Source organism: Limnoraphis robusta BA-68 BA1, from assembly GCF_034932365.1.
Lineage (GTDB): Bacteria > Cyanobacteriota > Cyanobacteriia > Cyanobacteriales > Microcoleaceae > Capilliphycus > Capilliphycus robustus.
In genome coordinates, this window is record NZ_JAYGHR010000001.1 from 1 (window position 1) to 57,671 (window position 57,671).

The window sequence follows — 57,671 nt, forward strand, 5'->3', positions numbered from 1 at the left end:
GAACGTTTTGCCGAAGGCTATTCGGTTTAAGCCTGTCTGACCGGGTACTGCCGACAGTCCGGGGTGATGCAGGAACGAAACATTAATACGGTTTATACCGTGTTATATCAGTTTTCGATAGCAGTTGATCCTCAGTATGACTTTTCAAGTCTAGAGCTTCTACTGGGCTTGTACCTCTGTTTGTCTCTATTCTTTGACATCGGAAGTTCCAAGGTTCGTTAACCGTAAATGGTATGACGGGAGATCCCCAAACCTGACTCTTTGGGTTTTTACAGATGAAAATTGTACTCGAAAATATTCACAAGTCCTACGGAAAACGCACAGTGGTCAGTCGAGTCAACTTGTCGGTTTCTCAGGGAGAAATTGTCGGTTTACTTGGCCCGAATGGGGCGGGGAAGACAACTACATTCTATATCGCTACCGGACTAGAAAAGCCCGATCAAGGTAGTGTCTATCTCAACGAACAAGACATTACGGCTTTACCCCTTCACAAACGAGCGCGACTGGGGATTGGTTATCTGACACAAGAAGCGAGCATTTTTCGTCATTTAACTGTCCAAGACAATATTCTATTAATTTTGCAACAAACCCAAGTTCCTCCTCATTTGTGGCATTCTAGACTGAATACTCTCTTACGGGAGTTTCGCTTAGACAAGATTGCTCATACGATGGGAAATCAAGTCTCTGGAGGGGAACGACGACGCACAGAATTGGCTCGGGCCTTGGCTTCGGGGGTGAGACTGCCGAACTTTCTACTGCTGGATGAACCTTTTGCTGGAGTTGATCCGATTGCAGTTTCTGAAATTCAGCAAATTGTCGCCCGACTACGCGATCGCCAAATGGGGATTTTGATCACGGATCACAATGTTCGCGAAACGCTCAAAATCACAGATCGAGCCTACATCATGCGAGATGGACAAATTTTTGCCTCGGGTTCGACCGAAGAACTCTACAATAATCCTCTAGTACGACAATATTACCTTGGTGATAGCTTTCAATTATGAAAACATCAATTTCCAAGTCTATTAGTTCTTTCAAATTTCCGAGTGTTTATCTATCGATTTTAGATCGCTATATCATCACTGAACTGATCGCCCCTTTTTTATTCGGCGTGGGATTATTTACTTCAGTAGCCCTTTCTATTGATACGGTTTTTGACTTAGTTCGTCAAGTCGCTGAATCGGGCTTGGATGTGGGAATTGCCATCCAAATCTTTTTGTTAAAAATGCCTGAGTTTCTCGTCTTGTCTTTCCCCATGTCAATGGTGCTGACGACGTTAATTGTTTATGGGCGAATGTCAAGCGATAGTGAAGTTACTGCTTTACGAAGTTGTGGAATTAGCATTTATCGGTTGGTGATCCCGACGCTAATTTTTAGCTTGTTTATTACCGCCTCTATGTTTGTGTTTAATGAGCTAATTGTTCCGGCGACGAACTATCGGGCTTCAATTACTCTCGAACAAGCCTTGCATCAAGATCGGCTTCCGGTTCAAGAAGATAATATTTTCTATCCTGAGTATCGTCGTATTCCTATCGAAGACTCGGATGAAGAAATAACGATTCTTGTGCGTTTGTTCTATGCTCAAGAATTTGATGGAAAATACATGAATGAAGTGACGATTTTGGATAAATCTCAACAAGGTATCACTCAAATTATCTCCTCTAAATCAGCCGTTTGGAATGGCAAACAACAGAGTTGGGACTTTTTTGATGGTACGGTTTATGTGATTGATCCTCAAGGCTCTTATCGTAATATTGTACGTTTTGATCACAAAGAGTTAAAATTGCCTCGTGTTCCCTTGGATTTGGCGAGTCGTAAACGACGCTACGATGAGATGAATATTGTTCAAGCTCATGAATATTTAGAACTGATGAAAAATAGTGGCAATGAAAAGATTGTTCAGAAAACTAAAGTTAGAATTCAGCAAAAATATTCCCTTCCTTTTGTTTGTGTAGTATTTGGATTGTTGGGTGCGGCACTCGGTTCTCGCCCTCAACGAACAAACAGAACCACCAGTTTCGGCATCAGTATTATCATTATTTTCTCTTATTATCTCCTAGCATTTATCTCGGGTGCTATGGGGCAGAAAGCGATTATCAGCCCTTTTCTTGCGGGTTGGCTACCCATCGCTATTGGTTTAGGAATATCTGGATTCTTCTTGTATAAAACATCTCGTTAACAAGATTTACCAATCGCTCAAAAAAATCAGGAGTGTGTGTCGGTTAGGTATGTTAAAAATAAAACGTTTCAATCCTTTTTTTCGTCAATGTATTACGGCTTTACATCAATCTTTAACTACCCGCATCACTTCTCTTTCTCATCCTCATGTGAGATTCTGCTTCATCCTAAGTCTGGGAATTGCCGTTTTTTATGGGTTGTTATCGATGCAACAGGCTTTTAGCGGTGAATATGTGATTCAGGATGATGCCAGACAACACGTTTTTTGGATGCAAAGATTTATCACTCCTGATCTTTTTCCTGAAGATTTAATTGCGGATTATTTACAATCTCTTGCGCCTTGGGGTTACACAATCTTTTATAAAAGTCTAGCCTTTTTAGGAATTAATCCTCTAATTGCGAGTAAAGTTTTACCGTTAATTTTAGCCTTAATTACGACAGTTTATTGTTTTGGAGTCAGTTTACAATTCCTCCCGATTCCGGCTGTTGGTTTGATCACAACATTAATTTTAAATCAAGGATTATGGATAGAAGATGATCTCGTTTCTGCGACACCCAGAGCGTTTGTCTATCCTATCTTTTTTGCGTTTTTATATTATTTACTAAAGAAATCCTTATTTCCTCTCCTAATTACGATTGCTTTATCGGGTTTGTTTTACCCACAAATTACGTTACTGTTTTTAGCTATTTTGACGTTACGATTGTTTGAAAAGCGAAATAATAAAATACTACTTTCTCCCCTAATATTTAACCGTTTTGCTTGGTTAACAGGAGGATTTATCGCAGTTTGTGTTTTGCTTCCCTACAAACTAAACACGACTGAATTTGGAGAGATGATAACAGTTTCTCAAGCAAAATTAAGACCGGAATTTTACCCTTTAGACGGGCTGTTTGGACGGGCTTTTTTCTTTCACGAAAATCCGTTTATTTACTGGTTAGTCGCGCCTCAGACGGGTTTACTGTTTATTGGTCTTGTCACCCCATTAGCTTTGTTTGGCTTCGCATTACCGTTTTTACTCAAACAAACTCAACGCTTTCCGTTGACTCAACAAATTTCTTCAGAAGTTAAAATTTTAGGACAAGTGCTTTTAGCGTCTTTAGCGTTATATTTTTTAGCCCATGCTGTTTTATTCCAACTTTATTTTCCAACTCGCTACACTTATCACAGCTTCAAAATTGTGTTAATCTTAGCCGCAGGTTTAGCCGTAACGTTAATCTTAGAGACGCAACTGAGAACCTTAATTAAACTGATGGAAAACGGTTTTACGCGCTATCAGTTGATGCTATCGGGATTAACACTTTGTTTAGGAATTTTGCTGGTAACTATTCCTTTTTTACCCGGAGTCACACTACCTAACCAACTGTATCGCACAGGTAAAGAACCCCTGATTTATGAATTTCTCCAGAAACAACCGAAAGAAACGTTAGTCGCTACCCTATCAGAAGAAGCCGATTTTATCCCCACTTTAGCGCAACGTTCAACTTTAATTGCACTTGAATATGACTACCCTTATCATAGCCGATATTACACTCAATTTCAGCAACGTTTACTCGACTTAGTGAATGCTCAATATAGTTCGGATTTGCGTGAAGTTCAAGACTTTATCCGTAAATATGGGGTTGATTTTTGGTTGATAGATGGAGAAAGTACATTCAAAGCGGATTATATTTCAACTCGGGTTTTAATTCGACAAGTGGAGTTAGTAAAGCCAATTGTCGAAAAGATTGAACAAGGACAAGTGTTTGTCCTGTCAACATTAGTTGAAGGTTGTGCAGTCGTCAAAAGCGAACATCGACAATTACTCAATGCTCAATGTATTTTACAACAAGGTCAAAACAAGGCTTAGGGATTGGCAAAGGTGTTAATTTCACCGCCTCCAATTCGGCGTCCGGGAACGGGACGAGGGGCTGAAAAAGGACGCTGATTCATTTGATTAAATTGATCAGCTTGAGTATTTTGAAGGAGAGTATTTTGATTAACTTGATAATTTTGGGGATTGACTAAACTGTTGTTTAAAGATCCTGTTGTGGGAGTAGAAGAAGCATTATTCGGAAACGGAGTCCCAAAAGAACCGTTAGCGTTAGGAACTCCATAGGAATTATAAATGCTGCGGATATCAGGCGTCACTGCGGCACCTGTTGGCGTGGGTGTCGTTGGAATAATCGGTTGAGAGGGAATAACAGGTTGAGTGATAGAAATATTAGTTTGATAGGGGTTAATTGTCGGTGTAGGAGTTGTTGGGCTTGTTGGAGTTGTGGGGGTACGGGGAACAATCCAAGTGGCTTGGGGAACGGAAACCGACGGCTGAGTGACAACGCTTGTCGGAGTTGCGGGTAAACCCGGACTGTTGGTAATGTTGATTTGAGACGAGTTTGAGTTCAAAATCGGAGTCCTGGGATCAGTGGTAGTGGAAGATGAATTAGAACTTTCAGGTTGAACTTGTTCTTGAGTGTATTCATCCATCGCCGCTTGTAGAGGACTAACCGCCGATGTCTCTGCCTCAGCCCCAGCAGCACTGGGATAATTGGCCTCGAAGATCACGGGAGGCGTTACGTTAGGACTGCCTTGAGGATATGCTGTCGTCGCAGATGGAGTTTGTGAAGTGGGATCGAAATTCAGGGGATTATTCAGCTCAGAAGAGGTTGGTGCAACCGGAAAATCAGGTAAAGTGTTAGGGGATGATTCGGGTTGCAATAGGGGATTAGAGGAGGTTGAAGGCGTAGCAGATGTATTCAAACGAGATTTACGAAGCTGATCAATAGCCCCGTCACCTGCGGTAATCGGAGTATCAATCGGATAGGGTAACAGTTGTGGCCCTTCTAATTCTTTAATCAGAACGGCGGAACTGTCAATATCGGCGGCGATCGCTTTTTCTTCTTCAGAAAGTCGATCATCAAAATTAGCGGAATTGGAAATGGCTTGCTTGAGATCATCTAACTCAAACCATTCAGGATGTTCTGAAACTTGCCACATAAAACCGACAACCACTGCGGTAATGCCGACAGGCCCCCAAAATCGTACTTGGGTGAGTGGCTTTAGTTTGCTGGTGAGGGCGCCTATAGATTCAAAAATTTGCAAAAAGATAGACATCGGTTTAGTTTGTGTCAAAGCAGGATTGAAGAAAATATTAGAGTTCTCGTGCAGCTAGCCCTAAGCTGATAACCTCAATTTATAACCTAGTCTTGACTTTATTGATTTGCTATCGTCACGAGAAACCTCCGGGAGTTTGGAAGCCCCGTGTCTTTAGACCGGGGAGGAAAAACGACACGAGCGGTTTTTACCGCCTGTATAAAAAAATTAATGGGGGTATGGTTGCCCCCAACACCCATTTCTGGAGTAATGTTTGCCTCGCCAATGTTATCGGTCGGTACTTTCCACAACACACTGTCTTACCCCTCGTAGGACTGTTTAATGCTGTGGTTCTAGAGCCTTCGACTGGCAAGCATCTCAGGGTAGGAACGTTAACTCTCACCGATAACGTAGTCCTCAAGGGACTTAGGCTGGTCAGCTACCTAAAAAGAGAAGCATGATGCCCCGTCTCTTTAGAGCGGGGTGCTGACTCCAATCGGCTAGCGAATTGAACCCCAACAGTCCTATTTTAACCGTTTGTTTTGTTGAGGGCGAGGTTCGATCAAATGCAGGGGTGAAACCCTTGAGTGATCAACAATTCCTGCTAACCCATTTCTGTTATTGTCGAACTTGATTTAAGGACTATGCAAAAAAACCTTGAAGTTTTTCCCAGCCGTGATCAACTGGTTGAGCGGGCATTAGAGATTATTTTGTCCAAAATCGAACCTGCAATTCAGCAGCGAGGACAGTTTACTCTAGTCTTAGCGGGGGGAAGTACGCCAAAACCTCTGTATGAAGCGTTGGCGGCTCAAAATTTACCCCTGGATAAGATTCATATTTTCTGGGGAGATGAACGCTACGTTCCGGCAGATCACCCGGATAGTAACGAAGGTATGGCACGTCAGGCTTGGCTAGATCGAGTTGAGTTTCCGGCGAGTAATATTCACCCGATGCCGACTTTGGGAAATGATCCCCAGGCGGATGCTCGTCAGTATGATGCGGAGTTGCAACAATTTTTTCAAGTCTCAGAGGGAGAATTTCCGGCTTTTGATGTGATTCTCTTAGGAATGGGCGATGATGCTCATACGGCGTCTCTATTTCCCCACACGGAAGCTTTAAAGGTTCGCGATCGCTTAATTGCGGTGGGTGATAAAGCGGGTCAACCGCGTCTGACATTTACGGTGCCGTTAATTAATCAAGCTGAATGTGTGATGTTTTTGGTAACAGGGGCGAATAAACAACCCGCATTGACTCAGATTTTTGCTGAAACGGCTGATGAAATGGCTTATCCCTGTCGCGCTATTCAACCCCAAGGTGAACTTTGGTGGTTATTAGATGAAGCCGCAGGTCAAGTGCTTCAGTAAACAGTCACCAGTCTGGTAGGGGCAATTGATGAATTAGCCCCTACCAATTTACAGTTATCAGCCCTCAAGCCTCTTCCCTGTTCGCTGTTTTTAACAATTTCATCACTGATAGTGTCTTGAGGTGTCAAAATTGTAAGTAGCTGACTACAGAGGAAGTGATGATTGTTTGTCCGAATTGCAATCACCAGAACCCGGAGGGAGCGACTCAGTGCGAAGCCTGCTACACTCCTTTACCGACAACAACGGCTTGTCCAAACTGTGGTGCTGCTGTTCAAACTGATGCGACCTTCTGCGGTCAGTGTGGCTATAATTTGCAGCCCGCAGCAGTACCCTTGGAGGAGCCAGAAGCCGCTTTACCGACTGTGGTTTCCCCACCACCTGCTCCTGTGACACCTGAGCCGTTGGTTACACCCCAACCGAATATCTCAATTATCCCATCGGTCAGTTTAGAAAAATCCAATCCCAATCTGGATCAGGCTGTGGTTTTACCGGAGGCTACAACCAGTGAACTGACCAGTCCTGTGAGTTCGGCGATTTCTGGGACGGCTGTTGAAACAGTGGCAAGTTCAAATACTCAACTGCAAACCCAGTCTGCTCGCTTACTTCACATCCAAACGAATGTGAGTTTAGAACTGCCTTCAAATTTACCTGTGATTCATTTGGGTAAGCCCAACGATTTGGTTCCACCTGATATTGATGTTTCCGGTTTCCCCAACTCAGAAGTCGTATCTCGTACCCATGCGGATATTCGCACAGAGGGGGATGCTTATTATATCGAAGATGTTGGGAGTTCCAATGGGACTTATATCAATAATATTCCTCTGACGAAGGGAAATCGACATCGGTTGCGACCGGGTGATCGCATTTCTCTCGGAAAAGGTGACTTAGTTTCGTTTATCTTTCAACTCTCCTGAGTCGATTTTGAAGGGGAAATGCCTGATTTTGAACGACACCGGAAGAGAGGGGACTGTGAACACTAACCCGATCAATCAGTAACCGTAAGGGTTCAAAATCTGGGCTAAACCTTTTAAAATTAGGCTTGGGTGCTTTACTTAAACTGAAACCTTTCAATGTGATTACCTTAACTTTGCTTCATCCCAACCAATCTATCCCTGTTCGTGTTTGGACTTTTGAACAGGAAGAGGTGATTCGGATTGGTCGTTCTGTGAAAAATGACGTCGTTTTGTATAGTGCCGTAGTCTCCCGTTATCATGTTGAGTTAAGACATCAAGGGAAGTCTTGGACTGTTGTTAACTTGGGGACAAATGGCACCTATCTAGATGGCCAACTGATTCAAGAATCGCCGATTTTCGATGGACAAATCATTCATTTAGCGATTTCTGGGCCAAAAATCAAGCTGAATATTCCCTCTGATAAAGCTCAACATTTATTGAGTCGAGTCGGAATTATGCAAAGACAAATACAAACAGTTGATCATTCAGAAGCAGGAGTTAAAATTAATCAAATTCCATCCTCAACTTCATCAGAAGTAATATCCTCGCAGCCCGGTGAAGATATCACCCAGACTGAGTAAGACATAATTTAGGTTTTTTATGTCTTCCCAACCCCGCTATTGATCTATATCAAAAAATTTAAGAAGGTTGTGGAAATTGAGTTGTCAAAAAGTAGTATGAGGGCTGGCTCTATGAGTACCGAAATCAAGGTGATTAAACGCAGTGAGTTAATCAATCGATTAGTGCTAGAACGTAAGACGGTTGAAGATTTAGGTCGGGTTGAACAACTTTGGATTAATCCTCTGTTCCATCAAATTGTTGCTTTCACCTGTAAATCAGGACTGATCGGAGGTCAAAAACGAGTCTTTACTTGGGAGAATATTACCCAGATTGGTGAAGATGCGGTTCTCGTCAATCAAAGTCCCTCAGAAGCACCTGAGAAAGCCAAGAAACCGGAACAAGCGATTCATGCGATGGGTCACGAAGTTTTGACGGATGCGGGCAATAGATTAGGAACGATTGTCGATTATATTTTTGATCTGCAAACAGGTTTTGTTAAGTGTTATCTCTACACTTCTCAAGGTTTACGAGGTGTGTTAGATGGAGTTTATATTCTGCCCTCAACGGCTATTTCTAGTGTAGGAAATAAGCGGATTATTGTCTTAGAAGCTGCTCTCAAAACACCTCAACAATATTCAGAAGGTTTAGGTCAAAAAATGGGTCAAGCCGCTGAGTTCTTCCAAGATGACTTTGATAAAACTCGAGAACATCTTGAGGGATTGAAACGGACTGCTCAAAAAATAACGAAAGGAAAACCGGAAGAAATGCAACAGATGCAAGCAGAAATCATCTCTGAAGACATGGTTTCAGAAGATGCACAACCTAAAATTCTTCCGGCGATGTCTGAGGAGACTCCTACTGATCAAAAGAATTCCGAACATTCTTCCTCAAATGAAGTTTAAGTTTTGGAAAAATAAACAGGAATGTTCTTTAATCAACTTAGATCGATTTTGAAGCCGACAAAAGGAGTAACCATTCTACTTGAACAATTTGTATATACTTGTATTCCCGTTTTAAACCTATAAGTGATTACTCTGATTCTCATTCACCCTACTCAACCTATACCAGTCAATCGATGGACTTTTAAGGAAAAGTCAATTATTCGGATTGGCCGTGCAAAAGATAATGATATTGTGATTTACAATGCTGTTGTTTCTCGTCATCATTTAGAACTCTGGAATCGAGAATCGACTTGGGAAGTGGTGAGTTTTGGTACAAACGGAACTTATCTGAACAATCAGCCTCTAAATCAATTTTTTATTAAAGATGGAATGGTGATTCGTCTCGGACATTCAGGGCCTAGATTGATGGTGAAATTGAGTTCAATCGGAGTGAATGAAAGGGTTCAATCTCAGATAGAAGAACCGACGGTGACTTCTCATGTGAATCCCGAGGTGTTGGTCGTTCAAAACCCTCCTGAGATTCAACAGCAAGAAGTTTTAGAAGATGAAGAATTAAACCTAGAAGACGATGATGACGAAGATAACTCAACCACAACGATAGAATTTTTAGAATAGTATTTCCCAAGCTGAGTTAAGCGTACAATGTTTCTCCGGTATCGGGAGCGAAAATAATCCCGTGATTTAAGTCAAGTTTAACAGAAATAAGATCGCCGGGTTTTAAACGGATTTCGACTGGAGTGATCAATTGAATTAACGTTTTAGAAAACTCGGAATTGCTAGATACAGGTAAACTGGCTCGAACTAATGTTTCTCTTCCTAAAGGTTCGATCACATCAACTTCAACGGACAGCAAAGCTTGATTGCTTTTCCGGCTTACTGATTGAATTTCTTCTTCGCGAGGATTAGATGTCGCCAGTTCAATATGTTCGGGACGAATTCCTAAGTTAAAATTTTGTCGCTCTGTTGGATGGAGTTTCTCTTGGATTTCTACAGGACAGTTGAAAGACTGATTTCCAATCCAAAAGATGCTATTTCCATAGGTTACGGGTAAAATATTCATGGGTGGATTGCCTAAAAATGTGGCAACCATTTGATTAATCGGTTTAGCATAAACGGCTTGAGGTTCGCCAATTTGTTTAATTTTTCCTTGATCTAAAACAACGATTTTATCGGCGAGTGTCATCGCTTCGGTTTGATCATGGGTGACATAAATTGTGGTAATCTTTAACCGTTGATGTAACTTTTTGAGTTCGGCTCGGGTATCATCTCGCAGTTGAGCATCCAGGTTAGAAAGGGGTTCATCAAGTAGAAAAACCTGCGGTTCTCGAACAATCGCTCTCCCTAATGCGACTCGTTGTTGTTGTCCCCCTGAGAGTTGTTTGGGCTTGCGGTTGAGTAAGTGATCAATGGATAGCGATCGCGCAACTTTGTGAATTCTATCCTGGATCATTTGAGATTCAACCTGGCGCATTTTTAAACCAAAAGCCAAGTTTTCAGCCACCGTCATATGAGGATACAACGCATAATTTTGAAACACCATTGCGACATCTCGTTGACGAGCGGGAATTTCATTAACCAAACGATTATTAATATAAAGATTCCCGCTTGTTGCTGTTTCTAAACCCGCTATCGTCCGCAAAATTGTAGATTTACCACAACCGGAAGGCCCTAAAAGCACCCAAAATTCACCATCGGGGATTTCCAAACTAATATCCTCAATAGCGGTAACATTATTATAGACTCGGTTGATTTTTTCTAAGCGAACATTTGCCATCTTTTTCTTGAAACTTAGGGATATAAACTGATACAATAGAGAAATTAAAGAGTAAGTTTATCAGCTAGATTTGATGAACTTGCTAACTGTTCAAGTTGAGAGACTGTCCGTTCTAATTCTTCAATGAGAGGTGTTGTTTCTCCCTTTTGAAAGGCTACAACTATCGCTCGATAATACCAAAGGGTTCCGGCTTTTCCGCCTGTAAATCGCTGCCAAATCGCTTCCCCAACTTGGCGATAATCTTGTACAATAGAACGGGCGTTATAAAGTTGATCGGAAGCCGAAACCAAACGAACTGAAGGCGAAGCTGTCGGAAGATGGTCAAGTTGACATCCTCTCCGCCCTCAAGGACGGAGATTCCAAACATCACTGTCTGGGTTTCCTCTTTCGTTGAGTTGACTTACTCGGTTGGGTTTCCCCGCCCAAGCAGAGATCAGTCTCTCGGGAGGCGTTGATTTCCGTCTGCCCGACGGTATTTGATAGCTGTTTTAATGCAGATTTTAGAATGTTTTTGGCGGCATTTTCGTCTCGGTCTGCTACATACCCACAGTGAGGACATTTATGAGTTCTCGTACTGAGAGTTTTGACAACCTTTTCACCGCAATTTGAGCAGTTTTGAGATGTGTATGCGGGTTCAACTGCTACAACCGGAACCCCATAAATTCTCCCAAAATACTCCAGCCATTCTCTAAATCTGTACCAAGCAGCATCATTAATTGATTTAGCTAAATGATGATTTTTAACTAAATTGCGTATCCGTAGGTTTTCAATCGCTACCAAGTCGTTAGACTGTATGACGTGTTGGGCCTGTTTACAAACCCAATCATTACGTCTGCGTGAAACCTTGAGATGCGCCCTTCCTAAGCGATTTTTGGCTTTTTTACGGTTTTGACTTCCCTTTTTTTTTCGAGATAATCGACGTTGCAGCTTTTTAATTCGTCGCTCATCTTTTCTTAGAAAACGGGGATTCTCTACCTGTGAGCCAAAAGAATCGGTGTAGAAATGGTTTAAACCGACATCCAAACCTGTTTGTTTGTTACTGAGTTCTTTGTTTTCCTCCCTTTCATGGTCTATCAAAAATTGAGCATAGTAACCATCGTGTCTTCTAATCACCCTAACCCGTTTAATTTGTTGGAGTTGATAGAAGTGTAAATCTCGGCTACCCCAAAGTTTAAATGTACCCGCTTGAAACTTATCTAAAAACGTTAAATAACGTCTATCTTCTGAAAGTTTCCATCCCGATGTTTTGTATTCAACAGATGCTCGGACTTGGTACTTTTTAAACTTTGGAAATCCTTTTTTCCCCGGTATTTTTTGCCGACATTTTTGATAAAATCGTTCAATGGATGCCCATGCTCTTTCCGCCTGTGCTTGTCGAGCCATAGAATTGAGTTGGTTTACCCAGGGAAAACTCGGGTTGTCTGACAGCAGTTTGCAGTAGGCATAAGCGTCGTTACGACTTTTGATTTGACCGTCTATCCATGCTTTAATGATGCTATTACGGACGAATCGACCTGTACGGATAGCTTCGTCTAGCCTTCTGTACTGGGCAACAGTTCCTTGTAGCTTCATTTCGTAGACAATCATGTTTATCATTGTCGAGCCACGATAAACTATTGTAGCATAAAACAATCCGTCGTGAACGACCTTGCTCTAAACCTGCTTCTCTTGGTAACAATGCTGCGATCGCTTCCGACTCGTTAGCTCCGTATTCTAAGGCAATGCTGGCGACTCCCAACAAATGCGCCACATAAGGAACCCCCGAACCTTTACGAACTTGATCGGCGTGGAGTTCACAGGCGTAGACGAGTGCTTGACGAAAACGAGAGGATAGGATCATCTTTTCTGCTCAATCTCCTCTTAAAATAACATAAAAGATTTTACTAAAAATCATTTTCCTGATATTGTTAAACATGGTTTTATTTTTTAGATAAAATTTTAGAAAATTTAACGATTTTTGGGATAAACAATATGGATAAATTTCGAGTCGAAGTCATCGCCCAAACCCCGAACCCCCAGACCGTCATTTATGCAGCAATGCACCAAGATTATTCTGATCAATTTATCATTGATGAACGGGATCAATGGCCGTCAGAAACAAAATGCGGTGAGATTATTGTCAAGCGATTGTTAGCGGGAGATAGAGGACATTACGGCCCTTTAGAACACGTTCAAATCGTCTTGAATTGCGGCTATTTTCCCCATAGCGTGATGCAGCAAGCGCGTACACATCGGGTAGGAATTTCCTTTGATGTTCAGAGTTTTCGGTACACGGGACAACAGTTTCTAGAAGTTTTAGAAGGTAAAAAAGATCTCGAAGACGTTTTTTATCTGCGTCCGGTTGGCGACTATACAAACCGACAAGGCAAAAAATATTACTACTCTCTAGAACAACGTCAAGCTGATTTAGACTGGTGTTTAGAAGCTGTAAAACGCTATCAAATTGACTTTGAAAACGGAATGTCTGAAGAACACGCTAGAGGGAAACTTCCCTTTGATTATCGTCAACATTTTGTGGTCAGTTTAAACTTGCGAACCTTGCTACATTTTCTGGATTTACGCTATAAAAAAGATGCTCAACTGGAAATTCAAAAACTTTGTGAACTGATGTGGCCTCATCTGGAAACCTGGGCGCCAGAAGTTGCAGCATGGTACAAAACAACTCGCATGGGAAAAGCCAGACTTTCGCCCTAAATTCCTGATAGAATAAAGGTTAATCGTGTTGATAGTGGGAAAACATAAATAATTGCTGAACCCGCCCCTACATGACTGGTCACTGTAAACTGTAAACTGTAAACTGTGTAAGAGGGGCGGGTTTATATAAGTTGATAGTGGGAAAACATAAATAATTGCTGAACCCGCCCCTACATGACTGGTCACTGTAAACTGTAAACTGTAAACTGTAATGAGGCGCGCCCCTACGCTTGGGATGATTGATGAGTCGGACATGATATTATCTAGCAAGATGCTTGCACTCTTGTTAAAAATTTTCGGGAAAATATGAGAAAATGAAAATCAAAATATTGAGACTCAACGAAGCGGCAATTTTGCCAAAATACGCCCATCCCAATGATGCGGGATTAGATTTATATTCAATAGAAGATCAAGAGATTTTACCGGGAGAAAGCAAACTCATTCATACCGGAATTTCTATCGAACTTTCACCCGGAACCGAAGCCCAAATTCGTCCTCGTAGCGGTTTAGCCCTCAAACATCAAATCACCGTATTAAATACACCCGGTACCATAGACGCAGACTATCGGGGCGAAATAGGGGTGATTTTAATCAATCATGGCAAAACAACCTTTAATATTAATAAAGGCATGAAAATCGCCCAACTCGTTATCGCACCCGTCATTCATGCCGAAATCGAAGAAGTTCAACAACTCAATTCAACCATTAGAGGAGATAATGGATTTGGATCAAGCGGTGTTTAATTCATGGATGAAAAAATTTCCAACAACTACGAACCCCCACTCCGCCCCACTTGGGACGAATATTTTTTGATGTTAGCCAAACTCGCCGCTACCCGATCAACTTGCTTGGCGTTTCCGGTGGGTGCAGTGATTGTCAAAGATCGGCAAGTGGTCGCCACAGGGTATAATGGTTCACCATCCGGCTCAGTACACTGCACAACCCAAGGTTTTTGCTATCCGGGGTTGAGTAGCTGTGACGCCAGTTCATCTTTACCCTCACGGGCGGTTCACGCTGAAGCTAATGCGATCGCCCAAGCTGCTAAACACGGAATTAGTTGTGGGGGAGCGAGTATTTATGTGACGTTAGAACCCTGTCTTTCTTGTTTGAAATTAGTGATTTCTGCTGGGATTAAAGAGGTGTATTATGAAACTTCTTTTAACAAGGGTGAAAAAGCAATGGTTAGAGATTTATTTGTCAGTGAAGATTTAGTTAAACTAAAGCAGATTTATCTTTCAGAAGCGATCACCCAAAAAGCCGCAGATTTTTTGTTAAAACCGACTTCTATTCCCCAAAGTTAAAATGTCCGATCCCAATTTTACAAACTCAGAAACTCAATTAGATCAATGGCAATTTAACCTTAGACAAGCCAATGATAATAATATTTTCTGTCATTGTCGCCAATGTAATTATGAATGGGTAGATTCTTCCGATGAGGCATCGTGTCCCACTTGTGGGAGTTCAGACGTTGAATATATCGCCTGTTGGCAGTTTCCTGATGATTAAACCCATGAGACAATAAAGGTGAATTGAGTTTAATGCAATATCAGGGGGTTAGATGGAGTGAGACTGGTGATTCTCGGAGGGCCAGGCGCCGGAAAAGGGACACAAGCCGAAGGGATATCTCAGCATCTCGATATCCCCTCGATATCAACGGGTGAGGTTTTGCGAAACGCGATCGCCGATCAAACCAACCTCGGCGAAAAAGCCCGTCCCTACGTGGAAAAAGGGGAATTGGTACCCGATGATATTATGATTCAATTCATTCGTCAACGGTTACTTCAACTCGATGTCAGTCAGGGATGGTTGCTTGATGGCTATCCACGCACTGCATTTCAAGCCGAAGAATTGGATTTTTTACTCGAAGATTTGGGACAACAATTAAATTGGACAATTTATCTCAATGTTCCCGAAGATGAACTGATGAAACGTTCATTACAACGATCGCGTTCAGACGATCAACCAGAGATTATTCAACGTCGGATAGAAGTCTTTTATCAACGTACCATCCCTATACTAGAATACTACAGTCCGCGCAATCGCTTACTTGATATTAATGGTAATCAACCTCCCGAACAAGTCCAACAGGAAATTTTAAGTCAGTTGAGACGTTCCGCAACTTCCGAGACTTGAAAACAGTTCATTTCCAAATACTAATATAGGTAAATTATTATGGCTTGGCAACGTCTGGATGATAGACAACCGGATCAACTGCGTCCTGTTTCTTTTGAACTCAATTATACTCGCTATTCTGCGGCTTCTGTACTTACAAAATGCGGGAATACTCAAGTCTTGTGTAATGTGACAATTCAACCCGGAGTTCCTAACTTTTTAAAAGATAGTGGACAAGGTTGGTTAACCGCAGAATACCGAATGTTACCGGGTGCGACTCAACAACGTCAACCTCGGGAATTGATGAAATTATCAGGAAGAACCCAAGAAATTCAGCGTTTAATAGGTCGAAGTTTACGCGCTGCGGTAGACTTCAAACTATTAGGTGAAAAAACCGTTATTATTGATGCGGATGTTCTGCAAGCGGATGCGGGAACTCGTACTGCTTCGATAACAGGTGGGTTTGTGGCGTTAGCCAATGCGTTTAATCAATTAGTCGAAAAAGGAGAATTAGAAAAATCACCAATTTCTCATCAAATTGCTGCCGTTTCTGTGGGATTATTAGAGGGGGAACCTTATTTAGATTTAAACTACGAAGAAGATGTAGCGGCAGATATTGATTTTAATATTGTAATGAACGATCAATTGGGAATGATTGAATTACAAGGAACAGCAGAAGCCGAAAGTTTTACTCGTCAGCAGTTAAACAAAATTATGGATTATGCTGAAATTGGAATTAAACAGTTATTAGAAGCCCAACGTCAAGCGTTAAACAGTGAACAGTGAACAGCTTTGTAGGGGCGGGTTAATTACAGTTTACAGTTTACAGTTTACAGTTACCCAACGGCATAGAGCAAAGTTCCTTCTTGACGGAAACCGCCTGTCTTGGGCAGCATTCCCTCTCTTGCAAACTTCGCTCTCGACGGAAACCGCCAAGTCGCGAGTTTGCGCTGGCGCCCGCAGGTGGCGCGGGGTCTGCCCGCAAGATCGGACTTTGCGCTACCGACTATTCCGCGCCCGTCGCAAGGAACGCGCTGGTTACTGGTCACTTGGTCGTTTACTGATTACTGTTCACTGGTTACTGATTACTGATTACTGATTACTGTTTACTGATTACTGATTACTGTTTACTGGTCACTGGTCACTGATTACTGATTACTGTTCACTGTTTAAACCCGCCCCTACATTTGTGTGGGGGGTAAGTTTAGATAAATTTTTGAGGGGAAGACATAATTATTCACCTTTTAAGACGGTTTTAGAAACAATACGGGTTTTCTTGCGATCAGCTTCTGAAAGTTCTTCACCTGATTGTAAACGAGTTGCACTGGTTTGTAAAACAGTTGCGGCGTTTTTATCCCCCATTTGTAATGCTGTTTTTGCGGCAGTTTGTAACATTGTTGCGGCGCCGACGCGATCGCCTTGTTGGAGTTTTGTTTCAGCAATTTGGGTTTGTCGGTATTTCGCTAAGGCTAAAATATGTTGCTGAACTTGGGAATTTTGAGTCGGTTGATAGCCTTGCATGACATTAGCTTCTAACAAAACAGGTTCAGAATATAATCCTTGCATTCCCAAAGCTGGATCATCATAACGGACTTGTAATTGAGCGATTTTTTGTCTTCCTGGGGGCAGTTTTCCGATATAAAGATTCGCGAGAACAATTCGTTCTATGTCTTTCATTAAATCCCCCAAACGAACCACAAATTTATCGGCTTCTTTTTGTAACGGTAATTCTATCGTATCTGGGGAAACTTGGGCAATCGGTTTTAACTCAGCAAATCTTACTCCCGGCATCAGAGAAAAAAGTAAATAAGAATTGGTTAAACCCACAGATTGCATCCGATTAAACAAGCGACTAAACGCATCAATTACCTGTTCTGGATATTCAATATAAGCGAGTGTTCCGCCACCTGCATCGGCAATTTTTTCTAAAACATCTTGGTTCCAATCATCTCCAAAACCCAAAGAATTTAAAGTCAAGTTATAATCCGTTGCCAGTTTTGCCAACTTCAAACAGCGATTATTATCTCCATGTTCATTTTCACCATCCGTCAGGAGAAACGCTTGAGAAATGCGCTCAAGTTTCCCTTTTCCCAACTCTTCAATCCCGAGTTTTAACCCCTCATCAATCGAGGTGCCGCCCGAGGTTCTTAAACGGTTAATTTGCTTTTTAATCCCTTCTGGATCAATAATATCTTGATTGGGAATTAATACCTTAGCCCGATGATCAAATACGACAACCGAAATGCGATCGCCAGGGTTTAAGCGATCAATTAATTCACCCGCAGCTTTTTTCACGGTTTCCAACGGACGCCCACTCATCGAACCACTATGATCTAAAATCAGACAGAGGTTCAGGGGAACATGGTGATCAACAGCGTTAGGAATCGCTGAAACCGATAGAGAAAGCTGACGCTGGCTGCTTCCTTGAGTGATATCGAGATTCGGATCGTTGAGAAAAGGTTCTAAACTAACGTTCATAGGAGTGAGTTGGAGTTGCGCTAGTATATCTTTATATCAGAATAGCCCTTTCGTGACTCAGAGTAATTTGTTTAACTCTACACTAACTGTACAGCAACTTCCTGATACCTAGAAAATCAGGTAAAGTGAGCAAGGTTAATGTCTAAAAACCCGCTAATTTGAGCGGATTGTTAATGTTTAATGCTGCGTTGTCAGAGGTTTAGGGGTGGTGTTCCTCTGTCAGAGCAATTATCCCCGAAGGCTTTTGAGATCGGAAATCCACACCTTGGCGTAATCACCGAACCGTTTAAGATGAGCAGTTAAAAACCCTAAAATTCGCCAAAACCCTTGAATAAAAGGAGCGTTATCACTCGACTGGGATGAAATCGAGATACAGAGGATCACTGAAAAAGGTTGTAAACTAACCCTGATCAGACTGAGCTGAACTTGCGTTAGTATTTCTGTATAAGAATCGCTTTCTGGGTTCAAGCTACAATTTTTGAAGAGTTCATACCGAATAAACCGTGCAAAGCTCATACTACAACGATAGCCCGCTTCGGACACCGCCCCCAGATTTAGAATCTCTGCTGTTAAAAGAGCGGATTGTTTACCTGGGATTGCCATTGTATTCATCTGATGACATTAAACGCCAAGTCGGAATTGATGTCACCGAACTGATTATTGCTCAACTGCTGTACTTACAGTTCGACGATCCCGATAAACCCATCTATTTTTACATTAACTCGACTGGGACTTCCTGGTACGGAGGAGATGCGATCGGGTTTGAAACCGAAGCCTTCGCCATCTGCGATACGATCAGCTACATCAAACCGCCTGTTCATACGATCTGCATCGGTCAAGCGATGGGAACGGCGGCGATGATTTTGTCAGCAGGTACAAAAGGATACCGTGCTAGCTTACCTCATGCTACGCTGATTCTCAATCAAGCCAAATCAGGCGCCCGAGGTCAAGCGACTGATATTCAGATTCGGGCGAAAGAAGTCTTAGCCAATAAACAAACCTTTTTGGAAATTATGGCTAAGAATACAGGTCAATCGATCGAGAGAATCTCTAAAGATACGGATCGGATGTTCTATTTGACCCCCGAACAAGCCAAAGAATACGGTTTAATTGATCGGGTTCTGCAAAGCCGCAAAGATTTGCCAAAACCGGTTTTAGCTGTTTAATTTCGTTAATTTTATTAGCAAGAGCGAGAAAATAGTCATGCCTATTGGTATTCCCAGTGTTCCTTACCGCCTTCCGGGTAGTCAATATGAGAGATGGGTTGATATCTATACCCGTCTGAACCAAGAACGAATTATTTTCCTGGGTCAAGAAGTGACCGATGGGTTAGCCAATCGGATTGTGGCGTCAATGCTCTATTTGGACTCTGATGATCCGAATAAGCCGATTTATCTCTACATCAACTCCCCCGGAGGTTCCGTCACAGCAGGCATGGCAATATACGATACCATGCAATACATTAAATCCGATGTCGTGACTATTTGTGTGGGTTTGGCGGCTTCGATGGGGGCTTTCCTGTTAGCTTCGGGAACCCCCGGAAAGCGACTCGCCCTCCCTCACGCTCGAATTATGATTCACCAACCGATGGGCGGAACTCGGGGTCAAGCGACGGATATCGAAATTGAAGCCCGGGAAATCCTGCGAATTCGCAGTCTGTTAAACAGTATCCTCGCTGAACGGACGAATCAATCGATCGAAAAAATCGAGAAAGATACGGATCGCGATTACTTCCTATCCGCCGAAGAAGCTAGAAACTACGGTTTAGTTGATCAGGTGATCGAAGAACGTCCCGTATAGACAGTGAACAGTGACCAGTGACCAGTGACCAGTGAACAGTGACCAGTGACCAGTGAACAGTTACCAGTGAACAGTGACCAGTGACCAGTGAACAGTGACCAGTGACCAGTGACCAGTAACCAGTGACCAGTGAACAGTAACCAGCGCGTTCCTTCCGGCCCGGCGGTTTCCGGCGAGACTTAGTTTGTAAGAGAGTGACCAGTGACCAGTGAACAGTGATAACTGTAAAAACTGGTAACTAATAACTAATAACTGTAAACTGTAAACTGTAAAAACTGGTAACAGTAAACTGTAAACTGTAAACTGTAAAAACTGGTAACAGTAAACTGTAAACTGTAAACTGTAAAAACTGGTCACTGTAAACTGTAAACTGTAAACTGTAAAGGCTGTTAACTAAAATTAGGGTTGACGGAGTTGATACAAACTGAATGGATACGGCAGATTATTATCGACAATTGGGATTGCTATCTGGTGCAAGTTTAGAAGCAGTCAAAGCTTCTTATCGGCGATTAGCTCGGCTTTATCATCCTGATCTAAATTCCGATCACTTAGCCCGAGAAAAATTTATAGCGGTGACAGAAGCTTATAAGTTTTTGCTGAATATTGCTAAACCCGAAGCCGAAAGTTTTAGTCCATCTGAACCTCAGCAAACGGTTGTTTCTCAAGTGCCTTTTCAACCGCTCCGGGTGAAAGTGACTCGTCAAGAACCTGCCTTAAAAAGAAACCCTCAACTCTCAGAACTCGAGCAAAAATTGAAGCAAAATTCTTATCGAGAATTGCAACAATTGCTGAAATATCAACGCTTTCCTAGAGCGATCGCTTTAATCGAAGGTTTGGCTGAACGGATTCCGCAAGATGTGGAAATTCGTCAATGGCAAGCTATTACTTATCAACGATTTGGACGCGCTCTAATTAAAGATAAAAAGTTGGAAAAAGCGAGAATTTATCTCAAAAAAGCTCTGAAAACTGATCCGCATAATCGCGCACTTTGGATCGAAGTTGAACGTGATTTTCGGCAGTTAGAAAAGGTTTATTAGAGCAGTAACTTAGTAGACGATTTATGGTACAAAACGGTACTATCTGTAAGATCAGATAATAGATCTATGCAACGAGCCTATCATACCAAGTTAAAACTGAACAACAAACAGAAGACTTTAATGGCGACCCACGCCGGATATTCTAGGTGGGTTTGGAATTGGGCGTTAGCGATGTGGAATGAAGCTTACAAACAGGGTTTAAAACCTTCAACGAATAAGCTAAAAAAGTTCTACACCAATCACGTCAAACCTCAATATTCCTGGCAGTCAACGCTAAGTTCTAGAGTTTATCAATTTGCCTTCATGCACTTGGGAGAAGCATTTAGCCGATTTTTTCAAGGCACTGCCCAACATCCTAAGTTCAAGAAAAAAGGCAGAAATGATAGCTTTACTATTGACAATTGTGGCAAAGTAATGAGGTTTTCAGGGAGGAGATTAAAGCTTCCTTTTATTGGATGGGTTAACACTTACGAACCCCTTCCCGAAATTCAGACTAAACGAGTCACAATTAGTCGAGTCGCTGATTCTTGGTATCTGTCTGTAGCTTACGAATTTGAGCCTGAACAGACTGTTAAATCCCGAGAATATCTGGGTGTTGATGTTGGAGTTAAGGCATTGGCGACCTGTTCAGATGGTACTGTTTTCGCTAACCCCAGAGCTTACAAAAAAGCTCAAAAAAATCTAGCGAGACTTCAGCGTGAACTTTCTAGAAAACAGAAGGGTTCCAATAACAGGAATAAAGCCAAACTCAAATTAGCGAAAGCTTATCAGCGAGTCACAAACATCCGAAAAGATGGAATTCACAAATTAACCTCATGGCTATGCAAAAACCACGCAGTCATCGGGTTAGAGGATTTGAATGTTTCTGGGATGTTAAAGAATCATAAGTTAGCGAGTGCTATTGCTGATTCGGCTCTTTATGAAATTCGCCGCCAAGTCGAGTATAAATCCTCGTGGTACGGCTCGGTTGTAGTTTTTGCTGATAGATTCTATCCGTCAACTAAAACCTGTTCAAGTTGCGGTCACGTTCAAGAAATAGCACTGAAAGAACGAGTTTTCAATTGTTCAAATTGCGGTGAAGTCAAAGAGCGTGACTATAATGCGAGTCTGAATTTATTACATTATGCCGAGGGCTTCTCGGTAAAAAGCCTGTCTGACCGGGTACTGCCGACAGTCCGGGGTGATGCAGGAAATAAACGTTAACACGGTTTATACCGCGTTATATCAGTTTTATAAAGCAGCTTGTTGACTTCAAAACCTACATATTCCTGCCCCGAGCGCGAAATCCGATCTTGCGGGCAGACCCCCTAAAGGGTTCGTTAGTTGCTCTCAACTGTTCACTGAAAACTGTCTACTGACGGCGAACACCCAACCCCCAATCCCTAATAAAGTAGTTATTTATACTGATTTCTGAAAAAAATGCGGCGAGGGACAGTAAAACTTAATTTTTTAAGAAAAAAAAATAAATCCAGCTTGAGTAATCAACCAAAGATATAAAACTTAGCTTAAAATTTGGCCGTCTGACCCAAAAAGTCTCCTTAATATAGATGGAGATCCTTCTGCTGTCGAGCCGCCAGTGGAAGTCAAACTAAAATGCTTCAGGACTCGATAGTAGCGGGGATTAGATTTTTCTAAAGTCTAATCTAGTTAAGAGGGGAAGAAGCAAGAATCTCTCGACAAGTGAAAAGCTTGTGGGTGAGAGTGTCCAAGGAGAAACGAGTAGACACCGGAGACGATAATCATGGTTCAGATTCCAGCCAAGCCCACGCAAAACGATCCTCTGGATCAGGGGCATTACATTGATCGGGACTGCACCACGCTATCCCGTCATGTTCTCGAACAACTCCATAGTTTTTCACCCGATGCTCAAGATCTCAGTGCATTGATGAATCGCATCGGACTTGCGGGAAAATTGATTGCACGCCGTTTAAGCCGAGCGGGATTAGTAGACGATGCCTTGGGGTTCACAGGCAGTGTGAACGTTCAAGGAGAAGAAGTCAAGCAAATGGATCTCTACTCCAACTCGGTGTTTATCTCCGTGTTCAAACAAAGCGGTTTAGTCTGCCGCTTGGCTTCTGAAGAAATGGAGAACCCCTATTATATTCCCGAAAACTGCCCCATCGGACGCTATACGTTGCTATACGATCCCTTGGATGGTTCATCCAATCTAGACACCAACCTGAATGTCGGATCAATTTTCTCGATTCGTCAACAGGAAGGCAATGATGAGGACGGTACGGCTTCAGACTTGTTGCAACACGGACATAAACAGCTAGCCGCCGGGTACATCCTTTATGGCCCGAGTACATTGCTGGTTTACAGCATTGGAACAGGCGTTCATTCGTTTACCCTTGACCCGAGTTTGGGTGAGTTTATTCTTGCAGATGAGAACATCAAAGTTCCCGATCACGGCCCTGTCTATAGCGTCAACGAAGGCAACTTCTGGCAGTGGGATGAATCGATTCGTGATTATATCCGCTATGTTCACCGTCACGACGGTTACACGGCTCGGTATAGCGGTGCTTTAGTGGGAGATATCCACAGAATTTTGTATCAGGGCGGTGTGTTTTTGTACCCCGGTACGGTGAAAAAACCCGAAGGAAAATTGCGTTTGCTGTATGAATCAGCACCGATGGCCTTTTTAATGGAGCAAGCGGGAGGACGGGCTTCTACGGGAACTCAGGAAATTATGGACGTGGTTCCCGACAAATTACATCAACGCACACCCCTGGTGATTGGTAGTAAAGAAGATGTTGCCCTAGTCGAGTCCTTTATTCAAGATCGGGCGCGTCGGGAGGAACAATAGGCATGATCAACAGGTAAAACGATACAGAAATTGAAGTAGGCATTAATTTGTTTGTCAAAGTGTTGACTTCGTTGATCAGTTCTCGGGAAGAAAAAGTCAAATCGTTTTCTCCAGTCGGATAGTTCAGTTCGGGGTTATCAGTTCATCAACACCGTAGGAATAGGCATTAAAACTTAAGCTGGAATCCCGAAAATTTTAGACCATCACGGAGAAAAATAAACCAACGGGTTCACCTGCTATTTATCGCTGAAAAGCTTGCTCATTGAGCCTTTGAATCCGAAAAAATCCTCGCCGAAAAGCCAAAATGGGTAAGTGTTCATTTCTAACGGTTTGCTGATCACCGAAAACAGATAATTAAAACAAACAAAAAGTGTCACCGCCTCAACTAAATTGACAAGGGAATGTAAATGGTTACACTACTAGAAAATCCGTTACGGATTGGACTGCAACAAGATCGCATCCCGGAACCTCAGATTTTAGTCATCTATGGTGCATCGGGGGATTTAACTCAACGCAAATTGGTTCCGGCCCTCTATCAGATGCGCCTCGAACGCAAGCTGCCTGCGGAACTGACGATTGTCGGGGTGGCACGCCGAGACTGGACTCACGACTATTTTCGTGAACAAATGCGTATCGGTGTCGAAGAATTCGGCGGCGGCTTACAATCGGAGGAACTGTGGAACGACTTCGCGAAGGGGTTGTTTTACTGTTCCGGTAACATGGATCAGCAGGAAAGTTATCAGAAACTTAAAGCATTTCTCAGCGAACTAGACGAACTCCGAGGAACCCGAGGAAACCGCGTCTTTTACCTGTCTGTCGCCCCTGCTTTCTTCGGGGAAGCCATTCAACAGCTCGGTGCTGCGGGAATGTTAGTAGACCCGAAAAAACATCGTTTGGTGATTGAAAAACCCTTTGGTCGCGACTTGAGTACCGCCCAAGTTCTTAACCGGATTGTGCGTCAGGTTTGCGCTGAAGAACAAGTTTACCGGATTGACCATTATTTGGGCAAAGAAACGGTTCAAAACTTGATGGTGTTCCGGTTTGCTAACGCGATTTTTGAACCCCTGTGGAACCGTCAGTTTGTCGATCACGTCCAAATCACAGTTGCCGAAACCGTTGGTTTGGAAGGACGGGCGGGTTATTATGAAACCTCCGGGGCGTTGCGTGACATGGTGCAGAATCACCTGATGCAAGTTTTCTCCCTAACGGCGATGGAAGCCCCGAACTCCCTTGATGCCGATAGCATTCGCAACGAGAAGGTTAAGGTGTTGCAAGCGACGCACTTGGCGGATATCAACAACCTCGACCACTCAGCCATTAGAGGTCAATATACTCCCGGCTGGATGAAAGGTAAGCCTGTTCCCGGTTATCGAGAGGAAGAAGGAGCAGACCCCAACTCGACCACGCCGACTTATGTGGCTCTGAAACTGCATATTGATAACTGGCGTTGGAAAGGGGTGCCGTTTTATCTGCGAACTGGAAAACGGATGCCGAAAAAAGTCTCAGAAATCGCCATCCAGTTTAAAGAAGTTCCCTATTTGATGTTCCAGTCGGCAGCCAAACAAGCGAACCCCAACGTTCTGGCCCTGCGAATTCAGCCGAATGAAGGGATTTCGATGCGGTTTGAGGTGAAAACACCGGGAAATTCCTTGAGAACCCGTTCGGTTGATATGGATTTTCGCTATGATACCGCTTTTGGTAAGCCGAATACGGATGCTTATGCTCGTCTATTGATTGACTGTATGCTCGGTGATCAAACACTATTTACCCGAGATGACGAAGTAGAAGCCTCTTGGAAGATTATTACTCCGCTTTTAGAAGCTTGGGATGCTCCTGCTGCCCCGGATGCGATTCCTTTCTATGAAGCCGGAACTTGGGAACCTGTAGAAGCGGAACTATTGCTCAACCGCAATGGTCATCGTTGGCGCCGACTGTAGAATTGGGGGAGTGCAGTCAAAAGTAAGACCTTGAAAACTCTTGCTTTTTGACTGACTACAGATGTGAACGTGAGAACATCTCTACAATGAACAGCTAATAGCTAATCACTAACGACTGATACTATGAGTACACCACTTGTTGCGCTACAAAAACCAAAAGATATCTCCCTGAGCGAAATTGAGGGCGAGTTAAATAGCATCTGGCTTTCTCAAGCCGTCGGAGGTGGAAAGACCAAGGCAGTCGCCACTCGAGCCGCGACGTTTAGTATGGTTATTTATGAACCCGAAGAATTCCAACAACTCCTGGGTGGGTTGGGATTTTATACGGGGGCGCTGGATGGGATTCACGGTACGAACACCCGCGAAGCGATTAGAGAAGCTCAAAACGTTTATGGTTTGAGTATTACGGGTCGGGTAGACTCACATACTCTGGCTAAACTGCGCGAAGAATTTGCCAAGCTCCCCCCGGAACGCCAACAAATTACTAATTTGGATAGTCGCGGTTTTAGTATCAGTGAAGCGATCGCTGCTCAAAATCCTTGTCGGATTATTACCCTTTGTCCGACAATGGGCGAAGATACGGGTGTCACGGCTCAGGTTTCTGCCTACTGTCCGATTCAGCAAAAGAGCGAAGAAAGTCTGATTTGTGCTGAATATATTACCCTACGCGGCACCAAAGAAGCGTTAGAACGGGTGAGCGATGTTGTGGCGTCTTTGATGATTCCTGACTTACCTAAGTTTGTTTGGTGGAAGGCGACGCCGAATCCTGAACAAGATTTGTTTAAGCGCTTGTCAAGTTGTAGTAATTGTTTGATTGTGGATTCTTGCTATTTTAGTGATCCTGAATCAGAATTGCTGAAAATGCAGAATTTGATCGAACAGGAAACCTACATTGCTGATTTGAATTGGCATCGTTTGGCACCTTGGCAAGAATTATCGGCGGCTGCTTTTGACCCTCCTGAACGTCGGATGTCGTTGGGTGAAATTGACAATGTGGCGATTGATTATGAAAAGGGAAATGCAACTCAAGCGTTAATGTTTTTGGGTTGGTTTGCTTCTCGCCTCGATTGGAAACCGATTTCTTTTACCTCTGAAGGTGGAGACTATGACTTGAAATATGTCAAGTTTAAAGCGCCAAATGATAAGGAAATTGTTGCTGAGTTGGCGGCGATTCCGGCTGCTGATTATGGCGAAATTCCTGGTGATTTGGTGGGTTTACGGTTAACTTCGAGTAATCCAAATGCCAATTGCTGCACGATTTTGTGTTCAGAAACGACGGGTTGTATGCGGATGGAATCAGGCGGAAGCGCTCAATCTTGTCGCACGGAACAGGTGACAGCTACTTCTGATCAAAAAGCTGAATCCCTAATGACGCAGCAATTGCAACGTTGGGGTCGTGATATTTTGTATGAAGAAAGTTTAGCGTTAACGGCTCAAATTCTTAAACTCCGTTAGGTTTAGAATTTTAATTCAATTTGTAGGGGCGCTGTTGGCGCCTCTTGTTTTTTGTTTTAATCTACCACAAAGACACAAAGACACAAAGAAAATGAACTCGAAAACGTTAAGAAACTCGCCCCTACAGAATCATTATTCATTCATCGGCAGACATGATATAATCATTCAAAACTCAACGGAGGCGTTGCTTGATGTCTTACAGTGAGTTTAGTTTAGCGAGAGCCAAACAAGAGTTCGGTTTAGTCACCTTAGAAAAACGCGCTCTTTTTGCTGATATTCCCAAAGTAGAAGCCAGTAATTTGCTCACAGAAACCCTCAACTATCATCTACCGATTGCTTTAGGAAGTAATAGTGAAAAAGCTCGTTCTGAACTGATTATTGCTCCGATATTGGTGGATTTGCGCCGACAGTTAAAAGAGCAAATTAGTTTATTTTCGGGGATTGATTTTACCGTTGACTTAACTAAAGGATTAAATGGAATTTGTGATTTTATTATTACGAAGTCTCCAGAAATTCTGATGTTAACAGCACCCGTGATTATCGTTGTAGAAGCCAAGAAAGAAAATATTAATGCTGGTTTGGGTCAATGTGCGGCGGAAATGGTCGCGGCTCAAATTTTCAATGAGCAAGCCGCAACGGAAATAAAAATCATTTATGGTGCGGTAACAACAGGCAGCATTTGGCAATTTTTAAAGTTAGAGAAACAAACATTAAGCATTGATTTGAGCGAATATTATCTCAACGATGTCAATAGAATTCTGGGTATTTTAGCGAGTGGTATTTATCAAGGAAATTAAAATTGACAACTCTTTATACGGCTGTTAAAATTAAATCTGTGGCATTATAAACCACATAATCAAACTCTGATTCATCAATGTCATTCGGGTCTAAATATCCTAAATTTAAGGCTTCACATTCGGCTTGGCTAATATTTTCTGAAGACAAAATCACTTGATATTTTTGTAACGCTTGACTGACTCGCATCATGTGACTGGCGACAACTGGACTGCTTAACTCTCCAGAATCAACTAAATTTTGAATGGTTTCTGGGTTAGAATAGCCGAACTTTGCGATCATTTCGCCGTGAGTTCCTGATATTTTTTCCGAAAGTTCACCTCGAATAACCAGTTTTCCGCCTTCTTGGATGCGAGAACCGCAGTTATATATGGCTTTTGCACCTTGCCAAAAATCAACACATTTGTTATCAATATAAGTGAGAATACTTGAACAAGTTTCAACGGGTTTAACGAAATATTCGGCACAAAGTTCGGCGGCTTCTTGGTAAGAGGAATAAAAATCTCCAATAAATAAATGAGCAATTCCGGCGGGGAGGGTGATAAAGTTCACCGAAACATAGATTTTGGGAAAGGTTGTGATCACCAAGTCGGCAATTTGATGGATGATTTGACGAATCGGATTCTCTATTTTGCCGATAATTTCTGCTTCTGAATAACGAGTTATTTTCCAGTGGGTGTAATCAATAGCGGCTTTATTAGCAATTCCCGGACAGAGATATTTTGCCCCTCCAGAAAAGCCTACGACACGATGAGGAAGCACACTTCCTAATGCAATAATTATATCATGTTCGCTGACTGCCTGATGAATTTTAACGGGAATATTATCTATTTTTCCGACTTCTATTAACAGCGAGTCGTCAAAAGCGTTATGGTTGATCAGTTCAATTTGACTCGCCGCTTCGGGAGAAATTCCCAGCTTTTGTTGCATTTCTAGGGTTGTCATCGGGCGATGAGTTCCCAAGGCAAAAATAACACTAATTTGACTGGCTTGTGTTTGGAGAACTTTTAAAAAATCAGGAAAAAATTGATAAAGAGGTGTTGCACGGGTGACGTCTTCACAAATGATCAAAACTCGCTTTTGATTCATGTCAAACTGAGACAGATAACTGAGCAATTTTGTCAGAATATCCTCTTTTGATAAGACGCTTGGCACTTCTAAGGCTATTTTTTTCACAGCTTATATTATGTCCGGTTGAACAGTTATAAATAAACGACAGAGGAGTCAGGAGTCAGGAGTCAGGAGTCAGGAGGAAATAAAGAAGAAGAAAGAGTCGGATTATGAGAAAGTTTTTGATCACTAATTATCCGGACATGATATTACCCATACTAACACTTGATCTAAGATAATAATACAGCTATTTCACCAGAAATTCAAGTTCCTAGTGAATAGCTAAAAGTTAAGTTTTTAGTAATTTTGAGGGCATTTAATGGGCTAGTCTAACGCCCAATTGCTTGATAGGTGACGAACTGACCAACACGGGGTTTCCCAAAGCGTTTCCAAGCACTTCCACCCCGCAAAAATAACTCCATCCAACGCACTTGTTGTTTGTCATTCAGCGTCCAACCCGAACTTCCAGGTGCAAAGGCTAAGGTTCCTTCACTGACGCGAAAACTACCATCAGAATACACGGCATCACTGACCATATCTCCGACTCTAACGATGACTTTTGTTTCCGGTTCGAGGTCAACCGAATCCGCAGAAATGGTCGTTTTAATATTACCATATCCATCAATCCAAGCGACCCGATCTTTTGGATAATCAGGAATTTGTTCAGGTGTAATGATATCTCCTAAGACACTTTCATCCCCTTTCGCTAATGCAATTGCGGCTTGAGGGAAGACATCTCGTGAGCGAAATTGAGAGCCGCCGCGTGAAACTTTTATGCTATGAATAGACAGAGCAAATTCTTTGATAAAGGATAGAGAATATCCGGCTAAAACACCCACAACTTTAACACCATTGGGTAGTAAAGCATAAGTCAGTCCTTCACCTTCATTATTGGGGCGAGCTTCTAAATCATCTTGACGAGGGGCGCAATTATGATAAATTAAATGGTTGTCTGGGCCGGGATTAAGCCCTAATTGAGCGATCCAAAAACCTGTTGCTAACGTGCTAAAAGCCGGAACAGAAAGACAGTGAATTTTTGCATCGCTTAAGTGTTGAAGTAAACGTTGGTTGACTTCTGCAAACGCTGGATCTCCCGCACCATAATCAGCAATTAAGTTAATCAGCATGATGGAAGTTTTGAAAGACAGTTTTACTTTTGATAAGCAGATCTAGGTTAACCCTATTTTACAATAAAACCCCTCTAACTCAAGGTATACTGTGATTCAATTATAGATAAATTTTTTATCTATAATTCAAAGTTTAATTGGGGTTGATTTTGGGGGCTTGCCATTCTCCTTGCAAGGTAAACGCGGCCCAAAAGTAGGGAGATGACCATTTATTTTGTTGCCACATATCAATTTGAGCGACTCGTAAAGCGGCGACGGGGGATAGGTTTTGTTGTAGCATTCGTTGATAAAATTTTACCATTAATTCTGAAGTGGCTTGGTCATCAACTTTCCACAAACTTACCACGACTCGGGGCGCACCTGCATACATAAATCCCCTCGTTAAACCGACTAATCCTTCACCTTGAATATTTTCTCCTAGTCCCGTTTCGCAAGCACTTAAAACGGCTAAGTCGGCGGAAAGTTTGAGGTTAAAAATATCATATAAACGCAAAAAACCATTTAAAGCTTCTCCCGTTTCATCCACTAAAGATAAGACTAAACCGGAGAGTTCAGGAGTCTCGCTATTGAGTAAACCATGAGTGGCAAAATGAAGAAGCCGATATTGATTAATTTGTTGACTGGTGACAAATTCTCGACGGGCTGAAAAGCCAAATTGTTTGGTACTATTAATCGTTGGAATTAAGTCTAAAATTCGTTCAGCTTCTTTCTCGGTAAAGGGTAAACGATCAAACAAAACACCCGACTCTCGCGCCGAACGTTCTAACTCAGGCGGTAGCGGTTTCATCTTTTCTGGAACTACATTTTTAACCCGATCATCTTGATAGCTAAAAACCGGATCAGCCAGTATTGCTAAAGCTTTGGGTGCGGGTGTTCTTCCCTTCACTTCTTGACGTAAAACCGCTAAGGTTGAAGCAGAAGGAATGGTGACAATTTCATGTTTAACGATTAAGGGTGTCCAGTCTTCTTCTAGGATTAATGTTCCGGCTGTGGGTAACGCATTAAACGGCACATATTGTAAGACTCCATCCGCAACAATTAATAACCGTTTTTGACTGAGTTTTTCGGAATTGGGTAATATAATTTCTGCCAGTTCTTTTCCGGCGTTTTCCGCGAGTGTTCGGCGAATGCGTTGAGTTGGAAGTAAAAAAGAATCTCTAAATTCTGTGACTTGACGTTCAATTTCTTCGCGCCCAGGAAGTTCATAACTTTCGATAGAAGTTGGCGTAACAACCCATAAATAACTTCTATTTTTTCCGAGAGCATATTCTAATAAAATAGTCTCTTGATCGAGAACTTTTTGCTGAATTTCAGTCAAGGTTAACGGTTGCGGTTGAGTTAATTCTGCGTAGTGAGGACTGCTGGCCCGAATTTCTGTTAATAATCGGCGATATTGTTGGAGTAAACTATCGATTTCCTGATTAATTGTGAGTCTTTGTTCTTCAGTATGTTCACGACTGAGTAAGCGAACTCGCAACTGTTCTAATGCACTAAGTTCTTGTTGCAGTTGTTTCTTTTCTTGTAATAATTTAGGGTCAATTCCAGATGTAACTTCTCCCCCAGATTCAGCTAATATTTCTAATAAACTTCTCGCTTTTGCTCGTTCACTGGCTTGTAAGGCTAACCCATCATAACCTTTTTCGGGATTTTGTTTATGGAGTTGCATTAACAAATCAATATAGAATTCATAATATTCCTGTTTGGAAGCAAAAAAAGAGGTTCTTAAATCTTGACGATCAACTTTTGTTCGTAAGTCTTCAATGATTTCTAAGGCTGTTTCTATCGTTTGAACTGCGGCTTCTAACTGACCTTGTTCGCGTTGAATTTGAGCAATATAATAAAGACTCAGTGGTTCTTTGCTTCTGTCTCCAACGGTTTGTCTAATTTGCAGAGATTGAGTACAAATTTCTAAGGCTTGATCTAAATTTCCTTGTTTAAAATCAACATAACAAAGGTTATTTAACGTACTGGCTTCTCGGGTGCGATCGCCTATTTTTTGCCAGAGTGGTAAGGCATCATTATAAGTTTGTTGAGCGAGTTTAAATTGATTAGATTGAGCATAAATATAGCCCTGATTATTCAACGTTGCGGCTTGTCCGCGAATCGTTCTCACATCAGCTCTTTCAGGTAAAGCGTTCCAATAGTTCAAGGCTTGAATATAGGTTTCTTTGGCTTTCTCTAGTTCACCTTGCTCGGAATAAACTTGACCCATATTATTTAAAATCAAAGCCGTCATTTTGCGATCCGCCGAATTTTCAGAGCGTTGCAAAAGCAATTGAGCTTGTTTATAATAACCTAACGCCCGATCTAATTCTCCTAACTCATAATACAGTAAACCCATACTATTTAATGTAGCGGCTTCTGCGGAGTCTAATCCTATTTCTTTTCGGAGACTGTGAGCTTTTTCATAGGCTTCTAACGCCTTTTGATATTCACCCCATTTGAGATAAACTTCAGCAGAAAGTTCTAAAATAGGAGCCTCCCAATACTCCGGTTGAGACAATTGAGGAAGTAATCGTAAAACCTGACGATAATAATTGATAGCGGCTTGATATTCTCCTAAGTCAGCATGAATTAAACCCAAAAATTGCAACGTCGTTGCTTCTTGAGTCAAATCACCCTGTTCTCGCCAAAGTTTCAAGGCAATTTCTAACTGTTCAATGGCTTGACGTAAAGCCGCACCTGTTCCTTGACGATACTGATTTAATCCTGTTTTTAGAGCTTGTTGTGCCGGATTTTCAGTGTTTACTGCTAGAATCATTTTTTCTCTGATTTCCCTATCCCAAAAGTTAGAGGGGTTGGGAGACTCAACCGGAACAACAGGCTGAATTTTTCCTGATAGAAGAACGCCCAGTAGAAAAGTGACTTGAAGCGTTCGGGACAACCGCCTGATCAAGAAGATTTTTTTCGGTTTGTGTTCACAGGTCATCGGTTAACTTAAAATAGCTTTTATAACAATCTTTGATTGATCCTTTCTTATCCTCTTTCTCAATCTTAACCGCTAAACCAGATGATGCCACTAAACTTTATTTTCAGTTACCATCGTTGTCAAAAAACCCTCTTCAGCCTGCTTCCGGGTTTGTCTTTTGCTGTCGGATTTGGACTGCTAAATGTTCCCGCTTTGGCTCAAATTGATCTGGCGATCGTTCAAGAAATTTTAGATGGGGAAGAAGTCTTCATCCAAGAACAGCAAGCCAAAGTCGAAGACAAAGCTGATTTAGGGCAATTAATTCATACTCAAGAATCTCGTGCAAGTATAGAATTTAATAATGGTGCCGCCGGACGCATTGGAACAAATTCTCGCGTTACTGTTGGTCAATGTGTGGAAATTCAACAAGGTCAAGTGGTCGTGAGTGGGCCTGCAAATGGCTGTATTGGAGGGTTTTCAGTCGGAGTTAAAGGTACACTTTATATTATGGAAACCACCGAAGATGGCACCGGAAATATTAAAGTATTAGAGGGAGAAGTTGAAGTCACTTCTCAAGAAGCAGGTGCCATTCCGATTATTTTAAGGGAAGGTCAAAAAATAGGCGTTTTACCGGGTGTACTCGGACAAATTCAAGACATTACACCCGAAGAATTGGCTCTGATTTTAACCGGAGAACTGTTTTCTGGGTTTAATATTCCGATTACGCCAGAAGGTGCATTACAATCGATGTGTCAGCGAATTGTTCCGCCTAATTTTAGTTGTTCTGCAAATGGGGTTCCGACTCCTAATATTCCAACACCGCCTGTTCCATCAGTTCCTAGACCTTCAATTCCGGGTTCACCTTTCTAAGTTGAATTAATTGTTTAAAACATGAATTGACTTGAGTCTGTATGAGTAGGCCTGAAAAACCCGGTTTATCTGATCAACGGGGTTTTTATTCCGCGCTAAAGCGCCACAACAAAACGTTCTAGTAACCATAAAACCCCAGGTAACGTAATAAAACCAAGTAAGGTTGAAACCACAACAACCCTGGCAGCTAAAGCCCCGTCCCCGCCAAATTCATTCGTCATTAAAAAGGCTGTAATTGCAGTGGGCATTGAACTTTGAAGAACTAAAACTTTTAAATCTAAAACCGCTAACCCTAACATTTTTCCCACTGCAAATGCAATCACTCCCCCACCGATAAGCCGCAATAAACTCGCACCGACTTCATAGCCAGTCAGTTCAAATTTACTCTGAGAAATTTGGATTCCTAACATCAATAAACCTAAAGGAATTGCGGCTTCTGCTAACAAATTTAATCCTTCATCTAACTGAAATGGCAGTTGAACATTAAACCCTCGCAAAGCCACGCCAAAAAATACCGCCCAAGTGAGAGGAAGTCTCAACATAAACTGAATCGAAGAACGAAAACCACCCTTTTGTAAAAAAGCAGGAACCGTCGTTAACACAACAACATTCCAAACAATTAAATACACAATTGCCCGTTCAAGTCCCGCCTCTCCTAACGCAAATAAAGTCACTGGAAGCCCTAAATTTCCGACATTCGGTAAAGCCGTTGTGATCACAAAGTTTTTCTTTAAATCAGTTGGAAACTTCAAAGAATCACTCAATTGCCAAGCGGAAACACACCAAGTAACAAACGTAATTAAAAACCCAATTGTAATCGCAATCGCATTTTCTCCACTCAGCGTTGTTTTGTAGAGATTATCAACAATTAAAGCCGGAAATAACACATACAAACTTAGACGAGACAGCGTAGATTGATCAAGATTAATCTTTTTTCCGACAATATACCCAATCAAAACAATACAAGCAACAGGCAAAATGGCGGAGAGAATTACAGTCATAAATATCACTCTATTCGCTTAAGTTCTTCCCGCAAAACCCTGCGTAAAGTTTCTTCTAAAGATTCGCGGCTTTGCTGAATATGCTGACGTAATACTTCGTTAATCAATGTTTGGTAGTTTCCTCCACCTGCTAAGTGAACTTGTTCACGAAACCATGCCAACACTTCATCATCTAAGCAAATTGTGATGTGTGTTTTTCCAGGTAAAACGGGTTCAATAGCCTTTCGTTTACCTTGACTAAAATCATATTCTGCATCCATAACTATTCTTCCTCATACTGTTGTCGCTCTTTGCGAGTTGCTTTGCGAGCAGAAATAAGCCGAATCTCATTACCTCGCAGTGTGTAAACAACAACTAAAACTCTGCCAAAAGCATCTATACCAACTGTGATGAAACGTTCTTCTTCAAACCGTTCATCTGGAATAGTAATTGCCAATTCATCAGAAAAAATTGATACGGCATCAGCAAAGTCGATACCATGTTTGCGAAAATTGGCTATTGCTTTATCCCGGTTCCATTGGTAAGCCATCTCAATTATAGTATAGACACTTGTACATACTAGATTTAGTCGGCACCGATATTATATTACGCAATAGAAGAAACCACTACAATGATTAATCCTAATCTCATTTTAACCCTCAAATCTTGAATGATTAACTCATAATTTAGAGACGTTCTAGATGAACGCCCCTAAATCAATTTCAACGCAATTAAGCCGCCGCCACTAAACCACTATGAATTAATAACGGTTGGGTACTCGGTTCACGTCCTCGGAAGGATTTAAAGACTTCCATCGGGGGTAAACTTCCGCCCAAAGCTAACACCGTTTCTCGAAAACGTTTACCTGTTTCAGCCATTGCTTTTTCATCCTCTAATCCCGCTTCTTCAAAGGCAGCAAAAGCATCAGCACTGAGAACTTCTGCCCATTTATAGCTGTAATAACCTGCTGCATAACCGCCCGAGAAAATATGCCCAAAAGCACATAAAAAGGCATCTTCAGGCAATGGTTTCAACACGGTTGTATTTTCAGCAATGCGGTTTCTGACGTCAACAACTGTTTCCTTTCCACCCGGTTGATAACGATGATGTAACTCAATATCAACTAACCCAAAATGAATCTGTCGCAGCATCACCGTTGCACTCATATAAGTGCGGGAGGCTAACAGCTTTTGATAATAATGTTCGGGCAAAGATTCACCTGTTTGATAATGTTTTGCCATGCCAAACAATGTCGAGCGATCATAACACCAATTCTCCATAAATTGGCTGGGCAATTCCACCGCATCCCATTCAATATTATTAATTCCGGCTGCCCCTGCATAATCAACCGTTGTTAACATATGTTGTAAACCGTGACCAAATTCATGGAATAACGTTTCCACCTCACTAAACGTCATTAAACTCGGTTTTCCATCAACAGGCGGCGTTTGATTACACTGCAAATAAGCCACAGGTAAACGAACCGTCAATGCACCATTTTCAGTAATTTTTGCACGAGTAATACACTCATCCATCCAAGCCCCACCCCGTTTTTCAGCCGGACGACTGTAGGCATCTAAATAAAAATAAGCAATCGGATTTCCCGCCTCATCAGCCACTTGGAAATAACGCACATCTTCATGCCAAACTGGGGCTTGATCATCAGCCGAAATAATCGTAATTCCAAAAATCCGTTTGACTAAACCAAATAACCCTTCTAACACTTGGGTAAGCGGAAAATAAGGGCGCAATTCTTCATCGGTAAACGCAAACTTTTCTTCTCGTTGACGTTCCGACCAAAAACCAATATCCCAATGTTTCAAGTCTTCCGCTTCCGGTGCCTCTTTGGAAGCTGCAAAGGCTTTTAATTCTTCAAATTCTTTCACGGCTGCATCATAACTAACCACCCGCAATTCTTCCGATAATGCCTCGACTGCTTCCACACTCGGCGCCATTTTACTCGCTAAACTTAACTCAGCATAACTGTTAAAACCGAGTAACTTAGACTTTTCTTGACGCAATTGTAAAATTCGTTCAATTAACGGAAAATTATTCAATTCACCACTGGAAGCCCGACTCATATAAGCCTTATAAACCTGTTCGCGTAACTCTCGCCGTTTGCTAAACTTTAAAAACGGGCCGAAACTCGGAGCATCTAACGTAATTCGCCAGGGGCCGTTTTCTGGGGTGGCTTCTTCCATCCCTTCTGAACGGGCAGCTTGGGCGGCTAAACTGAGTAAACTGGGCGGTAAACCTTCTACATCTTCCGGTTCAGTTAACGTCAAACTAAAGGCTTTTGTGGCATCTAAAACATGATTGCCAAATTTAGTCGAAAGTTCAGCTAATTCCAGTTCAATTGCATTAAACCGATCTCGTTTTTCTCCTTCTAAACCCACACCCGACAGTTCAGCATCTCGAATTGCCGCTTCAACAATTCGCTTTTGGGCTGAGTCTAAAGTCTCCCATTCCGAAGACTCCCGCAATGCTTTAAATGCTTTATAAATCGCTTGACTTTGATTGAGTTTATTAATGAACTTTACAACTTTTGGCTGTATTGTTTCATGGGCTGTTCGCAGTTCCGGGCTATTTTTTACACCCATTAAATGACTCACAGTTCCCCAACTCCAAGTCAAACGTTCCTGGAAAAGTTGCAACGGTTCAACTAAACCTTCCCAAGTCGGTTGTACATTCGCTTCTAAACTTGCAAGTTCGGCGTCAAGTTCTTCTAATAATTGCGTCATCTCGGGAACCACCGCATCCGCTTCGATCATCTCAAACGGAGGGAGTCCTTTTCCTCGAAGCAATGGCTTGTCTGCTGTTATGCTGTTCGCGATCATTCCTTTTTCCTGTCTTCCTGTAGGGGGTCATTCAATTGTTATACCAAGTTCTGGGGGTTTAGTGCAGCAAATGGCCGAAAATAAACTTGAGTCTCCACCGGCAAATGATCCGAACCCGTCGAAGCCAACACCTTTGTCATTTTGGACTCCCCATCTGGAGAATACCAAATATAATCAATCCGAAACAGCGGATAATCAAGAGTTTGAGTCGAATTTTTCATCAGAAAATTGAGCGGCCAACCTTGAGGCCAGGTTAAGCCTAAACCCCATCCAGACTCTCGAAAAGCATCCCGTAAAACTTGGCGCAATCGATAATAATCTTGAGTTTGATCGGTGAGATTAAAGTCACCTGCTACAATTACAGGGTTTGTTTCTTTCTGAAGTCTTTTGACTAAATCGATGATTTCTTCAGAACGTTCACGATAATCATAAAAGGGGATTTTTAAAAAGGGTAAAATCTGTTTAAAGCGAATCCAAGGTGAAATGGTTTGAATATTATAAAGCGTTATTTCTTGTTCGTTAATCCTGGCAATTGCCCGCTGCTGAAATTCCGAATGATCGGCCAAGTGAATGGTTTCAGTCTCCCGGAGAGGAAACTTACTTAAAATTGTTGTTCGAGGTGATGAAAATTGGTAAGGATAAGCCTCTATTAACTGAGGAAAAGCTTCTTCTTCATGGATTTCAGTTACTTCTTGCAAGAAAACGAGATCGGGAGTTCGATTTAAAAGCAGTTCAACTAATGTTTCCGGTGATGTTTTGTTCCAACTGTTGTTTAAACATAAAACTTTGATTGGATTGGAGTTGATTGTACTGGGATTGGGAGAGGCATAGTTTTGATGTAACCAACCGATCAGTAATAAACAAGCCAAACTCGATAATACCGTTAATTTTCGCTGTTTAATAATTCCAAAACTTAACGGAGGTAAGATCAATAAAGGGAACAAAATCCAGGGGATAAAGGTACTCACAAAACCCACCACCCAAAATTCATCCCAAAACAGGAATCTGAGTAGAAAATAAACCAGCAAAAAACTAGCGTAAGTGTAAACAAATCCTTGAGTTAATCGCTGAAATATTCGAGAGAATGACGAATAAACCCGAAAAACAGACATAAAAATTATCTCCGCTCAAATAGATTTAGCGTGGCTTTATCAAATTTGATAGCCAAAACCCTAGATGTAGTGTATGATTGTGAATCCCTGTTGAATTCCAATTCCCCTAATGGCTGTCAATCATCTGATCGAGTGGAACGCAAGCTGCGTTGACGAACAACTCACCCAACTCAATGTTACTCCCCTAGAAGGCTATCGTCCATTTGATTATCTGCTCTATTCTGACACCTTACCCCGACGCAATGATGGCCGAATTAGCGATCGCATTCTCAACCGTTATCAACACCTCTACGAAGGCGGTTGGTGGTGTTCCGGGATTGATATTCTCACCGGAAAAGATGACCTCTGGGGCTGTTTTAAACCGCTTCAACCGCGTATTAATAGCGATCGCAACAAAATTATTAAATATGAACATCCGCCCCAAACTCCCACCGGAATTTTTGCCTTAAGAGTCTCTCAACCCATCTGGGAACGCATCGCTCAACGTTACCATTTAACCTTATTAAAAGAAGATATTCAAAATGATCAAAGTGATTTAGGATTTTGGGACTGGGTAATTAATCATCCTCAAATTCCGCTTTGTATTACCGAGGGGGCGAAAAAAGCCGGGGCGTTATTAACAGCAGGGTATGTCGCCATCGCCCTTCCCGGTATTCACGGAGGTTATCGGGTTCCTAAAGATGACTGGGGGAAACCCATCGGAAAATCTCGTTTAATTCCACAATTACTGAAATTAACAACATCTAACCGAGACATATATATTGTTTTTGATCAAGACAGCAAACCCAACACGATAAAAGCAGTTAACACCGCCATTAAACAAACAGGCTATTTACTGACTCAACAGGGTTGTTCTGTTAAAGTTGTTAGTTGGAATCATCAATGGGGAAAAGGGGTTGATGATTTAATTTTAACCCATTCTCAAGCTGCTTTTGATCAAGCCTATGAAACAGCTATTCCCTTAGAAACTTGGAAAGCATTGTCGTTTAACTGTTTAACCTATCAGGCTAATCTGCAAGTTAATCAACGGTATTTATCGACTGTAGAAATCCCTCAAACGGCTAAACTGATTGGGATCAAATCACCGAAAGGAACAGGTAAAACCCAATTAATAGAACACATTGTTAAACAAGCGAAAAAATCCGGTCAACGAGTCTTAGTGATTAGCCATCGGATTCGTTTAGTTGAAGCATTATGTCAGCGATTTGGGTTAAAATATCTTCAGGGAATCGAAACAAATTCACCTCAAGAAAAAACTCCGGGTTATGGTCTTTGTATTGACTCTTTACATCCCGGTTCTCGTGCGAATTTTCACGCTGAAAGTTGGTCAGATAGCGTTATAATTATTGATGAAGTTGAACAAGTATTATGGCATGGGTTGAATTCTGATACTTGTCGTCATCAACGAGTGGCGATTCTGAAATCCCTCAAAACTCTGATGCAAAATGTTATCGGAGGAAACGGAAAAGTCGTCGTTGCGGATGCAGATCTCAGTGATATTTCGATAGATTATCTTCTCGCGTTAGCCGGAGTACAACAAACACCTTTTATTATTCATAATCAATGGAAACCGCAAATAGAAGACGCTTGGTCAGTTTATAATTATAGTGGAAATACACCCAAACAACTGGTTAAAGATCTAGAACACCATATCGCAGAAGGGGGTAAACCGTTTGTTTGTTTATCCGCCCAAAAATTAGCCAGTCAGTGGGGAACCTGCACCCTAGAAACCTATTTTAAAACCCAATTTCCTGAGAAAAAAATCCTGCGAATTGATTCAGAATCTCTCGCCGATCCGACTCATCCCGCTTATGGTTGTATTCCTCAGATTAACCACATTCTTAAAGATTACGATATTGTATTAGCGTCGCCTTGTATTGAAACGGGGGTCAGTATAGACCTACAAGGACATTTTACCTCAGTTTGGGGCATTGCTCAAGGGATTCAAGCGGAAAATTCTGTGCGTCAAGCGTTAGGACGAATTCGAGACAATCTCCCTCGGTTTTTGTGGTTAGCCACTCATGGGTTTAATCAAGTGGGAAATGGCGCCGTTTCTATGAAAACCTTACTCAGTTGTAACCATCGGTTAACGCGGTTAAATATTCGCCTTTTACAACAATCTGATTTTGAGGCTTTAGATGATTTAGAAATAGGATTTCAAGCGGAATCTTTACTCTGTTGGGCGAAAATGGCGGTACGGTTTAATGCAGGGATGAGTCAATACCGAGAGTCAATTTTAGCCGCATTAGCAGCAGAAGGTCATCGGATTTTTGAGGTGACTTCTGATCGGAAGCTATCCTCAAATTATCAACAAAATATCGAGAATCAAAAATCATCCCGTCCGAGTTTATCGGAGATGATTTCCGCCGTCCGAGATCAAAACTATCAAGCCGAATGTCAGGCGATTTGTCAAGCCCCTGAGTTAAGCGATCGCCAATATCAAGCCCTACAAAAACAGCTCGTAAAAACCACAGAAGAACGCCGATCACAACGCCAATATGAGTTAAAATTACGATATAGAATTCCCGTGACCCGTGATTTGATTGAAAAAGATGATCAAGGATGGTATGATCAACTGAGGATTCATTATTTTCTAACCCTTGGTCGTCCGCATTTAAGTTATCGAGATGCAGCGATCGCCTATCGATTAATCGAACAAGGTCAGGGGAGTATTTTTGTACCCGATTTTAACCGTTCCCAACAGGGGGCGATGATTGGAGTGATGGAATTATTCGGAATTTCTGCTTTAATTCAGAATCCCCAACGAGAATTAAAAAATACCGACAAAGATTTACAGAAAATCGCAGAAATCGCATTACGAGATCGGTTAGCGATTAAATCAATTGTCGGGATTGGACTGGCTCAAAATTCTAGCCCGATTGTGATTATTAGACGATTTCTTGATAAAATAGGGTATAGCTTAGAATGCTTACGATTAGAATCTCATCAGAAAAAACGAATACGAGTCTATCGCATCGTTGAACCCGATGATGGACGATGGGAAGTCTTTCAACAGTGGTTTGCTTGTGAAAATCAATCTCCGGGACAATTCCCCTCACAACTGCAAAACTCGCGAAATGCGATCGCACAGACGGGCCGAGTAGAAGCAGAATTTACACAACTCTGTTTGCAATTTTAGAGTACAAGCCTTTAAAACAGCCTGGAATTTGTAAAGTCTGTGTAAAACTTCAGTAAAACCACTGACAAATCCTGAGAGAAAATGCAATGATGATAAATAGCAATACCGAATACCTCCAAGAGAAGGGAGCATATCTCGGCTAAATTGCTAAATAGATTGATTCGTTTAGGGTCTGTAGGTGTTAGCCTGAAGAGCAAAAATTTCAGATATTTTCTGAAAAAAAAGCTCAAACATTTCTCTCAAAAGGATCATCTAAGTTTCCTGTGGTCAATTCTCCTGTGTTCAATGTTTTCTGTGTGTGATTTGTTTAAAGCTTGAGTTTTCTGTGGTCAATTAAGTCAAAAAAAGTCTCGACTTCGGTTGAGGCTATTTTTTTGATTACAAAGAATTGGTATTAGCTGTTAAAAAGGAGTTTTTGCATATTCTCCGCAGATAAAGGTTTAGAGAAGTAATAACCTTGTCCTAATGGACAGTCTAAATGTTGTAAAGTGTTAAGTTGTTCGGCGGTTTCTATTCCTTCTGCGATCGCTTGAATCTGTAAAGCATTAGCCAGGATAATCATCGTTCTAACAATTTCAAAGCTGTGGGATTCTGAGTTCATATTGCGAACAAAGGAAATATCAATTTTTAGGCTATCCACTGGAAAACGATGCAGATAACTTAAAGATGAATATCCGGTACCAAAATCATCCAAAGATAAGCCAATTCCCCGAGATTTTAGTTTAGAAATACTCTCAGCAACTCCCTCGGGATTTTCGAGCAATGCAGTTTCTGTCATTTCTATTTTCAGAGAGTGTTTTTCTAAACCTGTCTCATTTAAAATCTTTGTGACTTGTTCTATCAGATTAGCTTGAACAAATTGTCGAGCTGAAAGGTTGACACTGAGAACAAAAGGAGGATGATTTTTGCGGTTTTCATTCCACTGATGAACCTGCTGACAAGCATCTCGCATTACCTTCCAATCGATGAATGTAATTAAGCCTGTTTCTTCTGCAATGGGGATAAAATGAGCGGGAGAAATAAGTCCTCGTTCGGGATGATTCCAACGAACTAACGCTTCAAAACCATTAATTTCATTGGTTTTTAGATTGACAATGGGTTGATAATAAACCTGAAATTCATTTCGCTCTAAAGCCCGTTGTAAATCACTTTCTAGTTGTTGAAGTAATTGCACCTCTTCCCGCATTGTTGCATTAAAGATTTCATAGCGTCCTCGACCTAAAGTTTTGGCGCGATACATAGCAATATCAGCATCTCTAATCAGATCATCAACTTGATTGTAACCTATCGAACTTAAAACAATACCAATACTAACATTGGTAAAAATTTCATGTTTATTAATATAAATTGGCTTGATGATTTCTTGACGAATTCGTTGAGCAATATGATAAATCTCATTGAGATCGTGTAAGTTTTCTAACAAAATTGCAAATTCGTCTCCCCCAAATCGAGCCACTGCATCAATACTTCTGACTGATTGTATTAATTTTCGGGCAATAATTCGTAGGAGTTGATCTCCAACTTGATGACCTAAACTATCATTAATGACTTTAAATCTATCTAAATCTAGAAACAAAATAGAAAAATTAAAATCAGGATTAATCCCCTGATAACTATCAGCTTCCTGTAATTTATAAATAAAGCCCTGACGATTGAGCAAACCTGTTAATGAATCGTGAAAAGCTTGATATTGTAGCTTTTCTGTGGCTAGTTTTTGATGAGTAATATCTCTAAAAACCAATACAGATCCTTGAATCTCATTTTGAGAATAAAAAATCGGTGCAACACTATCATCTATAGGAATTTCTCGGCCATTTCTTTGAATTAATAAAATCGGTTCAGATAATGTAAGAGTTTGACCTTCTTCTATTGCTTTTAGAACTAGATGTTGTATAGAATGACGGCTGTTCTCGTGGATCACATTAAAAATATCGGTGATCGATTTTCCCACAGCTTCATCGCATGACCAACCTGTTAGTTCTTCTGCAACAGGATTTATAAAGTTTACCTTGCCCATTTTATCCGTTGCAATTACAGCATCAGCAATGCTATTAATAATAGTAGATAACCATTGAGACTGATCGCGCAACTGCTGTTCTATTTGATGCTTGTAAAGTGCAATTTCAATGGTGGTTTTTAGATCTCGTTCATCAAAGGGTTTAACAAGATAACCAAAAGGTTCAGTCAGTTTAGCCCGACTCAGGGTATCCTCATCGGCATGGGCTGTAATATAAATAACAGGAACATGAAAATGATTCGTAATAATATTTGCCGCTTCTATGCCATCCATTTCACCTGCTAACCGAATATCCATTAATACGAGATCCGGTTTAATTTCGGCAACTTTTTGAATCGCTGATTCTCCTGTATCTGTAATTTCTGGTATTCGATAACCCATATCTTCTAAAGTCGCTTGCAAATCCCGAGCAACCAGTCTTTCATCTTCAACAACTAAAATGATCACTTGTTCGTTCATGTTTTTTTTAACAGAAAATTATTAATCAATTTTTATGCGACCTAATTGGATTTTAAATTCAGTTCCCACCTCTCGATTTATTATTAAATTTCCTTGCAGTTGATCCGTTAAATCTTTCACCACTTGTAGTCCTAAACTTTGGATATTATTAAAATCAATATCCGCAGGTAAGCCTTTACCATTATCACCAATAATCAAGGTTAAATTTTTTTCGGTCTCTAATTTTGCCTGAATCCAAATCATGCCTGCTCTTTTGGGTTCAAAGGCATATTTCAGAGAATTTGACATCAACTCACAAATAATTAATCCGCAAGGGGTTAAGGTATCAAGATCTAAGAAAATATTTTGATCGATATCAATATTCATCTGAATATTAGCCGAACTAATCTGATAAGTTCTCAGGAGATTTTTTGTCAAATCTTTAATATATTCATCGAGCTTGATGCAGCGAAAATCATCAGACTGATAAAGCTTTTCATGGATTAATGCCATCGATTTAACTCGATTTTGGCTCTCGATAAATTTTGCTTTAATCACTGGATCTTGAACAAAACGCGATTGCAACCTCAACAAACTACAAACCACCTGTAGGTTATTTTTGACACGATGATGAATTTCTTTGAGTAGGGTTTCTTTTTGCTTGAGTTTTTCAGCTTGTTTGCGTTCGCTAATATCGCGCCCTACAGACTGATATTCTACGATTTCACCTGCATCATTAAAAATCCCTCGATTAATCCACTGCATCCAGCGTACTTCGTTTTCAACGATGACTCGATGCTCAACCATTCCCACCGGATATTTTAAACTGATTGACTGAAGACATTGATTAATTTTTTCCTGATCTTCTGGCAAAATTACAGGTTGATAGGAATGATAAATTACTTCTTCTAAACTCTTTTCAAAATATCGACAGTAGGCTTTATTCACAAAGGTTATAGTACCATCAGTTTGAAAACGAGCAATCAGTTCAGTTTGATCTTCGATAATCGCCCGATAACGTTGCTTACTTTGTCTTAATGCGACTTCTACCTTCTGACGTTCTATTATTTCCTGTTGTAACTTTAGGTTAGCGGCTTCGAGTTGAGTCGGGCTTTTTAATGCAAGTGCTTGAGGAACAAGGGGAACTAATTCGATCGCTGTGTAAAAAGAAACAACTGCGGTGATTAATTTAATCCAACCCGATAGCCAATAGTCAGGATGCCAAACTGTCCAAATACTGATCAGGTGAGTTGTTCCACAGGAGATAATAAACGCTCCAAATAGGATAAAAATTCTTGGATAGGGTAAATCAACACGTTGACGAACAAAGTAAAATAGAGTCAGAGGAATAGAATAGTAAGAGAGTGCAGTCAAAGCATCAGAAGTCAGATGTAATGTCACCAGGTTAGGCTTCCACAGATAGCAATGTCCGTGAGGGATAAAGGCAACTGGGACGAGAACTGCGAACAAATCAGAAGACATTAATGTTCTCCTATTTTAAGAATCAGAAAACATCACAATGCTTCTATTATAATGAAATGGACATCAATTATTTCAGTGATAGCCTTTAATTCTTCAGTTCTTCAGTTCCCGATAAAAATCGTAATATGCACAGTCGTTTTGCAGGCGAGAAGCTGTTATATTCCCCGGGTCATTTTCAAGAGGTAAAATCATCAATTTATTTAGCATAATCGAGTTTTTTTGCCTATACTTCTTCAGATAGATTTATAGGAATTCTCACCCGTGAGCGTAGGCCAGGGCTGTTTCATTTTCCCAGTGAATTTGTTAGACCCCTCCCCCTCGCCCCCTCCCCTGCCAGGAGAGGGGAAAAGAATTCTTAGTATTAAATCTTTAAAAGGTCTAAACTGCTCCCCATTCCAAATAAAAAACTTTCTTCCTTTTCTCACTAACCCCCACCAACCTCCCTAATCCCCCCTTGATCCCCCCTGAAACAGCCCTGGGGTGAGCGTAGGGGCGGGTTCTGCATCAATCATCTGTCGCAAATATTAAGCGATTTCATGTAAAAAATCAAACAAAAAATGGGATAGGTTAAACTCAAATTGAACTTGAATTCCCTATCCCAAAATTCTGTGATTTCAACGTGAAAAATTCATTAATACTGTGGAACCGAAGGATCAACTTCCAGACTCCAAGCGTTAATTCCACCTTTAAGATTAATCCCTTCAATTCCCGCTTGTTTGAGAATGCCTAACGCTTTTGCCGATCGCCCACCCATTTTACAATGAGCAATTAAACGATGACCGTTGAGCAATTCTTTCACTTTCTCAACACCCACACCCCGCTCGATATCAGGTAATGGTACTAATACCGAACCCGGAATTTGAGCGATTTCATATTCATTAGGGTTGCGGACATCGACGAGTACAAAATCATCCGCCCCACTGTCAAGCAGTTGCTTCAATTCCTGAACCGTCATCTCAGGAAGTTCCATTTGTTTTGCCTCCTCTGCTTTAGCTTGGGGAATACCGCAAAACTGTTCATAGTCGATCAGCTTTTCGATCACAGGCCGAACCGGGTTGGGTCGCAACTTCAACTCCCGGAATGTCATATCGAGAGAGTTGTAGAGCAACAACCGACCACTCAACGTCTGACCTTTACCCAGAATAATTTTAACCGTTTCTGTAGCCTGAATCACTCCAATTAATCCCGGCAAAATTCCCAAAACGCCACCTTCAGCGCAAGACGGTACCATTCCAGGAGGGGGCGGTTCAGGATAGAGATCCCGGTAGTTCGGGCCACCTTCGTAGTTAAACACCGTCGCCTGACCCTCGAACCGGAAAATCGAACCGTAGACGTTGGGTTTATTCAACAATACACAGGCATCATTGACCAAATAACGGGTCGGAAAGTTATCCGTCCCATCAACAACAACATCATAAGGTTCGAGAAGTTCCAGGGCGTTTTCTGAACTCAGGCGGGTGTTGTACAAGTCAACTTGACAAAAGGGGTTAATTTCCAGAATCCGATTTTTCGCCGACTCAATCTTCGGCTTTCCCACCCAAGATGTGCCGTGAATCACTTGACGCTGGAGGTTAGAACTGTCTACGATATCAAAATCGACAATCCCAATCCGTCCAATACCCGCCGCCGCCAGATACAACAGCAGGGGCGAACCCAGTCCACCTGTGCCAATACACAGCACACTGGCAGCTTTCAGGCGTTTCTGCCCCTCTAAGCCGACTTCTGGTAAGATCAGGTGACGCGAATACCGTTCGTATTCTTCTTTGTTGAGCTGGATTTGCTCCAGATTCGGATTTAGCATGATAATTCAAAGAAGGAAAATGACCTTCACTTGCTAGGATATCGTGCATCCCAACAATATAGGGTTAGCCAAAGATTAATATGATAAACCGATTGAGGACGAATTGACTGAGGTGCTTATCATTTCTTCAGGTTGAAATTGCTGATTCTCATCTAAGCACCAATTTTGAATATCGTTGGCTTTTGCCTGTTTGACTGAAACAATGATATAAGAATATTGCGGCCAAGCACAAACCCGATCAAATTCAGAAGGAATTGCTGCGTGATCAGGATGAGAGTGATAAATGCCAATAATGGAGAGATGGCGATCGCGTCCCTGTTTTTGAGCGGCAATGAAGACTTGGGGATCAATAGTGTAGCGTCGTTCTTGCGTGGTGACGGGTTGATCTGCTGTTTCCATCTCCTCAAACAGAGCGGCTGAGTCTGCATCCCAGGCGTTTTCTGTTGGCATGAGTTCAACAACCGTTTTGTTGGAATTGGAGTCAATCTTTCCCAATATTAAGCCACAACACTCACGGGGATAGCATTGTTCAGCATGAGTGCAGATTTGCTCAAGGTGTTGGGTAGAAATTGTTAAGGTCGGCAAGGGTGAGTAGTGATTTTATCAATTAGGGTAACACATCTCCTGTCGGCAGAAAAGTGTCCGGCTCCTCAAAATCGGACAATCTATGGAAAATCGACATTCAGAGCGATCGATCCGTTTCACTTAGCATAAAATTTTTCAATAAAATTGTAAAAAAACATAAAATTTTGAGCGAGTGAAAAAGTTGTGAAATCAACAGGAATTCGGTCACTTCGTATTCAATGATACTGAAACCAGAAAGGATTTTTTCAATGATTAGAGTGAGCGAAAAAATATAGAAATTTAGGGAATCGATCTCAACTCAAATGTTTATGAGTCAGACTCTAAGCTTAAGCGAAACCACCAGTCGTTGGCTACTGGCAAATGGTTATACTCCTGTGAATCTAGACTGTCAGCGTGAAAATGGGGACACTGCATTAATGAAAGCAACCCGACAGAAAGAGTTAACAGTGGTTAAAGAACTGATTGATCGCGGTGTCAATCTAAATTTGAGGAATGATGATGGCAACAATGCCTTATGGTACGCTTGTTTTGGAAATGATTATATTTTGCTCGATTTATTAATCAATTCTGGAATTAATATTAATAATCAAAATGATCACGGTGCAACGGTATTGATGTATGCAGCTTCAGCCGGAAAAGAAGAAATGGTGCAGTTTCTTTTGAGTTATGGTGCCGATACCGACCTGAAAAACATTGATGATTTTAAACCGATTGATTTTGCTAGTACCGTAGAAGTCTTGAGGATACTGAAAAATGCTAAAAACTCAGAAACTCGCCAAGCAGAATCACCCGCCAATGAACCACTGTTATTTAGGAGTTGAAACAACATACAGAGAAACCGTTGGGCTTTATCGCTTTCATCAAATCTGGAAAACACCCCCATTTTATTATGAACCCAAGAAATTTTTAGAAGTCGTTTTTAAGCGACGATCAGCTCCCAGTTTAAAACAGCAATCGATGATTCAGATGAAACACTTAGGTTTCTAAAGAGAGAGAAAGATTGCTAGATGTCTTGACAACGACGGGTAAATCATTAAATCAGGAGAACACAATGACAGCTAAACGTGAAGATCTATATTTCAATCTGATCGATGAATTAATCAGATGTCCAAATGGTCAAGAACCCGAAGTTTTATCCAGCCATGAGGATTTATTAGATGCAGGTTTCATCAAAAGTTTAATGCAAGTTGCCACAATGATGGCCCATGAAAATAATCAGGATGGTGCTAAGTTTTTAATTCACCTTGCTCGCGAACTTTCTAAAGCTTTGGGTTTGTATCCCGAAGTTTCTAATCCTTCTCCAACTGCCACTGAAAGCTAATTATGGGGGAAAAAAATGGTTACTCAGTTAGATGCTAAACAAATCGCTATCGATTTTTTAGGAGATGATTTAGAGCTTCTAGATGAAGAACGAGAATGGCTCAGTGTTATCGATAGCCGTTTAATCAATGAAGGTTGGTATATTGTAGAAGTTGGAGTCGAAGGATTACCCGATAAATGGGTTCTCCAAGTTTATGAAAATGGAGAATGTGACCCCTGCTATACTTTTATCTCTCCCATTTTGCCTTCAGAGATTACAACGGATTTAGAAGAAATTCCCGAAGGAATTGCAATGGCAATTGAATCGGAACGGGCGGGTCGTATCATTGAAAAGGTTCATTAGATGAGTTGGCTTTTGGGCTAATCATTCTATCTCAATTTAGAGTCTCTTTTGATATCTAAATCTTGATCAGTCAGTCTCAAACTCTTGAGTCTGGCTGATTATTTTAATGAGGTTGTTTACTCCAATTCTGTTGGATGACTAATATTCCCCAAAAAATCACCTGGGGAACTTTAATGATTTGGGTATAAATTGAGGGAAATTGTACTTGTAGATAGGTGATTAAAATATCAGCATCGCCTCCCGTTAACACAATTTTACTATCAGGAAACTCTTGACGCCAAGCTTCAACAAAATCTCTGATTCCCGCTAACAACGTGTAAATTATACCACTATGAATCGCTCCCGGTGTTTCTATCGCCCAACGGGGAGGAAGTTGTTGGGGTTTAGCAGTCTGAGGTAACGCCGCAGTTGCCGCTAAAGATGAAAATTGCAACCCTAAACCCGGTAAAATTGCACCCCCAACTAAACAATGATCGCGATCGCATCCCGTAAACGTTAAAGCCGTACCTGCATCAATCACCAATACAGGAAAACCGAGTTTTGTTCCCGCTCCTAATACGGCTAAAGCCCGATCAATTCCGAGGGTTGGATAGAGATTTTTAAGCGGTATTTGTTCTAAGGTAATCACCTCAAGATTCGGGTATTCTTGCCAAATTTTCGTTTGTTCAGGAACCACAGAAGCTAAGAGGATGGGGAGTTGATATGATACTGAATCTAAAATATTCTCTCTATTTTCCTTGAACCTTAAATGTTCTGTGTCCCAAGTTTCTATCATTTCCAAATTCTCAAATTTCGCCCAATGTAGCCGAGAATTGCCAATCATTAGCCCTAACCAAAACGCATTTTTAAAATTAAACATTATTCCTGATGTTTATAATAAATTCATCATAAATCGATATGGCTCGAGCAGTCATTATTCAGCTTTATATTTAGCCTCTTCAACTGACACACCCCATACAATCACTTGATCATCGGCAGATCCGGTTATCTCGTCAACCCGGATCACACAGTTATAAATCTGTCTACAGAGATACATTATTTTGAATCAATTATGCTAGGATCTCTCAAACTTCAAGAGGGATGGGTAAATATTTATGTCTGACCCGCAAGCTCAAGTCTGCCCAGTTTGCAAAGTTAGAATTGTTAAGGCAGCAGGAGGAGATCAAGTCTTGTTTTCTTCAGGGCCTCCCGGAACAAGATCCCGGCTATCCGCAAGAGTTTGTCAGTTCGTGAAACAGAATGGGTGCATTAATCAAGATCCGAACTTGATCGGAGATATTAAAGCGGACGATTACTATAAACCGGAGTTATAAGCGAATCAATTCAAATAATGTTTAGGAGGAGATTGTTTATTGAGAGATAACACGATCTCCTCTAAATAATTTTAAAGTTTATAAGATGTAGTGTTCATGGTTTATAAATTACGAGGGATTGATCCCAATACTTTATAGATAACCCACTTAGAAGTATACTGAATCTTAGCATATCTATTTTGCCACGCTTGAGCAGACCGAATCAAACGAATAGTGAGTGAAAATCTGAGAAAGGAATACCCAAACCCGAATACAACGATAACTTGATCAGATTGTCCGGTGAGTTGTGAGTAATGTCTTAAACATTGCGGAAGATAAAATACAAGAGTCTTAAAATAGAAAGTGAAAAAACAATGTGAGATGGCCGCCAATGACCTCAACCTTAATTAAACCCTTATCCAGTCGTCCGATCAATGCACCAACGGTACATCGGCTCTCTAACGGTCTCACAATTGTCGCAGAACAGTTACCTGTAGAAGCGGTGAACCTCAATGTCTGGCTGAATGTGGGTTCGGCCTATGAACCGGATAATATTAACGGTATGGCTCACTTTCTAGAACATATGGTGTTTAAAGGAACACCGCAATTGCAAATGGGAGAGTTTGAGCGACTGATCGAACAACGGGGTGCTGTCACCAATGCAGCCACAAGCCAAGACTACACCCACTATTACATTACAACAGCTCCTCACGATTTTGCCGAGTTAGCACCGTTGCAGCTCGATGTCGTATTTAATGCCAGTATTCCCGATGATCCCTTTGAACGGGAACGCTTTGTGGTACTCGAAGAAATCCGTCGTTCTGAAGATCACCCCAGTCGTCGTTCTTTCCGGCGTACTATGGAAATGGCCTTTGAGCGACTTCCCTACCGACGTCCGGTTTTAGGGCCATCTGAGATCATCGAACAAGTCACCTGTGATCAGATGCGAGATTTTCATCGCTCTCACTACCAACCCAGTTCGGCAACAGTAGCTGTTGTCGGAAATTTACCTGCGGATAGGTTAATTGAAATTGTTGAAAATTCCATTAACGAAATCAATCCTCAACCCTTAGAGGCGACAACCGTTAAACCTCTGATAGCTCACTTAACCCCAGAAGCGAATTTTCATCAAATCGTCCGCCAGGAAATGATTGATGAGCAGCTTACACAAGCGCGACTGGTGATGATTTGGCGGACTCCGGGATTAAATCAACTTGATGAAACTTATGCCCTCGATATCCTCGCAACAATTTTAGGTCAGGGACGAACTGCTCGTTTAGTTCAAGATTTGCGGGAAAATCGCGGCTTAGTTTCGTCGATCTCCGTCAGTCACATGACTCAATCCCTGCAAGGAGTGTTTTATATTTCGGCTCGGCTTGCAGTGGAAAATTTAGCAGAAGTAGAAACAGCGATCGCTCAACATATCGAACGGATACAAACGGAGTTAATCTCAGAAGCCGAGATTGCTCGAATTCGCACTCAAGTCGCCAATCGTTATATCTTTGGCAATGAGACACCCAGCGATCGCGCCGGATTGTATGGTTATTATCAGTCTGTGGTTGGAGATTTAACAGTCGCTTTCAACTACCCCGCTCGTATTCAAGCCATCAGTGCTGAAGATCTTCAAAACGCCGCTCAACAATACTTATCAGCGACGGCTTATGGAGTGACTATCCTCAAACCCATGACTGCTTAATTGATCATCTTGAGATCATTTCAGTTGCTCGAGACATAGTAGCCCAGTTATTGTAAAAACTGGAGAACAGCTTTTCTCCAGATGCCAATTTTATCTCCCGATAAGAGATCTCAACTTATGACTAGGACAGCTCAATCGCCCTACACCAACGAACAAACAACTGCATGGCTGCGTGGATTATTGACTCTAGCTTGGGCTGATGGACAGTTTGATCAAACAGAACAGGAGAAGATTGTTTCTGTCACCCATGAACTGTTAGGAATTGATACAGATGTATCGACCCTCGAACCCATCTCAGCTCATGAGTTAGCAGCCACTTTAGGAAAAGGAACAAAAACGGCAGATGACTTCTTGAAAACCGCAGTAATGGTTGCTCTCGCCGACGGCGTTTACTCGGTGTGCGAGGACGATCTCTTGCATCAATTTTGTCAGGCTTTGGATCTCAATGATCAGGTTTTGAAGTCTCTACGGCACACTCTAGAGGATCTCGAAGCTGCACAAGCTCAAACGGGCAGTGGGATTCTTAAACCGACGGAAGGACATCAGCTTGATGTTTTACATCCCGTTAAACATTGGCTCGATGACTGGGATGTCAATGATCCGAAAGTGGCTCATTTTATCTGTAAGATGATTCCCCCTCAATGTCCTTTTGAACGAGATGTGACTTTGTTTGGTCGCAAAATTGTTCACATTCCGCCGATGTGCAAGATTAACCCTCTCTATGAACAGCTTGTCGGTTTGCGTTTTCGTGCGCTTTCTTACCTGGCGGATGATTGCAGTGAAGATATCTCGAAGTATATTTAGAATCTCAACCGATGATCATCGATTAGCCAGCTCCAGGAGAATACAATTTCGGAGTACATGAGAATAAGTCCGTTACCAAGACCCGGTTTTCCAGGAGTGACCGGGTTTTTATCTGCCATTCAAAAAATTAAGAAATATATAGCAGGTCGCGCTGGCTTGTTTACAAGGGTCAAGCCTTGAATTTACCACCAAGACACAAAGACACAAAGAAGTTGTAAACATTAACCTGCTCATTGCTATAGCGCTTCGCGCAGCTCATTTGGCGCTCTTGCAATCTTGCATTCATGGAGGAATTTGCTCAGTCTAATAAGGCTTTTCACAAACCAGAAACCCGGTTTCTTGTAGAAACCGGGTTTCTACCCAATCGGTGTACCTCACAGAACTGAAAACTGCTATATAACAATTTTTTTTGTAAATTTAAAATCTGTTAAAGTTCCTGGGACTTTTTGATCTGTTCTTTTAAGATTTCGCAATAATCCCTTGTCATTCTTGAGGAAAATGAATATAATTTTGACTTACAAATTCATTGAGAGTTTATAGAAGTTATAACAAAGCTTCACTCTCAAGTGAGACTGTCTCTCAATCAAGATTTTGGCTTCCCCTTTATCGGTATAGGCTTCTAGGGGAAGCAAGTAGAATGCTTGTTATTAATAAAAATTTGGGTAATTCTGCTTCAAGTTCAAGTTATAGCAATTCTCCCGAATGGTGAGATCCAAAAATTCTAAGCTTTGAGGAATAGGGGTAATTCATGAATTATCCCTACAGGACTTCAGAAAATTCTCATTCAATTAAATAGGATTAAAATCATGTCAGAACAATTTATTAATATGCCAAATAAAACATTAGTATTTGTTGATTCTCAAGTCGAAAACTATCAAAGCTTAATCGAAGAAACCGCTCCCAACGCCGAAGTTATTGTTCTGGACTCCTCTGAAGATGGCATCGAACAAATTACCCAAGCTTTAGCCGGACGTGCAGAAATTGAGAGCATTCAAATTATTTCTCACGGGAACGACGGACAGTTAAATTTGGGCGCAACAGCGTTAACTTCCGAAAATATTAACAGCTACTCTCAACAGTTAAGTCAGTGGGGAAATTCGTTAACAGAAAATGGAGATATCCTACTATTAGGCTGTAATATTGCCGCTTCGGATAGTGGGAAAAATTTCGTACAACAGTTAAGTCAGATAACAGGGGCGGATGTCGCTTCCTCAGAGGATTTAACCGGAAATGCAAACTTAGGCGGAGACTGGGTATTAGAATATGCAACCGGGTTAATTGATGCGCCTATTGCCCTACAAATTGGAGCGATGGAGGCTTATGAGAATGTGTTAGCCGACTTTACAGTTAGCACAGCCGCAGACCTAACGAATGCCCTCAATCAAGCCCGGAATAACTTTCAAGCCGATGAAATTACTCTAACAGGTAGTATTAACGGATTTACTAACTCTTTTGCGATTGATCTTCAAGATAGTGAACCCCTGACAATTATCGGGAATGGTAACACAATTGATGCGGGTAATAACACACAAATTTTCCGCATTGTTAACGGAACAATTGTTCTTTCTGACGTCACCTTGCAAAATGGTCGCGCTATAGGAGGCGATGGAATAACAGGCGGTGGCGGAGGTTTGGGCGCTGGGGGTGCGTTGTATCTCGACGGCGGAAACGTCACGGTTGAAAATGTCACCTTTAACAATAACCAAGCCATTGGCGGAAATTCTCCCAACGGTGCCGGACGGGGCGGCGGTTCGGGAAATGGAGGAAACGGCGGAGGGAGTGGCGGACAGTTAAACGGTGCCTTTGGAACTCCCGGTGTTGGAGGTCAGGGGGGCGATACAAACGGGGGAGGTGATCGAGTTGACGCTCAACCCAAGCAACTTGGGGGAAATGGTGCCTTTGGAACAGGTGGCGGCGGTGGTGGTTTAGTCCGAACCTTCTAACCAGACTGATGCCGGAATTGATGGTGCTTTTCAAGTTACACTCAATCAAGCATTGCCCTATACTCTTGATGTTAAATACAATATTAATCCCGATAGCACTGCAACAGATGGAACAGACTATACCCTTATCGAAAGTATTACGATTGCTGCGGGTGAAACTGTTGCTGAAATTCCAGTTATAGTACAATACGATACCCAGTTTGATCCCGATGAAAGTGTAATTGTTGAGCTTGTTGAAGACGATCCTAAATCTTATGAAATCGGTGTAGCGGATAGCGCAACACTCATTATTAACGACGAAAAACCCGAAGTTAGTATCACAGCCAAAAGTAATCCGAGAGAAGAAAATCAGGTTTCAGGAGCGTTTAATATTGCTTTAAATGAACCCGCACCTACTGGCGGACTGGCCATACAATATACACTTGCAGGACTTGCGACTTCTGGAGATGACTACACAGCTACATTAAATGGTGAGGAAATTCCTTCTGGTTCTCTTATTATTCTCGAAGGACAAAGGACGGCTGAAATTAATATTGAACCCATTGATGATTCTTTAATTGAAGGAGAAGAAACCCTAGAAATTAGTCTGGTTGAATTACCGGACTTAGATTACACCGTTCAAGATGATGCAGCCACAGCAACGCTGTCAATTATTGATAACGAAAAACTCCCCGTTGTTAAACTTGGAACAATTGGCAATCCTTCGGAAGATGGGCAGACTTCGGGAAGTTTTAGTTTCTTTTTATCTGACCCCGATACAGGCGAACCGTTAGAAAATCCACCTATTCAAAGCGACGGAGAAGCGTTAGAATTAGAGGTTTTATATGAAGTTAGCGGAACGGCTAATAACGGAGAAGATTATTCTTCTATTTTAACATCTTCGATTACCATTCCCGCCGGAAAAACCAGTCAAGCCATCCCGGTAGAAACGTTAAATGATTTGATTGATGAAGGGAATGAAACGGTTACAATTACCCTTTCTGATGAAAAGCCAGAGGGTGCAATTTATACGATTGATACCACTCCTGCAACGCTAACTATTACCGATAATGATACCGTTGGAATTAGCATTTCTGAAATTAACGGTGACACGAATGAACGGGGAGGACAAGCGAGTTTTACCGTTAAACTAGATAGCGAACCGGAAGAACCTGTTACGCTGAATTTTACCAGTTCCGATACAACAGAAGGAACACTTTTAACGCCTTCTATTACCTTTAATTCTAGCAACTGGAATCAATTTAAAACCGTTAACGTGACGGGGGTTGATGATAGCGAAAGAGATGGCGATCGCAATTTTACCATTCAAACTAATATTAGCACCGAGGACGTTCAATATAGTGAATTAGACGTTGAAGAAATCACGGTTAAAAATATCGATGATGAAACCGAAAATGTTTTAATTACTCAGTCAAACGGAAGTACAGAAATCAGCGAAGATGGCGTAACAGATAGCTTTGAAGTTGTATTAACAGGTTTTCCCATTGATGACATTGTTGTTAATATTACCCCAGATTCTCAAGTCGATCTCGGGAATGGAATTGGACAACCCATCGCCCTAAATTTTACGCCAGAAAATGCGAGTACGCCGCAAATTGTAACAGTAGAAGCGGTTGATGATGACGCTGTAGAAGGCGAACATCTCAGTAATATTAGCTATATTGCCAACAGCAACGATTATGGGGGGTAAGAATGAGGATAAAGTTCGCAGTGGATCAGGAAATGACTGGACTTTCGGGAACTTAGGAAATGACACCCTCTCCGGTGAACGTGATGATGACTGGATCAACGGCAACCAAGACAACGATCTGATCGATGGTGCCGAGGGCGAGGATGAAGTTTATGGCGGAAAAAATGACGATCAACTGCGGGGAGGCGCTCAAGATGATAGGCTGTTTGGTAATCTCGGAGCCGATTTAATCGAAGGTAACGAGGATAACGATGTCCTCTA

At 41.6% G+C, this 57,671-nt stretch carries 50 protein-coding genes and 1 pseudogene (1 of these 51 running past the window's edge); 32 read left to right on the top strand and 19 right to left on the bottom strand.

Annotated elements, in window-relative coordinates:
* Positions 1-275: 275 nt before the first annotated feature.
* Genes lptB through VB836_RS00015 form a run of 3 tightly spaced genes read left to right on the top strand, consistent with a single transcriptional unit; the run spans position 276 to position 4,025 of the window.
* Entirely contained in the window at positions 276-1,004 is a 729-nt protein-coding gene (gene lptB / locus VB836_RS00005) for an LPS export ABC transporter ATP-binding protein (protein WP_323217444.1), read from the top strand.
* On the top strand, positions 1,001-2,179 hold the full coding sequence (locus VB836_RS00010; protein ID WP_046282260.1) for an LptF/LptG family permease: 1,179 nt from the start codon (positions 1,001-1,003) through the stop codon (positions 2,177-2,179). The genes lptB and VB836_RS00010 overlap by 4 nt, the downstream gene beginning before the upstream one ends.
* 49 nt (positions 2,180-2,228) lie before the next feature.
* Positions 2,229-4,025, top strand: coding sequence for a hypothetical protein (locus tag VB836_RS00015; protein WP_323217445.1), 1,797 nt, complete (start codon positions 2,229-2,231; stop codon positions 4,023-4,025).
* Here the strand turns inward: VB836_RS00015 and VB836_RS00020 are convergent.
* The gene (locus VB836_RS00020; protein ID WP_323217447.1) at positions 4,022-5,269 is read right to left on the bottom strand and encodes a hypothetical protein; all 1,248 of its coding nucleotides are present in this window, start codon (positions 5,267-5,269) and stop codon (positions 4,022-4,024) included. The two genes, VB836_RS00015 and VB836_RS00020, sit on opposite strands and share 4 nt — an antisense overlap.
* A 623-nt stretch (positions 5,270-5,892) precedes the next feature.
* Between VB836_RS00020 and pgl the strand changes: the two genes are divergently transcribed.
* From pgl to VB836_RS00045, 5 genes are all read left to right on the top strand, one after another.
* Positions 5,893-6,612 (top strand): 6-phosphogluconolactonase, encoded by a 720-nt coding sequence (pgl, locus tag VB836_RS00025; RefSeq protein WP_323217449.1) that lies wholly within the window; start codon positions 5,893-5,895, stop codon positions 6,610-6,612.
* 158 nt (positions 6,613-6,770) lie between these two features.
* On the top strand, positions 6,771-7,526 hold the full coding sequence (locus tag VB836_RS00030; protein ID WP_046282264.1) for an FHA domain-containing protein: 756 nt from the start codon (positions 6,771-6,773) through the stop codon (positions 7,524-7,526).
* Between the two features lie 158 nt (positions 7,527-7,684).
* Positions 7,685-8,146, top strand: coding sequence for an FHA domain-containing protein (locus VB836_RS00035; RefSeq protein ID WP_046282269.1), 462 nt, complete (start codon positions 7,685-7,687; stop codon positions 8,144-8,146).
* Between the two features lie 111 nt (positions 8,147-8,257).
* On the top strand, positions 8,258-9,028 hold the full coding sequence (locus tag VB836_RS00040) for a PRC-barrel domain-containing protein (protein ID WP_323217450.1): 771 nt from the start codon (positions 8,258-8,260) through the stop codon (positions 9,026-9,028).
* Positions 9,029-9,151: 123 nt separating this feature from the next.
* A complete protein-coding gene (locus VB836_RS00045; protein ID WP_323217452.1) occupies positions 9,152-9,643 on the top strand; it encodes an FHA domain-containing protein in 492 nt (163 codons plus the stop codon).
* Between the two features lie 16 nt (positions 9,644-9,659).
* On the opposite strand, the gene VB836_RS00050 is transcribed toward VB836_RS00045, so the two are convergent.
* The 4 genes and pseudogenes from VB836_RS00050 to VB836_RS00065 all read right to left on the bottom strand — a co-directional run.
* Entirely contained in the window at positions 9,660-10,802 is a 1,143-nt protein-coding gene (locus VB836_RS00050) for an ABC transporter ATP-binding protein (protein WP_323217454.1), read from the bottom strand.
* Between the two features lie 44 nt (positions 10,803-10,846).
* Positions 10,847-11,092 (bottom strand): hypothetical protein, encoded by a 246-nt coding sequence (locus VB836_RS00055; RefSeq protein ID WP_053221601.1) that lies wholly within the window; start codon positions 11,090-11,092, stop codon positions 10,847-10,849.
* Positions 11,093-11,168: 76 nt separating this feature from the next.
* On the bottom strand, positions 11,169-12,389 hold the full coding sequence (locus VB836_RS00060) for an RNA-guided endonuclease InsQ/TnpB family protein (protein ID WP_323217455.1): 1,221 nt from the start codon (positions 12,387-12,389) through the stop codon (positions 11,169-11,171).
* Between the two features lie 85 nt (positions 12,390-12,474).
* Positions 12,475-12,642: pseudogene (locus VB836_RS00065) on the bottom strand (HD domain-containing protein); the annotation flags it as partial.
* A gap of 131 nt (positions 12,643-12,773) precedes the next feature.
* Here VB836_RS00065 and thyX point away from each other — a divergent pair.
* From thyX to rph, 6 genes are all read left to right on the top strand, one after another.
* The gene (gene thyX, locus VB836_RS00070; RefSeq protein ID WP_323217457.1) at positions 12,774-13,496 is read left to right on the top strand and encodes an FAD-dependent thymidylate synthase; all 723 of its coding nucleotides are present in this window, start codon (positions 12,774-12,776) and stop codon (positions 13,494-13,496) included.
* A gap of 314 nt (positions 13,497-13,810) precedes the next feature.
* Positions 13,811-14,239: a dUTP diphosphatase gene (gene dut / locus VB836_RS00075; RefSeq protein ID WP_323217459.1), complete on the top strand. Its 429-nt coding sequence runs from the start codon at positions 13,811-13,813 to the stop codon at positions 14,237-14,239.
* Positions 14,240-14,242: 3 nt separating this feature from the next.
* Complete coding sequence (locus VB836_RS00080; RefSeq protein WP_323217460.1) at positions 14,243-14,797, top strand: deoxycytidylate deaminase; 555 nt, start codon at positions 14,243-14,245, stop codon at positions 14,795-14,797.
* A 1-nt stretch (position 14,798) separates the two neighbouring features.
* The gene (locus tag VB836_RS00085; RefSeq protein WP_323217461.1) at positions 14,799-15,002 is read left to right on the top strand and encodes a hypothetical protein; all 204 of its coding nucleotides are present in this window, start codon (positions 14,799-14,801) and stop codon (positions 15,000-15,002) included.
* 57 nt (positions 15,003-15,059) lie between these two features.
* A complete protein-coding gene (locus VB836_RS00090; RefSeq protein WP_323217462.1) occupies positions 15,060-15,629 on the top strand; it encodes an adenylate kinase in 570 nt (189 codons plus the stop codon).
* A gap of 39 nt (positions 15,630-15,668) precedes the next feature.
* Entirely contained in the window at positions 15,669-16,394 is a 726-nt protein-coding gene (gene rph, locus VB836_RS00095) for a ribonuclease PH (RefSeq protein ID WP_323217463.1), read from the top strand.
* 447 nt (positions 16,395-16,841) lie between these two features.
* Here the strand turns inward: rph and VB836_RS00100 are convergent, their stop codons facing one another.
* Positions 16,842-18,086 carry a vWA domain-containing protein gene (locus VB836_RS00100; RefSeq protein WP_323217465.1) on the bottom strand — a complete coding sequence of 415 codons (1,245 nt, stop codon included), beginning with the start codon at positions 18,084-18,086 and terminating at the stop codon, positions 16,842-16,844.
* 503 nt (positions 18,087-18,589) lie between these two features.
* Here VB836_RS00100 and VB836_RS00105 point away from each other — a divergent pair.
* The 8 genes from VB836_RS00105 (at position 18,590) to VB836_RS00140 (ending at position 27,918) form a co-directional block, all read left to right on the top strand.
* Positions 18,590-19,252 carry an ATP-dependent Clp protease proteolytic subunit gene (locus VB836_RS00105; protein ID WP_046277519.1) on the top strand — a complete coding sequence of 221 codons (663 nt, stop codon included), beginning with the start codon at positions 18,590-18,592 and terminating at the stop codon, positions 19,250-19,252.
* A 37-nt stretch (positions 19,253-19,289) separates the two neighbouring features.
* Entirely contained in the window at positions 19,290-19,886 is a 597-nt protein-coding gene (locus VB836_RS00110; protein WP_046277518.1) for an ATP-dependent Clp protease proteolytic subunit, read from the top strand.
* 428 nt (positions 19,887-20,314) lie between these two features.
* A complete protein-coding gene (locus tag VB836_RS00115) occupies positions 20,315-20,923 on the top strand; it encodes a J domain-containing protein (RefSeq protein WP_323217466.1) in 609 nt (202 codons plus the stop codon).
* A 66-nt stretch (positions 20,924-20,989) separates the two neighbouring features.
* Positions 20,990-22,126, top strand: a complete 1,137-nt coding sequence (locus VB836_RS00120; RefSeq protein ID WP_323217468.1) for an RNA-guided endonuclease InsQ/TnpB family protein — start codon at positions 20,990-20,992, stop codon at positions 22,124-22,126.
* A 538-nt stretch (positions 22,127-22,664) separates the two neighbouring features.
* Complete coding sequence (gene fbp / locus VB836_RS00125; protein WP_046277516.1) at positions 22,665-23,729, top strand: class 1 fructose-bisphosphatase; 1,065 nt, start codon at positions 22,665-22,667, stop codon at positions 23,727-23,729.
* A 407-nt stretch (positions 23,730-24,136) separates the two neighbouring features.
* The gene (zwf, locus tag VB836_RS00130; RefSeq protein WP_046277515.1) at positions 24,137-25,666 is read left to right on the top strand and encodes a glucose-6-phosphate dehydrogenase; all 1,530 of its coding nucleotides are present in this window, start codon (positions 24,137-24,139) and stop codon (positions 25,664-25,666) included.
* A gap of 123 nt (positions 25,667-25,789) precedes the next feature.
* Complete coding sequence (gene opcA / locus VB836_RS00135) at positions 25,790-27,121, top strand: glucose-6-phosphate dehydrogenase assembly protein OpcA (protein ID WP_046277514.1); 1,332 nt, start codon at positions 25,790-25,792, stop codon at positions 27,119-27,121.
* Positions 27,122-27,312: 191 nt separating this feature from the next.
* Complete coding sequence (locus VB836_RS00140) at positions 27,313-27,918, top strand: hypothetical protein (RefSeq protein WP_046277513.1); 606 nt, start codon at positions 27,313-27,315, stop codon at positions 27,916-27,918.
* Positions 27,919-27,931: 13 nt separating this feature from the next.
* Here the strand turns inward: VB836_RS00140 and VB836_RS00145 are convergent, their stop codons facing one another.
* The 3 genes from VB836_RS00145 to VB836_RS00155 form a co-directional block, all read right to left on the bottom strand.
* A complete protein-coding gene (locus VB836_RS00145) occupies positions 27,932-29,092 on the bottom strand; it encodes a lactate racemase domain-containing protein (protein ID WP_046277512.1) in 1,161 nt (386 codons plus the stop codon).
* A gap of 263 nt (positions 29,093-29,355) precedes the next feature.
* Entirely contained in the window at positions 29,356-30,153 is a 798-nt protein-coding gene (locus VB836_RS00150) for an SAM hydrolase/SAM-dependent halogenase family protein (RefSeq protein ID WP_046277511.1), read from the bottom strand.
* Positions 30,154-30,286: 133 nt separating this feature from the next.
* Positions 30,287-32,914, bottom strand: a complete 2,628-nt coding sequence (locus VB836_RS00155) for a CHAT domain-containing tetratricopeptide repeat protein (protein WP_323217469.1) — start codon at positions 32,912-32,914, stop codon at positions 30,287-30,289.
* A 249-nt stretch (positions 32,915-33,163) separates the two neighbouring features.
* Here VB836_RS00155 and VB836_RS00160 point away from each other — a divergent pair, with 249 nt between their 5' ends.
* Positions 33,164-33,931 (top strand): hypothetical protein, encoded by a 768-nt coding sequence (locus VB836_RS00160; protein ID WP_323217470.1) that lies wholly within the window; start codon positions 33,164-33,166, stop codon positions 33,929-33,931.
* Positions 33,932-34,026: 95 nt separating this feature from the next.
* On the opposite strand, the gene VB836_RS00165 is transcribed toward VB836_RS00160, so the two are convergent.
* The 5 genes from VB836_RS00165 to VB836_RS00185 all read right to left on the bottom strand — a co-directional run bounded on the left by VB836_RS00165 (position 34,027) and on the right by VB836_RS00185 (position 38,860).
* Positions 34,027-34,932: an AEC family transporter gene (locus VB836_RS00165; RefSeq protein WP_046277510.1), complete on the bottom strand. Its 906-nt coding sequence runs from the start codon at positions 34,930-34,932 to the stop codon at positions 34,027-34,029.
* A gap of 5 nt (positions 34,933-34,937) precedes the next feature.
* Positions 34,938-35,192, bottom strand: coding sequence for a BrnA antitoxin family protein (locus tag VB836_RS00170; RefSeq protein WP_323217471.1), 255 nt, complete (start codon positions 35,190-35,192; stop codon positions 34,938-34,940).
* A 2-nt stretch (positions 35,193-35,194) separates the two neighbouring features.
* On the bottom strand, positions 35,195-35,461 hold the full coding sequence (locus VB836_RS00175) for a BrnT family toxin (protein ID WP_323217472.1): 267 nt from the start codon (positions 35,459-35,461) through the stop codon (positions 35,195-35,197).
* 181 nt (positions 35,462-35,642) lie between these two features.
* Complete coding sequence (locus tag VB836_RS00180) at positions 35,643-37,748, bottom strand: M3 family metallopeptidase (RefSeq protein ID WP_323217473.1); 2,106 nt, start codon at positions 37,746-37,748, stop codon at positions 35,643-35,645.
* Between the two features lie 38 nt (positions 37,749-37,786).
* A complete protein-coding gene (locus VB836_RS00185) occupies positions 37,787-38,860 on the bottom strand; it encodes an endonuclease/exonuclease/phosphatase family protein (RefSeq protein ID WP_323217474.1) in 1,074 nt (357 codons plus the stop codon).
* Positions 38,861-38,969: 109 nt separating this feature from the next.
* Here VB836_RS00185 and VB836_RS00190 point away from each other — a divergent pair, with 109 nt between their 5' ends.
* Positions 38,970-41,999 carry a plasmid replication protein, CyRepA1 family gene (locus VB836_RS00190; protein WP_323217475.1) on the top strand — a complete coding sequence of 1,010 codons (3,030 nt, stop codon included), beginning with the start codon at positions 38,970-38,972 and terminating at the stop codon, positions 41,997-41,999.
* A 394-nt stretch (positions 42,000-42,393) separates the two neighbouring features.
* Here VB836_RS00190 and VB836_RS00195 read toward each other — a convergent pair whose 3' ends face one another.
* From VB836_RS00195 to VB836_RS00210, 4 genes are all read right to left on the bottom strand, one after another.
* On the bottom strand, positions 42,394-44,475 hold the full coding sequence (locus tag VB836_RS00195; RefSeq protein ID WP_323217477.1) for a two-component system response regulator: 2,082 nt from the start codon (positions 44,473-44,475) through the stop codon (positions 42,394-42,396).
* 21 nt (positions 44,476-44,496) lie between these two features.
* Entirely contained in the window at positions 44,497-45,936 is a 1,440-nt protein-coding gene (locus VB836_RS00200; protein ID WP_323217479.1) for a sensor histidine kinase, read from the bottom strand.
* Between the two features lie 631 nt (positions 45,937-46,567).
* Positions 46,568-47,737 carry a molybdopterin-synthase adenylyltransferase MoeB gene (moeB, locus tag VB836_RS00205; RefSeq protein ID WP_046282323.1) on the bottom strand — a complete coding sequence of 390 codons (1,170 nt, stop codon included), beginning with the start codon at positions 47,735-47,737 and terminating at the stop codon, positions 46,568-46,570.
* A 75-nt stretch (positions 47,738-47,812) separates the two neighbouring features.
* Positions 47,813-48,322 (bottom strand): M67 family metallopeptidase, encoded by a 510-nt coding sequence (locus VB836_RS00210; protein WP_323217480.1) that lies wholly within the window; start codon positions 48,320-48,322, stop codon positions 47,813-47,815.
* A 308-nt stretch (positions 48,323-48,630) separates the two neighbouring features.
* Here VB836_RS00210 and VB836_RS00215 point away from each other — a divergent pair, with 308 nt between their 5' ends.
* From VB836_RS00215 to VB836_RS00225, 3 genes are all read left to right on the top strand, one after another.
* A complete protein-coding gene (locus VB836_RS00215; protein ID WP_323217481.1) occupies positions 48,631-49,143 on the top strand; it encodes an ankyrin repeat domain-containing protein in 513 nt (170 codons plus the stop codon).
* 230 nt (positions 49,144-49,373) lie between these two features.
* Positions 49,374-49,643, top strand: coding sequence for a hypothetical protein (locus VB836_RS00220; RefSeq protein WP_046282328.1), 270 nt, complete (start codon positions 49,374-49,376; stop codon positions 49,641-49,643).
* Between the two features lie 15 nt (positions 49,644-49,658).
* Positions 49,659-49,985: a hypothetical protein gene (locus VB836_RS00225; protein ID WP_046282329.1), complete on the top strand. Its 327-nt coding sequence runs from the start codon at positions 49,659-49,661 to the stop codon at positions 49,983-49,985.
* Positions 49,986-50,088: 103 nt separating this feature from the next.
* On the opposite strand, the gene VB836_RS00230 is transcribed toward VB836_RS00225, so the two are convergent.
* A complete protein-coding gene (locus VB836_RS00230) occupies positions 50,089-50,844 on the bottom strand; it encodes a pantothenate kinase (RefSeq protein WP_323217482.1) in 756 nt (251 codons plus the stop codon).
* Positions 50,845-51,668: 824 nt separating this feature from the next.
* Between VB836_RS00230 and VB836_RS00235 the strand changes: the two genes are divergently transcribed.
* From VB836_RS00235 to VB836_RS00255, 5 genes are all read left to right on the top strand, one after another.
* Positions 51,669-52,973, top strand: a complete 1,305-nt coding sequence (locus VB836_RS00235; RefSeq protein WP_323217483.1) for a M16 family metallopeptidase — start codon at positions 51,669-51,671, stop codon at positions 52,971-52,973.
* Between the two features lie 117 nt (positions 52,974-53,090).
* A complete protein-coding gene (locus VB836_RS00240; RefSeq protein WP_323217484.1) occupies positions 53,091-53,777 on the top strand; it encodes a Mo-dependent nitrogenase C-terminal domain-containing protein in 687 nt (228 codons plus the stop codon).
* 806 nt (positions 53,778-54,583) lie between these two features.
* Positions 54,584-55,720 (top strand): DUF4347 domain-containing protein, encoded by a 1,137-nt coding sequence (locus tag VB836_RS00245; RefSeq protein WP_323217485.1) that lies wholly within the window; start codon positions 54,584-54,586, stop codon positions 55,718-55,720.
* A gap of 52 nt (positions 55,721-55,772) precedes the next feature.
* Complete coding sequence (locus VB836_RS00250) at positions 55,773-57,410, top strand: Calx-beta domain-containing protein (RefSeq protein WP_323217486.1); 1,638 nt, start codon at positions 55,773-55,775, stop codon at positions 57,408-57,410.
* On the top strand, positions 57,382-57,671 hold the beginning of the coding sequence (locus VB836_RS00255) for a calcium-binding protein (RefSeq protein WP_323217487.1). Its footprint extends 463 nt past the window's final position; 290 of the gene's 753 nt are visible here — the first part of the coding sequence; it begins with the start codon at positions 57,382-57,384; the stop codon falls past the right edge of the window. Before VB836_RS00250 ends, VB836_RS00255 begins: the two co-directional genes overlap by 29 nt.

Coding starts and splice junctions, on each gene's coding strand:
- VB836_RS00235 (WP_323217483.1), top strand. CDS start 51,669: ATGACCTCAACCTTAATTAAACCCTTATCCAGTCGTCCGATCAATGCA.
- thyX (WP_323217457.1), top strand. CDS start 12,774: ATGGATAAATTTCGAGTCGAAGTCATCGCCCAAACCCCGAACCCCCAG.
- VB836_RS00185 (WP_323217474.1), bottom strand. CDS start 38,860: ATGTCTGTTTTTCGGGTTTATTCGTCATTCTCTCGAATATTTCAGCGA.
- VB836_RS00230 (WP_323217482.1), bottom strand. CDS start 50,844: ATGTTTAATTTTAAAAATGCGTTTTGGTTAGGGCTAATGATTGGCAAT.
- VB836_RS00220 (WP_046282328.1), top strand. CDS start 49,374: ATGACAGCTAAACGTGAAGATCTATATTTCAATCTGATCGATGAATTA.
- VB836_RS00120 (WP_323217468.1), top strand. CDS start 20,990: ATGCAACGAGCCTATCATACCAAGTTAAAACTGAACAACAAACAGAAG.
- VB836_RS00015 (WP_323217445.1), top strand. CDS start 2,229: ATGTTAAAAATAAAACGTTTCAATCCTTTTTTTCGTCAATGTATTACG.
- VB836_RS00215 (WP_323217481.1), top strand. CDS start 48,631: ATGAGTCAGACTCTAAGCTTAAGCGAAACCACCAGTCGTTGGCTACTG.
- rph (WP_323217463.1), top strand. CDS start 15,669: ATGGCTTGGCAACGTCTGGATGATAGACAACCGGATCAACTGCGTCCT.
- VB836_RS00225 (WP_046282329.1), top strand. CDS start 49,659: ATGGTTACTCAGTTAGATGCTAAACAAATCGCTATCGATTTTTTAGGA.
- VB836_RS00050 (WP_323217454.1), bottom strand. CDS start 10,802: ATGGCAAATGTTCGCTTAGAAAAAATCAACCGAGTCTATAATAATGTT.
- VB836_RS00140 (WP_046277513.1), top strand. CDS start 27,313: ATGTCTTACAGTGAGTTTAGTTTAGCGAGAGCCAAACAAGAGTTCGGT.
- VB836_RS00160 (WP_323217470.1), top strand. CDS start 33,164: ATGATGCCACTAAACTTTATTTTCAGTTACCATCGTTGTCAAAAAACC.
- VB836_RS00170 (WP_323217471.1), bottom strand. CDS start 35,192: ATGGATGCAGAATATGATTTTAGTCAAGGTAAACGAAAGGCTATTGAA.
- moeB (WP_046282323.1), bottom strand. CDS start 47,737: ATGCTAAATCCGAATCTGGAGCAAATCCAGCTCAACAAAGAAGAATAC.
- VB836_RS00155 (WP_323217469.1), bottom strand. CDS start 32,914: ATGATTCTAGCAGTAAACACTGAAAATCCGGCACAACAAGCTCTAAAA.
- VB836_RS00010 (WP_046282260.1), top strand. CDS start 1,001: ATGAAAACATCAATTTCCAAGTCTATTAGTTCTTTCAAATTTCCGAGT.
- VB836_RS00245 (WP_323217485.1), top strand. CDS start 54,584: ATGTCAGAACAATTTATTAATATGCCAAATAAAACATTAGTATTTGTT.
- VB836_RS00150 (WP_046277511.1), bottom strand. CDS start 30,153: ATGCTGATTAACTTAATTGCTGATTATGGTGCGGGAGATCCAGCGTTT.
- VB836_RS00030 (WP_046282264.1), top strand. CDS start 6,771: ATGATTGTTTGTCCGAATTGCAATCACCAGAACCCGGAGGGAGCGACT.
- opcA (WP_046277514.1), top strand. CDS start 25,790: ATGAGTACACCACTTGTTGCGCTACAAAAACCAAAAGATATCTCCCTG.
- VB836_RS00195 (WP_323217477.1), bottom strand. CDS start 44,475: ATGAACGAACAAGTGATCATTTTAGTTGTTGAAGATGAAAGACTGGTT.
- lptB (WP_323217444.1), top strand. CDS start 276: ATGAAAATTGTACTCGAAAATATTCACAAGTCCTACGGAAAACGCACA.
- VB836_RS00100 (WP_323217465.1), bottom strand. CDS start 18,086: ATGAACGTTAGTTTAGAACCTTTTCTCAACGATCCGAATCTCGATATC.
- VB836_RS00115 (WP_323217466.1), top strand. CDS start 20,315: ATGGATACGGCAGATTATTATCGACAATTGGGATTGCTATCTGGTGCA.
- VB836_RS00180 (WP_323217473.1), bottom strand. CDS start 37,748: ATGATCGCGAACAGCATAACAGCAGACAAGCCATTGCTTCGAGGAAAA.
- VB836_RS00060 (WP_323217455.1), bottom strand. CDS start 12,389: ATGATTGTCTACGAAATGAAGCTACAAGGAACTGTTGCCCAGTACAGA.
- VB836_RS00190 (WP_323217475.1), top strand. CDS start 38,970: ATGGCTGTCAATCATCTGATCGAGTGGAACGCAAGCTGCGTTGACGAA.
- pgl (WP_323217449.1), top strand. CDS start 5,893: ATGCAAAAAAACCTTGAAGTTTTTCCCAGCCGTGATCAACTGGTTGAG.
- VB836_RS00020 (WP_323217447.1), bottom strand. CDS start 5,269: ATGTCTATCTTTTTGCAAATTTTTGAATCTATAGGCGCCCTCACCAGC.
- VB836_RS00110 (WP_046277518.1), top strand. CDS start 19,290: ATGCCTATTGGTATTCCCAGTGTTCCTTACCGCCTTCCGGGTAGTCAA.
- dut (WP_323217459.1), top strand. CDS start 13,811: ATGAAAATCAAAATATTGAGACTCAACGAAGCGGCAATTTTGCCAAAA.
- zwf (WP_046277515.1), top strand. CDS start 24,137: ATGGTTACACTACTAGAAAATCCGTTACGGATTGGACTGCAACAAGAT.
- VB836_RS00200 (WP_323217479.1), bottom strand. CDS start 45,936: ATGTCTTCTGATTTGTTCGCAGTTCTCGTCCCAGTTGCCTTTATCCCT.
- VB836_RS00165 (WP_046277510.1), bottom strand. CDS start 34,932: ATGACTGTAATTCTCTCCGCCATTTTGCCTGTTGCTTGTATTGTTTTG.
- VB836_RS00240 (WP_323217484.1), top strand. CDS start 53,091: ATGACTAGGACAGCTCAATCGCCCTACACCAACGAACAAACAACTGCA.
- VB836_RS00080 (WP_323217460.1), top strand. CDS start 14,243: ATGGATGAAAAAATTTCCAACAACTACGAACCCCCACTCCGCCCCACT.
- VB836_RS00040 (WP_323217450.1), top strand. CDS start 8,258: ATGAGTACCGAAATCAAGGTGATTAAACGCAGTGAGTTAATCAATCGA.
- fbp (WP_046277516.1), top strand. CDS start 22,665: ATGGTTCAGATTCCAGCCAAGCCCACGCAAAACGATCCTCTGGATCAG.
- VB836_RS00175 (WP_323217472.1), bottom strand. CDS start 35,461: ATGGCTTACCAATGGAACCGGGATAAAGCAATAGCCAATTTTCGCAAA.
- VB836_RS00085 (WP_323217461.1), top strand. CDS start 14,799: ATGTCCGATCCCAATTTTACAAACTCAGAAACTCAATTAGATCAATGG.